Origin of the sequence: Halapricum hydrolyticum (assembly GCF_025517535.1) — an archaeon.
GTDB classification, from domain to species: Archaea; Halobacteriota; Halobacteria; order Halobacteriales; family Haloarculaceae; genus Halapricum; species Halapricum hydrolyticum.
Map to the genome: position 1 here is coordinate 1 of NZ_JAOPKC010000020.1, position 50885 is coordinate 50885.

The 50885-nt window shown below is 58.5% G+C and carries 39 protein-coding genes, 2 tRNA genes and 2 pseudogenes; 20 read left to right on the forward strand and 23 right to left on the reverse strand.

Annotation, left to right across the window (positions count from 1 at the left end):
- Window positions 1-66: 66 nt before the first annotated feature.
- From OB916_RS13525 to OB916_RS13535, 3 genes are all read right to left on the reverse strand, one after another.
- Window positions 67-912 carry a hypothetical protein gene (locus OB916_RS13525; RefSeq protein WP_315909825.1) on the reverse strand — a complete coding sequence of 282 codons (846 nt, stop codon included), beginning with the start codon at window positions 910-912 and terminating at the stop codon, window positions 67-69.
- Window positions 899-1336, reverse strand: a complete 438-nt coding sequence (locus tag OB916_RS13530) for a hypothetical protein (protein WP_315909826.1) — start codon at window positions 1334-1336, stop codon at window positions 899-901. Before OB916_RS13530 ends, OB916_RS13525 begins: the two co-directional genes overlap by 14 nt.
- Window positions 1337-1942: 606 nt before the next feature.
- Window positions 1943-2443: a hypothetical protein gene (locus OB916_RS13535; RefSeq protein WP_315909827.1), complete on the reverse strand. Its 501-nt coding sequence runs from the start codon at window positions 2441-2443 to the stop codon at window positions 1943-1945.
- A 1281-nt stretch (window positions 2444-3724) separates the two neighbouring features.
- On the opposite strand from OB916_RS13535, the gene OB916_RS13540 reads away from it, so the two are divergent.
- Together OB916_RS13540 and OB916_RS13545 are read left to right on the forward strand one after the other, a co-directional pair.
- The gene (locus OB916_RS13540) at window positions 3725-4339 is read left to right on the forward strand and encodes a hypothetical protein (protein WP_315909828.1); all 615 of its coding nucleotides are present in this window, start codon (window positions 3725-3727) and stop codon (window positions 4337-4339) included.
- Window positions 4329-6392 (forward strand): minichromosome maintenance protein MCM, encoded by a 2064-nt coding sequence (locus tag OB916_RS13545; protein ID WP_315909829.1) that lies wholly within the window; start codon window positions 4329-4331, stop codon window positions 6390-6392. Before OB916_RS13540 ends, OB916_RS13545 begins: the two co-directional genes overlap by 11 nt.
- Window positions 6393-6560: 168 nt before the next feature.
- Here the strand turns inward: OB916_RS13545 and OB916_RS13550 are convergent, their stop codons facing one another.
- Complete coding sequence (locus OB916_RS13550) at window positions 6561-7226, reverse strand: hypothetical protein (protein WP_315909830.1); 666 nt, start codon at window positions 7224-7226, stop codon at window positions 6561-6563.
- A gap of 310 nt (window positions 7227-7536) precedes the next feature.
- Here OB916_RS13550 and OB916_RS17115 point away from each other — a divergent pair.
- Window positions 7537-7623 (forward strand): annotated as a pseudogene (locus OB916_RS17115) (DUF7386 family protein); the annotation flags it as partial.
- A 38-nt stretch (window positions 7624-7661) separates the two neighbouring features.
- On the opposite strand, the gene OB916_RS13555 reads toward OB916_RS17115, so the two are convergent.
- The 3 genes from OB916_RS13555 to OB916_RS13565 all read right to left on the reverse strand — a co-directional run bounded on the left by OB916_RS13555 (window position 7662) and on the right by OB916_RS13565 (window position 13854).
- Window positions 7662-8693 carry a PD-(D/E)XK nuclease domain-containing protein gene (locus tag OB916_RS13555; RefSeq protein WP_315909831.1) on the reverse strand — a complete coding sequence of 344 codons (1032 nt, stop codon included), beginning with the start codon at window positions 8691-8693 and terminating at the stop codon, window positions 7662-7664.
- 99 nt (window positions 8694-8792) lie between these two features.
- The gene (locus OB916_RS13560; RefSeq protein ID WP_315909832.1) at window positions 8793-12581 is read right to left on the reverse strand and encodes a hypothetical protein; all 3789 of its coding nucleotides are present in this window, start codon (window positions 12579-12581) and stop codon (window positions 8793-8795) included.
- Between the two features lie 574 nt (window positions 12582-13155).
- Window positions 13156-13854 carry a rhomboid family intramembrane serine protease gene (locus tag OB916_RS13565; protein ID WP_315909833.1) on the reverse strand — a complete coding sequence of 233 codons (699 nt, stop codon included), beginning with the start codon at window positions 13852-13854 and terminating at the stop codon, window positions 13156-13158.
- Window positions 13855-14458: 604 nt separating this feature from the next.
- Here OB916_RS13565 and OB916_RS13570 point away from each other — a divergent pair.
- The 4 genes from OB916_RS13570 to OB916_RS13585 all read left to right on the forward strand — a co-directional run bounded on the left by OB916_RS13570 (window position 14459) and on the right by OB916_RS13585 (window position 21834).
- On the forward strand, window positions 14459-20377 hold the full coding sequence (locus OB916_RS13570; protein WP_315909834.1) for a hypothetical protein: 5919 nt from the start codon (window positions 14459-14461) through the stop codon (window positions 20375-20377).
- Between the two features lie 242 nt (window positions 20378-20619).
- Entirely contained in the window at window positions 20620-21018 is a 399-nt protein-coding gene (locus tag OB916_RS13575) for a hypothetical protein (RefSeq protein WP_315909835.1), read from the forward strand.
- Window positions 21019-21061: 43 nt separating this feature from the next.
- The gene (locus OB916_RS13580; protein ID WP_315909836.1) at window positions 21062-21370 is read left to right on the forward strand and encodes a hypothetical protein; all 309 of its coding nucleotides are present in this window, start codon (window positions 21062-21064) and stop codon (window positions 21368-21370) included.
- Between the two features lie 221 nt (window positions 21371-21591).
- Window positions 21592-21834 carry a hypothetical protein gene (locus OB916_RS13585; protein ID WP_315909837.1) on the forward strand — a complete coding sequence of 81 codons (243 nt, stop codon included), beginning with the start codon at window positions 21592-21594 and terminating at the stop codon, window positions 21832-21834.
- Here OB916_RS13585 and OB916_RS13590 read toward each other — a convergent pair whose 3' ends face one another.
- On the reverse strand, window positions 21835-23739 hold the full coding sequence (locus tag OB916_RS13590; protein ID WP_315909838.1) for a DHH family phosphoesterase: 1905 nt from the start codon (window positions 23737-23739) through the stop codon (window positions 21835-21837).
- A 239-nt stretch (window positions 23740-23978) separates the two neighbouring features.
- On the opposite strand from OB916_RS13590, the gene OB916_RS13595 reads away from it, so the two are divergent.
- Entirely contained in the window at window positions 23979-24494 is a 516-nt protein-coding gene (locus OB916_RS13595) for a Mov34/MPN/PAD-1 family protein (protein ID WP_315909839.1), read from the forward strand.
- Entirely contained in the window at window positions 24491-24919 is a 429-nt protein-coding gene (locus tag OB916_RS13600) for an adenylyltransferase/cytidyltransferase family protein (protein ID WP_315909840.1), read from the forward strand. The genes OB916_RS13595 and OB916_RS13600 overlap by 4 nt, the downstream gene beginning before the upstream one ends.
- A gap of 67 nt (window positions 24920-24986) precedes the next feature.
- Here OB916_RS13600 and OB916_RS13605 read toward each other — a convergent pair whose 3' ends face one another.
- The 4 genes from OB916_RS13605 to ribH all read right to left on the reverse strand — a co-directional run bounded on the left by OB916_RS13605 (window position 24987) and on the right by ribH (window position 27788).
- Window positions 24987-25232, reverse strand: coding sequence for a hypothetical protein (locus tag OB916_RS13605; RefSeq protein WP_315909841.1), 246 nt, complete (start codon window positions 25230-25232; stop codon window positions 24987-24989).
- A gap of 118 nt (window positions 25233-25350) precedes the next feature.
- Window positions 25351-26016, reverse strand: a complete 666-nt coding sequence (locus OB916_RS13610; protein ID WP_315909842.1) for a helix-turn-helix domain-containing protein — start codon at window positions 26014-26016, stop codon at window positions 25351-25353.
- Window positions 26017-26185: 169 nt separating this feature from the next.
- On the reverse strand, window positions 26186-27346 hold the full coding sequence (locus OB916_RS13615) for a pyridoxal phosphate-dependent aminotransferase (protein WP_315909843.1): 1161 nt from the start codon (window positions 27344-27346) through the stop codon (window positions 26186-26188).
- A gap of 28 nt (window positions 27347-27374) precedes the next feature.
- A complete protein-coding gene (gene ribH, locus OB916_RS13620) occupies window positions 27375-27788 on the reverse strand; it encodes a 6,7-dimethyl-8-ribityllumazine synthase (protein WP_315909844.1) in 414 nt (137 codons plus the stop codon).
- A 104-nt stretch (window positions 27789-27892) separates the two neighbouring features.
- Between ribH and OB916_RS13625 the strand changes: the two genes are divergently transcribed.
- From OB916_RS13625 to ncsA, 4 genes and pseudogenes are all read left to right on the forward strand, one after another.
- Window positions 27893-29728, forward strand: a complete 1836-nt coding sequence (locus tag OB916_RS13625; protein ID WP_315909845.1) for a flippase activity-associated protein Agl23 — start codon at window positions 27893-27895, stop codon at window positions 29726-29728.
- Between the two features lie 49 nt (window positions 29729-29777).
- On the forward strand, window positions 29778-31847 hold the full coding sequence (locus OB916_RS13630; RefSeq protein WP_315909846.1) for a flippase activity-associated protein Agl23: 2070 nt from the start codon (window positions 29778-29780) through the stop codon (window positions 31845-31847).
- A gap of 37 nt (window positions 31848-31884) precedes the next feature.
- Window positions 31885-33048: pseudogene (locus OB916_RS13635) on the forward strand (5-(carboxyamino)imidazole ribonucleotide synthase); the annotation flags it as partial.
- An 81-nt stretch (window positions 33049-33129) separates the two neighbouring features.
- Complete coding sequence (gene ncsA / locus OB916_RS13640; protein WP_315909848.1) at window positions 33130-34095, forward strand: tRNA 2-thiolation protein NcsA; 966 nt, start codon at window positions 33130-33132, stop codon at window positions 34093-34095.
- Window positions 34096-34265: 170 nt separating this feature from the next.
- Here the strand turns inward: ncsA and ftsZ are convergent, their stop codons facing one another.
- From ftsZ to OB916_RS13660, 4 genes are all read right to left on the reverse strand, one after another.
- The gene (ftsZ, locus tag OB916_RS13645) at window positions 34266-35456 is read right to left on the reverse strand and encodes a cell division protein FtsZ (RefSeq protein ID WP_315909849.1); all 1191 of its coding nucleotides are present in this window, start codon (window positions 35454-35456) and stop codon (window positions 34266-34268) included.
- 2 nt (window positions 35457-35458) lie between these two features.
- Window positions 35459-35647 (reverse strand): ribbon-helix-helix domain-containing protein, encoded by a 189-nt coding sequence (locus OB916_RS13650; RefSeq protein WP_229111001.1) that lies wholly within the window; start codon window positions 35645-35647, stop codon window positions 35459-35461.
- 227 nt (window positions 35648-35874) lie between these two features.
- Entirely contained in the window at window positions 35875-36435 is a 561-nt protein-coding gene (locus tag OB916_RS13655) for a double zinc ribbon domain-containing protein (RefSeq protein ID WP_315909850.1), read from the reverse strand.
- Between the two features lie 61 nt (window positions 36436-36496).
- Window positions 36497-36730 carry a hypothetical protein gene (locus OB916_RS13660; protein WP_315909851.1) on the reverse strand — a complete coding sequence of 78 codons (234 nt, stop codon included), beginning with the start codon at window positions 36728-36730 and terminating at the stop codon, window positions 36497-36499.
- 109 nt (window positions 36731-36839) lie between these two features.
- Between OB916_RS13660 and OB916_RS13665 the strand changes: the two genes are divergently transcribed.
- The 4 genes from OB916_RS13665 to OB916_RS13680 all read left to right on the forward strand — a co-directional run bounded on the left by OB916_RS13665 (window position 36840) and on the right by OB916_RS13680 (window position 41124).
- A tRNA-Tyr gene (locus OB916_RS13665) sits at window positions 36840-36913 on the forward strand.
- A gap of 832 nt (window positions 36914-37745) precedes the next feature.
- Complete coding sequence (locus tag OB916_RS13670) at window positions 37746-38663, forward strand: DUF4129 domain-containing protein (protein ID WP_315909852.1); 918 nt, start codon at window positions 37746-37748, stop codon at window positions 38661-38663.
- A gap of 32 nt (window positions 38664-38695) precedes the next feature.
- Window positions 38696-40645 (forward strand): DUF58 domain-containing protein, encoded by a 1950-nt coding sequence (locus OB916_RS13675; protein ID WP_315909853.1) that lies wholly within the window; start codon window positions 38696-38698, stop codon window positions 40643-40645.
- Entirely contained in the window at window positions 40642-41124 is a 483-nt protein-coding gene (locus OB916_RS13680; protein WP_315909854.1) for a DUF7519 family protein, read from the forward strand. Before OB916_RS13675 ends, OB916_RS13680 begins: the two co-directional genes overlap by 4 nt.
- Window positions 41125-41150: 26 nt before the next feature.
- Here the strand turns inward: OB916_RS13680 and OB916_RS13685 are convergent, their stop codons facing one another.
- A complete protein-coding gene (locus OB916_RS13685) occupies window positions 41151-42098 on the reverse strand; it encodes an AAA family ATPase (RefSeq protein ID WP_315909855.1) in 948 nt (315 codons plus the stop codon).
- A gap of 107 nt (window positions 42099-42205) precedes the next feature.
- Here OB916_RS13685 and OB916_RS13690 point away from each other — a divergent pair.
- Window positions 42206-42290 (forward strand) — tRNA-Ser (locus OB916_RS13690).
- 146 nt (window positions 42291-42436) lie between these two features.
- Here the strand turns inward: OB916_RS13690 and OB916_RS13695 are convergent.
- Window positions 42437-44302 carry a DUF2070 family protein gene (locus OB916_RS13695; protein WP_315909856.1) on the reverse strand — a complete coding sequence of 622 codons (1866 nt, stop codon included), beginning with the start codon at window positions 44300-44302 and terminating at the stop codon, window positions 42437-42439.
- Between the two features lie 87 nt (window positions 44303-44389).
- Complete coding sequence (locus OB916_RS13700; protein ID WP_315909857.1) at window positions 44390-44947, reverse strand: GMP synthase subunit A; 558 nt, start codon at window positions 44945-44947, stop codon at window positions 44390-44392.
- An 88-nt stretch (window positions 44948-45035) separates the two neighbouring features.
- Here OB916_RS13700 and OB916_RS13705 point away from each other — a divergent pair, with 88 nt between their 5' ends.
- Window positions 45036-45566 carry a hypothetical protein gene (locus tag OB916_RS13705; RefSeq protein ID WP_315909858.1) on the forward strand — a complete coding sequence of 177 codons (531 nt, stop codon included), beginning with the start codon at window positions 45036-45038 and terminating at the stop codon, window positions 45564-45566.
- 147 nt (window positions 45567-45713) lie between these two features.
- On the opposite strand, the gene OB916_RS13710 is transcribed toward OB916_RS13705, so the two are convergent.
- Window positions 45714-46754 carry a PAS domain-containing sensor histidine kinase gene (locus OB916_RS13710; RefSeq protein ID WP_315909859.1) on the reverse strand — a complete coding sequence of 347 codons (1041 nt, stop codon included), beginning with the start codon at window positions 46752-46754 and terminating at the stop codon, window positions 45714-45716.
- A gap of 92 nt (window positions 46755-46846) precedes the next feature.
- Window positions 46847-47386, reverse strand: a complete 540-nt coding sequence (locus OB916_RS13715) for a DUF7097 family protein (protein ID WP_315909860.1) — start codon at window positions 47384-47386, stop codon at window positions 46847-46849.
- Window positions 47387-47507: 121 nt separating this feature from the next.
- Here OB916_RS13715 and OB916_RS13720 point away from each other — a divergent pair, with 121 nt between their 5' ends.
- On the forward strand, window positions 47508-48422 hold the full coding sequence (locus OB916_RS13720) for a serine/threonine-protein kinase RIO2 (protein WP_315909861.1): 915 nt from the start codon (window positions 47508-47510) through the stop codon (window positions 48420-48422).
- Between the two features lie 175 nt (window positions 48423-48597).
- Here OB916_RS13720 and OB916_RS13725 read toward each other — a convergent pair whose 3' ends face one another.
- Window positions 48598-49191: a histidine phosphatase family protein gene (locus tag OB916_RS13725; RefSeq protein WP_315909862.1), complete on the reverse strand. Its 594-nt coding sequence runs from the start codon at window positions 49189-49191 to the stop codon at window positions 48598-48600.
- A 272-nt stretch (window positions 49192-49463) separates the two neighbouring features.
- Entirely contained in the window at window positions 49464-50462 is a 999-nt protein-coding gene (locus OB916_RS13730; protein ID WP_315909863.1) for an Acg family FMN-binding oxidoreductase, read from the reverse strand.
- Between the last annotated feature and the right edge of the window lie 423 nt (window positions 50463-50885).

The following is a 50885-nucleotide window of genomic DNA, read 5'->3' on the forward strand; positions in this document are numbered from 1 at the left end:
GTCGAACACGCGCGTGCACGACAGAAAGTCCGTAATCGGCATCATCTGTCCTTGCTACCGCCTACGTCACGCTCCTACTTCAACGTGCAAAGCTGAGTATTCTATAAGAGCAGTTTTGAGTTCGCTGTCAATCGGAATTACCGACCCGCCCTCTTCCTTACGCTTGTTTCCCGTATTCCGTATTTCACCGCTGGATTCAGACCCCGAAATATTCTCATTCGGGATCTCATCCCCTTTATTGAATTCTTCATAAATTAGCATCGAGTCGGGCTTGTCCCGAATGCGAGGATCAAGGGTTATGTCGTACTTTTCCACAAAATGCCAGAAGATAGGATGGTCAATATGACAGCAGCGAATATCGACATTGACTGTTTCTCCTGCCCTGCTTGCAGTCTTTAATCCAGTAAGGAAGAATGCCCGGGCAAACGGCGTATCAAGCCAACCAAGAAACCGCTGCATGTGGTCAAAGGGGATGAATGGGCGGTCTGGAGAACCCCAGTCACGCTCCTCACGCTCTTCGGAAAGTTTCGAGTCTACTGGGTTGGTTCCTATTGCATTCTTATCCAAGAGTTTTTTGTAGAATTTCGATAGTGTATTTAGATAATCAATAATTGTTCGGTCACCCAAGCTTGGATCCGGGTCAAGATCATAATCGACAAATTTCTCTATATCATCTTCAACAACATCCCTGACACCGGAAACAACGTCAGGAACTGTTTCCGAATTTTTCAAGAATTCGGTAAACCGGGTCAAGATCATTTCCTCTCTGGAAGTGTGGGGTTTTGTTAAATCCTGACTGCCATGATACATCTCAATTGGATGCTCTTTCCACTCCTTCTCTGCTTCTTGCTTGCGCTCTTGGCGTGTCTGGCTATCTGCCTGGTTCTTTGGTGGTGAATTATTCTTTGTCATTTTTGGTCTTGACAAACCCTCCTTCTACAGTACGTTCTGCTTCTCCCTGCTCATTTAGCACTTTAAGGGCAGCTAAAATGGCTTCTCGTTGCTCTTCCTCAGTTCCGAAGACTAATTCACGAAGGTTTGACAGCTCAACAGGGTTTCGTTCACCCTTTTTCGGAAGTTCACGCAGAACGGTTTCTGCAAGGTCATTCTCTATCGTGGCTGGAGAAGATTCAGTCCTACGTGGCTCCTCTGTTTCATTTCCATCTCCAATAAGTTGGGCTAAGGTATCGGCCTGGAATTTGCCTGCACCCCAAAGCCGTCTGCCTGCTCGGATTCGCTCCCTTCCATATCGTGATTGGGTGATCCCCAACTCATCAGCATCTTCTTTCCAGCGTTGAACTTCATCGTCTGGTCCGGTTATAGTGAAGTTTTCCATATTTGAACTATTGTTCTCCTAACGTATAGTACTCAGGTTCTTAGCTTTCAATAGTCAATTTTTATCTCATCCTATTCATATTATATCTAATACAGAGACGGCATGGTCACGCTCTATTTAGTTATTAGCTTTCAATACTTCCGAAACAGAAGAACTATCTCAATCGTCGTACTGTGAGTCTATCACTCCTACTGACAGTCTGTGAAAAGACAGGTTATTTATACAAATAGATCCGCTCTGGGAGTAGACGATCGTGATGACCACTTCGAGCCCAAGATTGGCTACTTTCTGAGATTAGCGCGCGGGCAAAATGAGAACGAACTGCATGCGTACTTATCTGGTGCCGCTCCTGTCGGTTCTGTCGATTCTGTCGTCATACACTGCTCGGTACGAAGGGGCGGATGATATCCCCTCGTAGAATGTCCTACAGCGTGAGTTCCGCGAGCTTAGCGAAGGAGACCACCGAACGAATCTACGATCATATGCTGAAGGTCTAATCCAGTTTGAGAACAATAATCGGGTTCCCGATGCGACTTCGCAGCAAGTCTACCTAACGAGAGGGTCACGAAGGACATCGCGGCACAGAATTCTGTTCAGTGTCCCGGATCAATCGACGTACCCTCGGTCTCGAAGAAATGCGTATCGGTTCTTGTGATTGCCGAGAATCCCTTCGTGAGGGTACTCTTCGGCATACCGGCGTAGGATTTCGGGATCGTCGATGACGACGCCGTGATAGCAATCAAATGATTCTGTTGTCGGATCGACGAGATGCTCACCATCTAGCAGACACCACGCGTGTTCGAAGCCACCGGCGTCGAGGTCACTTATCACTGCGACTCCTTCGACGTATTTGAGTCTGGAGTTATGCTTCCACATCCTCAGTGCATTAGCGAAACACTCCTTTCCGGTTGGGTTAGTGGCCTGAATCGCGTCTGCGATGAGATCCTGATCGTCAGTATCCACGTCGGTAGAGAGAGTTATCGACCGACCAGCAACCGTCGTCTGTTCGATATCACTTTTCGAGACGCCTCGCCCGTGATCTGCAACATACGCGTGCACTGGGGAGTTCGTCTTCGATGTCTCCACGTATCTTGTAGCAGCGTTCATATTCTCACACCAACCACTGGGTCCGCGTCGATGGGATGGCCCTGTTCTCGTTTCCAAACTCGTTCTCTTTCGAATGTCATTCTGTTGTTACACCGGCGGATTCGCCGTGAAGCGACTCACACGTCGCCGCGTGGTGAGCAGGCAAAACCAGCACGCAGGTATAAACCCTCGTGCTCTCAGCAACCAGGTCGAGAAGTCGCCTACACACTGCGTCTCCCGCCGGATTCCGACTTACCCATTCAACGCAACACTCCCACTACTTCACCCCACGATGCAACGAAATCTTCGTAATCCAGAGACGGTCTCATCCGCCACGAAAAGCCGCCTGCCTGCAAGCCGACGCGGGCGCACTCGCAGCAACATTCAACGCGTCCAACGCCGCGGATGGGGTGCAGTCGGGGATGTTCATCGATCCCAACCGAAACGCGCAGGGAGGACCGAAAAGACACGCCGATTGAGAGCAGACAGGAGCAACTCAGCAAGAAACGTCTTAATCGCCACCTCGCCGCTGAAGACGGTCATTTATGCGACTCCATACTTGTCTTTCAGCACCGCGTATTCTTGAGCAATCGGCAAGGGAGTCCCCCGCCTCCATCTCATCGGTGGCATCGATGCCTTCCTCTATAAGACGATACATCGGGGGTATCATCGAGCCCAGACAGTACCAGGTTGTGGTTTCGGTGAGTGTTTCCTGTTCGATTCGTTCCTGCTCGATGAACCGTCTCGCGCGCGGCTGGCACCAGGTGCCAGTTCTGGCACCTAGTGCCAGTATATTACCGAAATTAAACGAAGACGGTACTACTCGTTAACGACAAGCCATGCTGGAAACGATCGCGTCTACATATTCTCGCCGATGAACCGGTAGATGCACTCATAGACAATCGATTTGCAGCAGATGACCTTGTGGAATAGGATCGGTGACCGACCCGGGTGATCTCCGCTGGTTCATCGATTTTCGATGAAATATGTGGCGACTGGCGCGCCCGTAGCAGGCTGACTTAAAGGACCTCATCAAGAACTGCGTAATAATCCCGACGGAGACCGGGCCCGTTGGTTAGACTGCAATGCAACGAGCGTTCCAACGTATAGAATTGATCGGGGCTGCAAGCCCCAAACAGGGCGATCCCGTCCAGTTCCACCAGGACGCGCTGTCGTGTCGTCCGGTTTTGAATCCGTTCCCCACAAGCGTGGCACCAGGTGCCAGATCTGGCACCATGTGCCAACGGGTTACTGAACTTGGAGAAGTACAGCACAATTCGATGCCGACGGCCCGGGGAGAACATGACTGATCCTGGCCGAAAGAATTTGCGACTGACCGAGGACGTATGCGAACGGATTGAGGAAGTCGCAGATCAGCGCGGTCTCGCTCAGAATGAGTTAGTAATTGAGATCATCGAAAATACGCTCGGGGTTGACGAAGGTAGCGGGGCCTATCTTCGACGCCGCAGCGAAACCCTGGCTGAGAGTGAGTCACAGCTCCGTGATGAGATTCAGACACTCGTCGCAGAGTTACAAGACGTTCGACAACAACACCGTGAGGTTACGGAGCGATTGCAGCGGATTGAGGAGAAGCGCCGGGGCCTCACTGAGATATTCGACGCCATACTGAACGATATGGAGGAGAACCCTAACAAGACGATTCAAGCCTACAAGAGCCACATTGAGGACGCAATTCGCGTGAAGCATGATTCCGGGCCATCTGAGACAAAGCGTGATGATATTGTCGCAGACATCCGGGCGCGAGCGTCTGCGCATGATGATATTAGTGTTGCTCCGGAGCGTCTGAGGCGTGGCGTTAGAGGCACACAGCAATCGACCGATACTGGAGCCAGCAGTCAAAAACACGAGTTGAAGAGCGCACAGAAGCGCGACGGAGGTGGTACAGATGCCCGATAACCCGATAGATCAGACTGTGTCTGCGAAGATTGCAGACTTCCTTGAGGAGGCGTATCAGGCCGAGATTGAGACCCTCATCGAACAGTGGGCGGACGGATACCGGTCGCTGGTCATTGACTGCGGCCATGTCGCACGCTTCAATCACGATCTCGCAGATGACATCGTGCAGTTTCCGAATCGGATACGGGATCACTTCGTTGACGCCCTACACAGGTTAGACGCAACCGATCCGATCGACAGGGAGGACTTGTCCAGCGGGGTCACGGTACGGTTCACGAACGTCGCAAACCAGCGCGAGGTAGGTTGTTATCGACCGGAAGATACGGGGACGGCAATGACAGTCGTCGGTCAACTTGCCCAGATAAGCGCTGTCAAGCCAGTGTTGCTCAATGGGTCGTTTGTCTGCCAACGGTGCGGTACTATAACGCAGGTCTCACAACCAAAACAGAATGACCGTCTGACAGAACCTCACGAATGTCAGGGCTGTGAACGTCAAGGGCCATTCAGGTTAGATTATGAGACCTCGGAATTCCGCGACCGGCAATTGGTGCGGATCAAGACTCCCCCTGAGGATGCTACTGATGGCGAAAGCCAAATTACTGCGGTAGTGAACGGCGAGTTGGCTGGCGAGTATACGGGCGATGTCGGGTCGCGTGCAGCGGTCACTGGCGTCCTCACGTTTGATGGGTCCGATCCTGATTCAACGGAGTATCCCTATCGCTTGGATGCGGAAGACATAGAGCTGCGTGATGGGACCGGTGACAAGGATGTGAGCGATGAGGAACTCGCAGTGCTTACGGAGTCAGAGACGCCGGTTGAAGACCTGACTGCGTCACTGTTACCGGGGATTGAGGAAACCGACAAGTTCGAGCTTATCAAAGAGGCGCTCGTGCTTCAGTTGGTTGGCGGGCCGCGATCGGACCACGAGAATGGGGCACGCATTCGTGGTGATTGGCATATGTTGCTCCTCGGTGATCCCGGGACAGCGAAGTCGGAGACGATTGACGAAGCGCATCATCTGGCCCCACGGTCACAATTAGTCGGTGAACGCGCCACGGCCGCCGGATTAACCGCCTCGGCAGTCAAAGATGACTTCGGAGGGTCACAGTGGTCGATCAAGGCAGGGACATTGGTTCGTGCGAACGACGGGCTCTGTGGCATTGACGAAATCGATAAAATCAGTGATGACGCTGTCGAGGCACTGCATAGCCCGATGGAACGGCAGCGAGTGGATGCATCGTTAGCCGATCAGGAAGTCTCATTACCTGCCTATACGGCGATTATAGCAGCGGGTAACCCAAAATTCGGACGGTTCGACGAATACGAACCGATTCCTGACCAGATCGATTTCAACGAGGCGCTGTTGTCTCGATTCGATCTCATCTTCTTGCTGAAAGACACTGTTGACGCTGAACACGATGCTGCGGTCGGTGAGGCTATTACAAATAGTTACTTCGGGGCGTTAGAGAAGGAAGCAACCGGAGAAACCAGCCGCGATCAGGCAGAGAGAAACATCCCGTCACGCATAATCCGGGAGTACATCTCGCGTGCGCGAGAGCTTGTCCCGACCGTCGAAGACGAGCGTGTAGAGCAGAAAACAGTCGAAGCCTATACCCACTTCCGTCAGCAGGGCGACGACAACGGGAATCCGAATGCTGTGCCGGTAACGGCACGGAAGCAAGAAGGAATCCTCCGTCTGGCTGCCTCGTCAGCACGTGCTCGATTATCTGAGACGATCAAGGTTGAGGACGTTGAACGGGCAGTGAAACTAATCCGACAGTCACTGGAAGACGTTGGTATCGACCCGGAAACTGGAGAATTTGATGCCGATCTCATAGAGACCGGGAACTCGATGAGTCAACACGAACGAATGAAATCCATTAAGCAGGTTATTGAGGGGCTCAATAACGGTCGCGTTGGCAGCGGTTCGACTGTCGAAGAAATCGCTGCAGAACTAAATGTTTCTGTTGAAAAAGTAAAGAAGACCCTGGAGAAGTTATCACAGCAGGGGGAGGTATATAGTCCTCAGACAGATCACTACAGAACAACGTGATAGGCTAAGTGACTGAGTCAACAGTTTAGCGTTAGACGTAGCGGATTATCTCCAATCACTCCAACAGTGGGTTGTGTGTTATTCACCAATCCCATCAGCATGAAACTAGTTGTTGTGCGAGATCTTCGCAGAAACACACATTCGATCGATATTATTTCGCTTCTGTTTCTAAGACATGTCAACTGTATCGCCTTCAAAATCGTTGTAGTCCTTTAGATCTTTCTTAGCCGCCTGATGACGCGCAGAAATACGCTCGTGGATTTGACGTTGAATCATTGCCTGCAGGAAGAAGGCAACATCGTCATGATTTCCGTGGTCACCGGGTGATTGATTGTTAATTTCTCTCAATCGTTCAGTCTCTAGCTCTGCCCGGACGTCGTCATCGTCAGGAAATTCAAATAGATAGGCGTTCGAAGCCACAGTGACGATATCTGGTGGCTCTTCCTGTGGATTTGTGTATTCAGACTTTCCTCTTTCGACACCTGAGGTTAATGCATTCCGGAAGGCAAGGAATCGCTCCACAGAGGTTTCTTTGGGGCCGGCAGCAATATGATTCGGATCTGTTGTTAGATCGCTTAGGCCCTTGTACAGGAACTCAATAACAGCTGCTGACTCGTCTACTCCATGAGAGTCGGATTCATCTGACAAGCGCTCAAAAATTTTCTGGCGATCCGCATCCGATAACTCGCTAGCCAGTAGCTCAAAGTCAAGTAACGCCTGGAATACTCGATCTCTGATGGTCTTCCGCTTATTGGAATCAGACTGCTTACTGTTGTACTCTTTCTCTCCGCGAAGCCATTTCTTATCTGATGTGGTGAGAATTCCTCGGCCCATAATATGGAGTTCCAGGTGTGCTCATTTATACCCCCAACTTATTCTTCTATGACGGCAGCCACCTCTCTAAGTCCGAGATTTTGACCAGTCTGAGAACCCGACCCGTGACATCCACCAATACATCTGCGACAACCAGCCAGAGGCTTGGACTGTCAGTACTACCTGTTGCCTGCGAGCGTGGTCTCGTATGCTGTCGGAGAGATTTCTGGAATCCGTTACTTGAATACGGGCGGCTACAACTCACGTGGGTCAGCTCCAAACCACTCTGAAGGATTTGATAAAATAGTCACTCCTCCCTGTACACGGGCAGTACCCTGCTATGACAGTGAAGGACTGCTGTAACACATCGGTACTCGGCTTGCGCTACTGCACCTCCATTGAGTCGAAGTGGCGATAGTGTCGGTGAAAACCAGTTCAGCTAAAAAAGTGTTCCAACTATCTCGTTACCGTTACTTTGGTCTTCATCTGAGGAGTTTCTTGCTCAAATGATCCCTCAAACTCAGCCTTGTTTTCAATCTGTTTCAGTGGATCATATACGAAAATGAGAAGAGTGTCAATATTCGTATCAAGGCGGTACTGTTCCTTATCCTCAGATAATTCCTTCCGAAGTGATTTTTCTCTGCGAGTGGGGGAAGCCCGCTTAACCTCAATACCGATGGTCTCATCCTGTATTAAAAAGTCGATTCGAGGATCAACGGAGCTGTGCCGCTCGGTATGAGGTTCCCTCCGAACATCATCAAAATACAGTTTGAGGAGAGCATGAAGAAGATACTGAACATCGGCTTCGTCATCTATCGTAAGCGGTTCTCTGTCTCCTCTCCGTTCTCGAAGTGGGATAGAAATTTCGCCAAATCGGTTAAAAATCTGCTCTATTTGATAGACTGATGGCCTCTCAGATGAAATGGGGCCCTCTTCTTCGAAATAGTCTGTCTTACCGGAATATTCGATGGTGAAGAAGTCATAGAATGTCTGATAGAGCTTCGTGACATTCTGAATGTCCTGAGGAACACCGTGATCAACTACTTCTGAGGAGGGGATTGACACATCCACCCACTCTGATTTAGAGTCGTTCCAGTAAACAAATTCGACAAACTGCTTACTGACTGAGATTGTAACTTCTGTGAATTCGATTTCATGAGATCTCGAACGTCCGTATGATTCGGACTCCTCATAGGTATGAAGTCCATCAACATCGTCCATTTCAAGCTTTACCGTAGGGTGCGATTCCGATTCAATCCATTCCTCAAGTAACTGAACGATATCCAAGACCTGAGCAGCAGACAAACCGGATAACGTTAGATCACAGCTCTGCTGAGTTTTAAAGGAAGTCCCTGATTTGATTGCTTCCTTGTAGGAGATACTGAGTTCAATACCACTGTCTCGCTCGGATATTCGTAGTACAGTGGAGATATTTTTATCGCTATCAGGGGCTTTCTTACTCTGGAAAGACGAGAATCCGTTATGCATAGATTGTGTCTCTATTCGCCGTGATATTCGCGTACATTTCTCTCGATTCGCTCCTCCGAGTAATCGCAGGCGTAGTCATGTACATCGTCCATCACATGGTCATTGAACAAAGTTTTTCATCCGTTCAATGTCGTCGCGGATATACTGTTCGGCCTCATCCGCAAATCGTTTCACCCCGATTTCCCTTTCATGATCGTCCTGCCACTCTTGAAGCGTTTCCAGTTCTCGTTCTTTCCGCCCTTCCATATCTGCACTCGCAAACGCTATACTGGCCGTTGGATCCGTTGAGATGGCGGCCAAAATGCAGTTCTTAATTGATTCTGCGTCCCGAATATCGCCCACACCGTCCTCCATGATCGCTAGGTAAAGATCTGCAATAGGCTCCGTCATAGCAAACTGCCTGCAGTACTGGATGACACGCACCAATTGCTCGTCGGAGCAGCCCGAGATTTCAGAGATTAGATGGTCGGCAATGTCCCGGGTTGGGAAGACTGCAGACAGATCATTGAATAGAAGCGGATGGTACCCATCCGTATCCAGAATTAGGTTGATGAGCTGTTCAACTGCCTGATCGTACTCATCCGCGGTTCGCATGCGTTCAGTATCGATATCGAGATGTGGCGGGAGTAGAGCCGTGCCAGCGTACTCGTTTTCACACCGCTTGAGACAGAACTCGACGAATCGGTCGGGATACCGGGCGGCTGTTTCGGCTACTGCCAGCGAAACGTCATGCGATTCATTGCTGAGGTTACCCTGCTCTTCTGCATAGGCGAGAACCGCGAACAGGATATCATCCTCAACGGCCTGTACCTGTTCGTCGTCGTGCAAGGGGAGCGGCAGCAACAGATTATCGACGGCCTGTGTCGTTAGCGTCCGGGCGTTCTCAAATAACCGTAGAATGACCGACTGTATCCAATCCTGGTTGTCATCCCACTGACCATGTACAACACGCGCCACATTACTTACGAACTCCGGATCGTATGGCGCGTTTTCGTCAAGCAGCGTTTCGATTTGCTCCACAACAAACACATGATCGTCGGAATCGATCGCTCTCAAACCAGCACAAGTCAACTCAATCTGCCCCTCAGCAATAAACTCAGTGACGAGTCCCTTCCCGGATTCAGGTTGTGCAACACAGACACCGAAGACGATGTTCGGAAGGTATCCCATGATGCTCGGCTCAGGGTTCTTGATGAGATTGATTCCAGTCTCCGGGTGTTCTTCGCCAAGGAGTTGGAAGAACCGGGTGAAGGATTGGTTCGGAATAGATTCGACAATCTCCACAACCTCCTCCATGTCCCTCGTAACGTCCTCGCGTTCCCGAAGGAACTCTCGGATCTCCTCGTCTCGTTCCTCTAATCCACGACCCACCGTCTTCGGATTCATTTTATTCATCAACTGATAGCCGCTGTGTTCATCGAGCAAAGAACGGAGTCGCTCTACCTGTTCTTCAATGCCGAGGGCCCCCTTATGATCAGGAGCATCAAGCTTACTCAACGTCTGGATACATTGTAGGTCACCGTCGTCCGCTACGAAGTCGATTGCGAATTCGTAGATCCGATCGAGTTCTTCCTCGTTATAAACCACGTCGTGAGCGTAGTAGTACTCCGTCTGTGACTGGTAAAACCCGGTCAGACTATCGACGACCTCCCGCTGTAGGTCGGCGTCATCCTCTGCTTCGACCACGTCAATCAGAAGGTCAATAACCGCTAACCGGAGATTCTGCCGGTCCTCGGTAATTCGGATTGGTCCGGTCCTGGTACGCATCGTGGACCGATCGACAGGATCTAATGAGAAATCGTGAATCCGGACATTCGACACCACTCCAACCACGTCGATAAGTTCCCGTTTCAAGCCCGATGCTAATTCACGGTTGAGCAAATATGGCCGCAACGCTTCGACCACCTGCTTCTGTGCGGCGGGTGAGGCCTGTAGTCCAGGTTCAAGTTCCTGTCGTAATTTCTGGATTGCATCGTCAGCGACTGCACCCTGATCGGAAAACGTATTGGCTATCTCGATCAGTCGTTCTGTTGCCGCCTTGGGTTCCCGCAGCAATGCACGATGGAGTATCGAATTAGCTGCCAGACACAGATTTCCTACGGGACTCGGTGCCTTAACAATCACACGCGAGAGACCGTCATCCTCGTCTAAGTCAGAAGCCTCATCCGGAACTGCAGCGTCAACGAGGTCGATTCCGTAGACTGGTTTGGCTGAGCCAAGAAAGGAATAATCACGAAGCAGGTTGACACGCCGGGAGACACTATACTCTTCCATCTGATCCCGATGTTCAGCAAGAATTTCTTCGACAATCCTCCCTGCACCGCGCCAACCATATCGATGGTTCACAGCAAGTAGTGTACTGGCCTGTTCGTCCTCGGTGAACTGACCGAACCGATCGTATACCTCAGCTTTGAAATCTCGTGCCGACCCGTCAAAGAACGTGTCAAATACGAGGTACTCTCGGAGAACGTCTGGTTGAATTTCAAGGAACTGACCCCGTTCATATACGAGACCCTGCGTCTCCGTCAGGAGATTGCGGTATCGTGCCTCTACGTCCGAACTAAGATCAAGTGCGTTCCGGAACGCGTCCATGAAGTCATCATCAGACGTATCCAATCGCCCAACTGCGGCAAGGTATTCAACATAGCTTTCAATTTTTTGCGGATCGCCGAACTGCCGGTCAGCGGCCGCATCCTTGAGCGGGGCAATGGCATCCATGAACACGCTGTTATGGATATCCTCGCTCTCTGCGATTGGGTCATCCACAAGGTCGTCCTCACTGGCGAGCGCATCGGCAACAAGATGAGCAATTTGCGGCCGACCCTCACTGATGTGCGCAATCCAATCAAGAGTGGTCGGTGCAGTAATGTCGTAGGAATCTCGGATGAAGTCCTTCAAATCCTCTGTGTTAATCGGCCGGAGTTCCTGCTGACTATAACTTAGCGAAAACCTCCCTGCATTCTCCTGTAGGTGCTCGACGAAATACGGCCGTTCGGTGAACACCAGCTTGACTTGATCACGATGTTTATCAGCGAGATCAAACATCCGATCGACTTGGTCCGTGTCACGCGCATCGTCTACGAACAACATAACACCATCTTCCTGTTCAAGATCAAGCTCACTAAGACCCTCGTCAATATTTCCGGCGAGGAGATCCGTCGTGTAGACCTGCCAGTCCGGATGTGAAGTCTGAACTCGAAGACTGCCCTCAACGACGAGCCGGGTCTTTCCGATGCCAGTGGGACCGGTGACGATCAACACGTTCCGGTCAGATTCCACAAACTGGATGAACGCTGCAATCTCGTCGTGTCGCCCGTAGAATGGTAGATCGTACCGCTCATTAGGATGATCGCCCTGCAATTGCAGATCATAGTAATTCTCGACTGATTGGAACACCTCGTAGCCCTTATTCTCAGCCGACTCGCGCACCTGCCCCTTGATCTCCTGGATCCCTAGAAGAACATCTTCTTGGCCCTCATCTAGTTCTGTCGCAAGGTCATGAATCCGTTGCGTGTGGTTTGTCAGTATCTTGTTTCCAATCGCTGGATCCGCACTAACCTCCTGTTCAAGCAAATCAAGGAACTCCTCAATCAGTTCCTCCGTCGATACATCAGCGTTGATTTCATCGGCGTTAATCGCATCGGCGATTTCCTCAGCCGTTATCGGATCAGCACCTGCATCAAACTCTTGGACAGCCTCCTCTATTTCTGCTTTTGTGAATACATCGAGGAAGGCATCTACATCCAGTCCTTTGTGGCGATCCTCAAGCCGATTCCCGGCGTTATCGATAGCGTCGGCCATAAATTTCGCCTTCTTTCCTTTTGACTTGAGGTAATTCACCGCTTGGCCAGCAAGGAGACTTGCTGAAATAGAGACAGGGTCAACCATAGTTGGATATTCGAGGGTTATGAGAAAAAGTTGGTGAACCCCTATAATTCATCCTCTCTCACGAGTGTTCTGTTCAGGTCACGACCGCACATTCGCTAAAAAGTATCCGTCCGGGCCTATTTTCACCTAACAGCTCGGGCTGCGATCGGTCAGTCGGACCGCCAGACACCAAGGTTGAAGCAAAATGAAAAGCTTCGGAAACGTGGTCACGGGGGGTGTCTCGAATTATTCGACAGACAATAACGGGGTAGCTTAGGTAATCAGGGGTGTGTAGCGCACGAAATGTTTGAGAGCCTGGTCCTACAGTCACTAACTCCAGACGAGGTAGCGGACAGGGGTATCGTCAGACACAAGCGATGGGAGTTGTCGAACTAAGAGAGAGAATCTCCCCGCACCGGCCCCGGCGTGGGTGGAAGCCCTCCCACCACTGCAGGCAGGACCTGCGAAACCACCCGGAGTGCGGGGCCAAGGCGCGAAATGGCGAAGCATCGTACACCCAAAGTTGCAGGGGTGTGGAATCGGAGACGGTGCATAGCGTCGTCAAGAACCGTGAAATTGGCCAGACCAGTGTAAATTAATTCTGAATTTGCTGGTGCGGATGCATCGTACAGGTCTCTGAGCGGGCTTGATCATTGCACTCATTCGGGCCAAAGTAGCCGGCAAGTCCTCCGATCACAAATCCGGATAGATGGCCTCCGTTGATCCACTCTGGAGTGAAGTATGGTCCGGTGACGATATCAAAGACTACCGACACAAGGGCTATTACCCCAAAAAACAGTGCAACCTTTTCAACCAGATCCATGTCGTCATGTTCCAGAGTGAAGTGCGTGAATGAATAACCTGCAAGAGCATAGATGATTCCGCTGGCTCCATAGAAGGCCAGTTGACTGTCTGAGAATAGCCACAGTGAAGCAGTCCCGGAGACGATTGTAGCATACCCTGTTACAATTATAAAGGCGGAGTAAGCCTTCCAGTTCCAGTGCTTTTCAACGGGAATTCCGTAGAGGAGAGCAAACAGTACACTGGCGAGAAAATGCTGGAGACCCTTGTGTAACACGGGTGAGAGGGGCCATGCCACCCACGGATGTACAGCAAAAATCCCGGTAGCGAAGATACGAACACTGTTAGATTTTGTGAGGAGAGCAGCTCCTAATAACTCACCAACAAATACCACTCCTATGACGATGATGAGAACCTGAGTGACCGGTGACTGTGCTTCCGTGTACTCTCGGACAATAGCGTCCAACACACTCAAGTCAAGGGTTCTGTTCACATCCCAATTCTCGCTACCAGTGGACAAAAAATTGCCAGTCCATTATGATAAACAGAGAAACCAACTACAGTATCTCTCTCTATATCGACACCCATTATGCTCTCTTTGTCTTCTGTAGCTCCGCAAGGTCGGCGGCGAGGTCGTCCACACTGTCTCGCTGCAGTTGGAGAGAGTCCCGAGTTGTAAAACAAAACTACAGAGATAGCTACTCATTTTGCAGAGATTGGACCGATAACTGGAGTGATAACGGATGTTCGGTTCCGAGTTCTCAGACAAGTCGGAAGTGGCTATCCAAGAATGTTAGTCTCAGTTAGACACTGCTCAACCCCTCGAAGTGACGGAAAATGGTCCTGTGGGATCAATAAACATCTGGTTGAGGCCGGTTTTTATATACTTGTCACGCGTCAACCCGGAGGTGTCCACTACTCGTTCAGCGAGATATTCGACTTGGCTTGCGCAACGCGTTAATTCTCGACTTGATGCCCTTGCTGAGGCCGCTGAGGAAGGTCGGAGTCTTCGGGATGCATACGACTCAGAACTAACGAGTCACGGAAATAGCGAAGAGAAAATCGCCCGAAGCCACGAAGGACGAGAACTCATTGAGTTGATCCAGAATGCCCGCGACGCGATTGATCCGACTGGCCCTGGACAAGTCTATGTTGGAATTCTCGATGAAGGAATTTTGGTAGCGAACACAGGCGAACCGTTCGATTTGCTTGATGAAGATACGGAACGAGCAGTGAAAATGATCGGTGAGTCCAACAAGACAGATCAGGAGACTGATGAGGAAGCGGGTGTTGATATGGACTCAGATTCTGTCGGCCATATTGGTGTTGGACTCAAGTCAACTGTCGCAGTGGGCGATGATTTTGAGGTCTGGTCGCGGCTTCCAGAGGACGAAGAGCCATTACGAGTCAGATACAGTCGTGCATATATTACAGCGGCTGTGGCAGCACGGTTCGGGAATGACCTTCCTGCCGAATTAGATTTCACAGATGGCTTGGTTGGGGCCTTTGCTGAAGCCGCTGAGAATGGACTGTTCAAGCCACATCCTCAGTTCAAATCCGATCCAATTGATCCGAAAGACGACCTAGGCAAAGCGCCACTGTTCTGGTTCCCGTGGCCACTTGATCCGGCAGACTCTGGCCCATCGAACACAACGCTCGCAAGCCGAGCGAATCAGTTGCTGACTGCACCACAGGAGACCCTTTCTCAGTTTGCAGAGCCTCCGTCAGTCCCGTTTCGGACGGCAGTTTTTGTTGAGTACAGAGACGACATGTGGCGCTCATTGCTATCAGCATTCGATATCCCGACCCCGATTAAGTCACCAGATAGTCCGTCTGAACGGGCTGACGAACTGTGGGAGAAACTATCGCATCACGGCGATCGATCAGAAGGGTTTGACCCGGAAACACTGATCAACCTCGGAAAGATTGAAGATCTGTATCTTGAGCGGATCTCTAAAGATACGACAATTGAAACGGAACACTGGAGCGCGTGCGAGACGGAACCAGAGCATACTGTTCCTGATGAGGGCGTGAACCACCGCCGATTCGATGTTGATATTAAAACAGACAGTGGAACTCAGACGCTAACATACGACAGTTACGCAGCGACATGGGATGGGGTAGAAACCACGCGACCGCGAGTCATAGTTGAGCGACCACGAGTGAGTGCAGATGGGACTGCTCGAACCACCTATCCGTTACATCTCTACTATCCCATTTCAGCCACGGAAGATGCTCTTCCAGTCTGTTTCCACGGCCGGCTTCGAGTTACGACAGAGCGAAAAGACTTGAGTCGGGGAAGTGCCGATCACAATCGGCGTGTCCTCAAACACGGAGCAGAACTATTCGGACGAATCGCGGCCGGAACAGCTACATTAGCCCTTGATCGAGAAACAGCCGATCATTGGAGTCGGTATCCGTGGGTATTACTTCCGGATTCAGACAAGAATCCGGATCGGGTTCCCGAATCTCCAAAGGATACAACTGACCTCATCGCTCACTTCCGGCAGCAGATACTCAAGGTACTACAGGAGACACCGACAGTTCCCACGTTGAGCGGACCTGCAACTGTCGATAGCACTACAGTATATCCCTCGGCGGATAACTTCAAAGCAATCGCAGCAGCATCCGAGATAACAGAAGCCTCTGAAACAAAAGCACCGACACCGGACTCTCATCAAATCCCGACACCGGAAACGCTCCGTGCGGCGTTGAAGTTACAGTCACAAGGAAGTAATGCGGAACGGCAACGACAGCAGTGGGAAGCGTTCGTTGGGGAAGACCGAGCAACGGAAACACTGAAAGAATGGGCACGATGGCTAAATACCATTCTTGCTGTAGACGAGGCTAAATCATCGGAGAAGAGAACTCCGACGCGGGTTGTTGACATTCGCCGTGGCCAGGAGATGTTCGCCGGAGTGGTCGAGCTGATCGACAAGGCCGCTACTGAGCTGGATACATCGATCTCAACCATACTTGAAAAAGAGTGGTTGACCGGCACCCTACCAGGAGTGTATCTGCTTCCCTGTGAGCAGGCCGATAGTGATGAGACAGTTGAACTTGTACCGATCGAACCAAGCCCGAGTGGCCAAATTGAGCGAGGAGCACGATCAACACGGACAGTACTGTGGGGATTAGATCGTGAGGAACTGCCGTTCTCATACCCGCCAGAACACGGCCAATTCGACGTTTTCTTTTTAGATCAAGAATCGCAGCGCGGTCAAGCGACAGATGTGTTGCGAAAGGCTGGTAAAACCCGTACGTGGGGTGTCCGCGAATACACTGATTTCCCAAGTCTGTACGAAGCACTGCTTCAGACATTCAAGCCACCCACTCGGGACATTGACCTTGGAAGCCTTGCAGCTCTTGCAGACCTTGTCTCGAATATCGAGGTAGACTCGGAAGCTCTTGGCCAGTCAGAACTGTCTGTGGGGAACCAATCGCATTTCATCAAATCATTATCCAACACAGATCGGCGGTCAACATTACGACTTCGGCTCGGCATCCGGCGGTCATCAATTCGCAACCCCAAATTCCCGGAGATACCGCTGACTGACTTCTCACTGTCTGATACGTGGCAGCAGTCTCGACAACACGCGCTTCAAGCAGTTGATTCAATTGACGAAGATTCGGGCGGAACCGACGGTTCCTCGTGGGAAGCAACCGATGAATTCGCCTCGAACTCGTTTCCAGAACCGACACCCGACACCGCAACTTGGGAAGCGTTCCCTGGAACGGTAACAGATGATGAAACGCAGAAGAACTTGGCTCGTACCATCTCATTACTTGGCGTCAGCAGCCTGCCCGGTGTTCACTACCTGCCTCTTCACGGAGACACACACCCACGAGTCAACGAAGGGGTACCGAACTGGCATCCAGCAGAATGGACCGATGAAGAACTTCCACCATGGGCGGTGAATCACAGGGACAGTCTCCGCTCCGCAATCGCAGCCACTGACTACACCCCGTTCATTACGAGTTACAATTACCATCCCCGGAGCACAGTTAGTCACCTCGGATGTGAGAAGGCCCCAACGTCGGCGGAGGCATCAAAACAGCAATCGTATCTGATCGGATGGGCGTGGTTCGACCCGGCGCAGTTAGCCACACTTGAATCTAATCCGGACCGAGTTCGGACACTTCTTCATCGGTACAGTACGGAATACCGTCAGAATCTGCTCACCACGAAGTGGCACTGTCGTCGCTATAATGGCTGTTCCATGACTGATGCGACAGTCCCGACAGTCGCCAATCTTCAGTTACGGCAACTCCCGATCTGGAGCCCTATTGTCAAAATAACAGAAAGCCTCGAAGATAACAAGACGTGGGAATCAGAACGTGATCAGCTAAGTTTCGCTGTTATCGAAACAGACGGAGGGGGTCGAACTGGATGGCGGTTGTTCCCACACATAGACCCTGACGATGATGAAGTGATGGTCAGTGAATCGTTACTTGCTGATCTTGGTGTTGTCTCCCTTTCGGAATTGGATGTGACAGGTGCAGAGCATCGCCTGCAACGGGTACAAGCTGTATTGGCTGAAACTGAGGATTCCGACCTCACAGACGTATACGAGCCGGTTCCTCTCTCAATTCCATCCACTCAATTAGAAAATTGGAAGCGGGCATACTCACAACTACTACGACCGGTCCTTGATGCGTGGGATGCGCCAGACGACGATGCTGAAATCAACTCAGTATTGAACGAACTGTTGTCTACACTCACGCATATCCCCCTGAAGCGAAACGGTGAGTGGTATACGGCTTCGATCGAGTGGATCCGTGAGCATGGCGGAACAGCTGTCTGGCGATACCCGCGTGAAAACCCGACCCGATGGGTGAAAACAGCACTCTCAGAAGCCTATGAAGGTCAACCGGGATACCATTTTGAACATCCCGTTCAGCAAGCAGGGTTTGCCGAATTTTCCGAGACAGCACTAAGTATCCCATCGATTTCGGCCACAGAACCACACCTCTCCGCTGAACAATTCATCGAGCGAACCCGCCCCACGACAGAGGTCATTAACCGCTCGAAACTCCAGGAATGGACCGAGACACTTGAATCACGTCTTCCGTTGCTTCTGGCAACCATCTCCGCCCGGAGTCACGACCGCCTAGAGTCAGCGACGAAGACACTGCAGACCGGCATCAACACCATCGCTGTAATTGACCAGTTGCCTGCCGATATCCGAGCTGATCTCTCAGACCCACGCTCTGTCACGTACTACCTCCCAAAGGAATCTGACTCAACAGCCGACGACAACGATCAAAAAGGGATCGCTGTCGTTGCTTCAGAAATCGATACGCCGGCTATCGGAGACCTCACACAGGCCATCGCACTTCTAACACAGCAATTCGGGAATCTCGGGACGATTCAGTCCGTGTTAGAGGCCGATGAGTACATGCAGGCACGCCGCCGACTCGAAGGCACGTATCCGGTTGAGGACGCCGAACAGTTCCTTGAAGAACGACGCCGAACCAATCTCCGAACACGATTCGAACTCGCCGCCGATTTACTTGATTGGCTCGGATATCCCCGTCCATCGGTCGAAGGAGCCGCAAAACAACTCCTGGAACACTCAGAGCAAGATACTGATTTTGAAAAGCTCGGTGATGTTATCCGTAGTGACACTAACCTTTCCCACATACCGGATGAACTCCAAACATATCTTGAGCGTTGCCGCGACGTTGACCAGCCAATACGAGAGGCTCTCGCGTTGCTTTTCAACCCCGGCCCCGATGGCATTGCAACGATCCGTGAACACATCACGGCGCTCGAACCGGAAGACAGCAAGCAAAAACTGATCGAATGGTTCGCTGTTCATGCCCGCGACCTGCCCGGGAACTTCGTCACAAAACCAATAGCAGACCAGTGCAGTCGATTATCAAAAGCTGATGCAGTATGGGTAGAGACAGATGAGGAGTTCATTACCTCGCCTTCCGATTGGCACGACGCAATCGAGAACCAAGGAACGACCCTCACCTGGCACGAGCAATTACCAGAATATGCTGCCACCGAGAAATTCGGAACCTACTGGTTGGATCTCACCGTCAACGACCGCGTCACGGCACTGATTGATCGCTTTCATTCACAACTAACGAGTGAGATTCCGGATCAAACAGCCAACAAAGTCCGCGCCTATATCATCGACGGTGAGCCTCTACCAGCCCCGGCTGATTCTTCCCCGGATCACAAGGAACGTGCATTCGCGTCTGCAACAAACTATCTGCGCGAACACGATGTTACTTCACTCGCAATTCTCGATAACGACGAATCCATCGGCAGTGTCAATGCTGACACGCCGGAGCGAAGTCCATCCAGCGGCGGTACCGGTGGCGGTCCCGGGTCGTTCACCGGGCGTGGGGAACTCGCCGAAGTCGCGGTCACCCTCGAAATTCTGACCCGAACCGCTGCCTGGCTAAATACAGAATCAACACCTAAAGAGGCGCTTGTCAACCAGTTCAACTCACTGTACAGAATACAGACCGCCGACGGTGATGAAGCAGTTGATTATCAATGGCATACAGAACGTCGCTGGACCCGCGAACTCCGACCATTATTCAATCAGGAGACAGATCGCGTCATAACCGAATTCATCGACTGGCAATCATCAATTCCGACCGATGGATCACTCGCTGATCTCGCATCAGTTGCATTGCTGGACGTGTCCGGAGAACAAGGGCCCGGGTTCGACCTAATTGATCCCGTCACGCAAGATGGAACCGCGTTTTCACCGTGTCCAGTCGAAGTCAAATCCGTCGCAACCACTGAGCCGCCCTACAGCATCCGTCTCTCTACTAACGAATACCAGCAATGCAAAATACACGTCAGTCAATCCGACCACCCATACGTTCTCCGCATCGTCTACGTCCCATCTGACAATCCAACTATCGCGGCCTCAAAAGATGTCGCAACACACGAAATCACAACCGTTGATCAGCTCAAAGAACTCGTCGGCCACCCATTCGACATGCAAGTCAGGAGCGGTTACCTGCGGCCCACCCTCGACACAGAGTAAGGGCCGGTTCGGTTGTCTGTTTCGTCTGATTCTTGGGTGGTCGGACGTGGAGTGACATCGGAACTGAGCATCTGTGCTGAGTCAGGACTGTAATCCTGTCGGATAGCTAGTGGCGTCTTTCGTTGACGTGTACATGTGGGATTTATTGGTGTTTTCTCGATCTACGGGCCTTCTAAGACATCTAAATTCAAAATTAAAAGTGAGTCAAAGCACATAAGTACTTTCGAAATGGATGTGTGAGTGTGGCGCGTGAAATACGATTCGAGCTTGACGACGAACAGTTCGAGAAAATGAAAGAAATCAAAGAAGATCAAGGCCGGACTTGGGCTGGCCTGTTCGTAGCAGGCGTCAGAGAATTAGAAGGATCTGGCTCTAGCACTGAGCGGCTTGATGGTGTGAAGCACGATTGGGACGAAGATCAGCGAGTCTTCCCCGAGCCTGGTAATGATAGGTTAGGATCATTCAAGGCAGGGTGGACCAAGGCCGAGCAGGGAGAAGAGTTCGGTTCAAGGGCACTCAAAGGGCTGTCTTGGCATAACCTTGGATGGCGATTGGGTATGGTATTCGACGACACGCCAACCGAGCTGAAAGAGGAACTCTACCAGTGGTGCGTTGAACAGCAGAAGCAGACGAAGAAGTAGCAAAACAAGTGTAATGAGTTGTCAACTCTACTGAGACTGTAACATGACCTCCGATATTAAAACAGACCTGACAGAACTGACAAAAAATCAAAAAGGTGTCTTGAAAGTACTCGCTGACGCAGACGGTGAGACCCTAACTGGTCCCGAGGTGCGTGAACGGCTTCGAGAGGACTACGGCATTGACCTGACCATGCGCGGAATGAATGGTGTGATAAGGCGGAACTCAAACTACCCTCGCCATATGGTGGAAATAAAACTCTTTGAGCCAAGAGAGGATAATGTTGATTTCCGGCATGCCAAACACCGGCTTAAGCCGGAATACATCGATACGGTTCGTGAGCAGTTACAATAATATCACGACACTCTGAACCCGGGATAACTGTAGATTTAATTCCGAACGAGGGGTGTTTGCTGAGCGGTCACCGGTCGGATCGCCAAGGCTCTCTTAGTCAAAGTCGAGAACTTAGGAAACCCGGGGTGTGCCTTGTACGAGATGTTTGAGAACCAAGCCCCGATGACGCTAACTCTTAATTCCGGGTCTACGAAGGAACAGTCGGTGGCTATGATCTGTTTTTGGAACGCCAACCCAATCTACGAAGCCTCAACTGGAACACCAACGCCTACGAGAACAACCGCGAGGTGGCGCTGGTCTTGCACGGGGACGAGTCGGGTGCCTACTTCACGGAGTTGTTCGAGCGCGACTGGCGCGGCGGGATCACGCTGGTTCCGGTCGGAGCAGTGATAGTGGTTGCCGTGACAGTCGTGCCAGCAGGGATGCTCGGCCGACGGATCGAGTTCGCAGGGGAGGGGCGGTAGCTACTCTTCGTGGGGGAGCGACGCGGAGCTCTGCAGGTCGGAGTCGAGTTCGGCGTCGGCCATCTTCTCGACCAGCGCCTCGAGGATCGTCTCGCGCTTGCCGCGGACGAACTTGATCGACCCGACGACCAGGTGGCCGCCACCGCTGACGCCCGCACCGGGGAACTCCTCGCGAAGCTCCTCGACCATCTCGGGGATGTCCAGGCGCACGCCATCGCTTCGGAGCACGGCGAAGTCCGGCCCGTAGCCGATCGTGATGACCGGCTCGCCGGTCTCTTCGACCTTCCGGTCGTGGATCGCGCCGGTCGTCTTGCCCGGCGCGGGATAGGTGAATCGCCGGACGTGGTTCTCGACGTCGATCTTGTAGAGGTGCGCGTCGTTGGCGAGCCGTTCGTGTTCGACGTGGTCGCTCGCGTACTCGAGTTGCTGTTCGACGTCCCGTTCGGATCGGTCGGCGAGGAACGAGACGAGTTCCTCGTGGCGGTCACGGTCGTCGCAATCGACGTTGAGGACGTCGGTAATCAGCGGCCCGCCGTCGTCATAGCGGAGGTAGTTCGTCGCGTAATCCAGCGCTTCGCCGATCTCCCGGAGCTGCTCGCGGTCGTAGCCCTCTTCGCTCGCCAGATCGAGGTAGTCGGTCATGGCCTCCGCTTCCGAACGATCCGAGAGGCCGGCCACGGCCGGCACGTGACGGAGATCGTCGGTCAGATCGGGCGCGATCATCCGGGCGAGTTCGACACACAGCATGCCGGTCGTGATCCGGTAGTCCTCGCCGTGCAGGTAGGGGTTGACGTGGGCTTCCAGCAGCGGTTCGACGGCCTCGGGGTCGGGATGATGGTGATCGACGACGACGATCGGAATGTCGTAGTGAGCGAGGTTCTCGTAGGCAGGGACGTCTTCCTCCGTCGAGCCGTTGTCGAGCATGAGCACGAGCGGGAGCTTCTGTCCGTTGCGGCTCCGGTCTTCCAGCGCGAAGTTGAGGTCGCGAGTGACGTCCTCGAGTTCGTAGAAGGGGGCCTTGCTCGGCAGGCGCTTGAGCATGTGCCGGGCTGCATCAGAGTCCTCGTAGGTCTCCTCGACGAACCGTTCGAGCGCGAGCTGGAGGGGGACGCTCGCACAGATCCCGTCGCCGTCGGCGTGATGGCGCATCCGGATCGGTCGCCCTTCGAGGACCGTCTTGCGAAGCAGGTGTGCGACGTCCTGCAGGTCCTCGTAAAGCGGCTCGAAGGACTCCCACTCGACGAGGGGCTCGACGTCGTGTGGCTGGGCCGCCTCCTCGAGGGCCGCCTCGAGTCGCTCGCGGAACTGCTCGGCGGTGGCACCCTCGAGCCGGTCGAGCGATTCGACCTCGATCTGGACACCGCCGTTTCGTTCCTCGACGTGGCCGCTGAGCCGGACGACGTCGTCGAGTTCGATGTCCGGGTAGGCGCGGACGCCCGCGTCCTCGAAGGCCGCACACGGGACGACGCCGGTCTCGTCGCGCACCTGGAAGATCGTCGGCCCACCGGTCTGGTTGATCCCGACGACCGTGCCCTCCAGATGGACGGTCGCACCGACGTGCTCGTCGAGGTCGGCGACGGTCGTGCCCGCGCCGTACTCGACGGCCTCGGTGGTGTAGGTCGCGGGTGCGCGCTCGACGAAGCTCAGGTCGCCGTTCTCGCGCTCGTCGTCGAGTTCGACGATGAGCTTGTCGCCGACCTGGTAGTCGCCGAGCAGGTTCGACTCGTGGACCAGTCCCGAGACTTGATCGGAGATGTCGACGAAGACGCCGTAGTCGACGACGCCGTTGACAGTCGCGTGATAGAGTTCGCCGGCTTCGACCGCCTCGTGATCGCAACGAGGGTCGAGATCGTAGACCGTCGGCCCGGAATCGCCGTCGCCGGGCTCGGAATCGGATGCTGTCATATTGGAACAGACTCCGCTCTGTCGGGGTTTTAAGCTTTGGAAACGGTTCTCCACGTCCGTGAGCTGTCTGCTCATGGTGATTGCTGTAACGATTTCCCGGTTCGACCGCACGACGCCGTGCGATCGATCCGGAACAGACGTACAGTAATCACTATCAGGCCCACTCTGAGCGTTACAGCCGGCAGTCTCAGCCGGCTTCCCTCGAAGGGTTTAGAAGGAACCGTCCCCGAGACACGGGTATGCGGCTGTTCCGTAACTCGGGGATCATCGGCATCGCCGAGTCAGCACTCACGTTCGCGCTCGAAGCCTCCCGGGACAGCCATCCCAACGAGTACATGGGACTGCTCCGGGGCGAGGACGCACGCAAGCTCGGCCTCGAAGAGTCGGGGACGGTTCTGACGGACGTGCTGATCATCCCCGGGACGGAATCGAACCCCGTCAGCGCGACGGTCAAGACCAGCATGATCCCGAACGACATGCGCGCGGCGGGGTCGGTCCACTCACATCCAAACGGCGTCCTCCGGCCCAGCGACGCCGACCTCGCCACCTTCACCAAGGGCGACGTACACATCATCGTCGGCGCACCCTACGAGCGCGACGACTGGCAGGCGTTCGATCGGGAAGGTGAACCGATCGATCTCCCGGTGCTGGACGTCGATCCGCCCGAAGAGGAGTTCTTCGATTTCACCCAGGAAGACATCGACCGCGAGCTCATGCCCAGCGAAGAGGACGACCGCGGCGGGTGGTTGTTTTGACGCGGGTCGTCGCCCAGGGCACCTTCGACATTCTTCATCCCGGCCACCTGCACTATCTGCAGGAAGCGGCGGCCTTCGGATCCGAGTTGCACGTCATCGTCGCACGCCGGGAGAACGTCACCCACAAGGACCCGCCGATCGTCCCGGATCGCCAGCGACAGACGATGGTCGAGGCGCTCGATCCCGTCGACGAGGCGCATCTCGGACACACCGAGGACATCTTCGTGCCGATCGAACGGATCGAGCCCGACGTGATCGTGCTCGGTCACGACCAGCACCACGACGAAGCCGCTATCTCGGACGCGCTCGCGACCCGCGGGATCGACTGTGCGGTCGAACGGGTGAGTGCGCTCGAATCGTCGTCCGACGAGCGACTCCTCTCTACGGGTCAGATCATCGACCGGATCGTACAGCGGCGGTGCTAAGCGGCGCGAATCGGTCGGCGGTACTGAACGGTGCGAATCGGCGGGTAGCGACGGCAAGGAGATCCGGTCACACGGCACTGTCGATACTGAGACCGGCCTCGGTCCGCTCGATATCGACTCTCTGGGGCAGTTCCTCCGGTGAAGTCGGCGTCAGCACGAGCAACTGCTGTTCGTCGGTCTCGACCCACTCCTCCCCGGATTCGGAGTCCCAGGCAAAGGGTGCCCAGCAGCCGGTCTCGAACCGCTCCCAGATGTCAGCCTCTCCGTAGTAGTTGCCGTCGCTACCCACGTACACCGCTCGCGTTCGGCTCATCGTCGTCGCACCTCCACCACGTCGAGTCCGCGCCGATGGGCCTGAACCATTCTCTTTCCCCCAACAGAACTGTTGTTGGCTACCTGTGATCGGTTCACGTGCTTATCGAGAAGCACTTTTATTGTTCTGCGACCGCGTCCTCGACGAGTTTCTCGACGCCGTCGCGAATGTGCCTCGAGAGGGTCTGTGGCGTCACGCCGAACTCCGCCGAGAGGTCCTCGAGCGTCGCCTGACTGGGCGTCTCGAAGTAGCCGCGGTCGTAGGCCAGCACCAGGGCCTCGCGCTGTCGGCCCGTGAGTTTTCTCTGCGGGTTTTTAGCGGCGCGTTCGACGTACAGTCGCTCGACGTTGACCCGATCGGCGATGGCGCTCGCTTCCCGGCGAAACTCCCGGAGCGCGTCCCGCGACGGAAACCGGGCCTGAAGATGCAGCCCGTCCGCGTCGCGTCTGGCTTCGATAACCGTGACGTCGAGTTTCCGAAAGAGGGGAAACACGAGCGGCTGCTCGGGTGGGAACCAGCGAGTTCGAACGCAGTAGAGTGCCTTCTCGCCGGTCTCCGTGACGACGTACCGTTCTGTGACGGTCCCGTCAGCCGCAAGCGCCGCGTCGAACGCGTCGAGGTCGTCTCCCGAGCACCACAGGAAGAAGACGTACTGCCTGTTCCCGTCCTGATCGCTGACGTAGTGGAAGTCCCCTAACTTCGCCTCGACACCGTGGTCGACGCCGAACGTCTCTTCGAAGAGGATGAGGTTCTCGTGGAGTCGCACCACCCCGACAACACTCATATCGCAGATATGTGTGCGGGAATGTATATTTCTGGTGGACGCCAGCCAAGATAGCGCCCCCGTCCGGCGACGTTCTAGATCCGCGATGCGTACGGCTCTCGACAGTCCCTTCGAGAAAACATCTGCGACCCCGAAACAGCGAAATGCGTCGCGTGATCAGGACGTGCGACTACAGCAGGTCCGCCTCGGCCAGTCGCTCGACGCCCTCGCGGAGTCGCTCCTTGCTCGCCGCATACGAGAGTCGGACGTAGCCAGGCGTGCCGAACGGGCTGCCCGGAACCGTCGCGACCTGTGCCTGTTCGACGGCCTCCTCGGCCCAGGCCTGATCGTCCTCGCGAACCGGGAGCATGATGTAGAACGCGCCTTCCGGGACGGGCACGTCCTTGCCGTGCTCGGCAAATAGGTCCACGAGCATGTCCCGGCGCTCCTCGAAGGCGTCGCGCATCTCGACGATCTCTTCGTCAACCGCTTCGAGGGCCGTGACGCCGGCGTGCTGGACGAAGTTGACCGCACACGTCACCGAGTGGCTGTGCAGTTTCCCGGCCTGTTCGACGATCGATTCGGGGGCGGCGAAATAGCCCAGCCGCCAGCCAGTCATGGCGTAGGCCTTCGAGAAGCCGTTGAGCGTGATCGTCCGGTCCTCCATCCCCTCCAGGGTGCCGAGGCTGATCGGCTCGGCGTCGTCGTAGGTAATCTCCTTGTAGATCTCGTCGGAGATCACGGCGAAGTCGTGCTCGACGGCCAGATCTCGGACCCCTTCCAGGGCGTCCCGGGAGTAGACCGATCCGTGAGGATTGCCCGGGGAGTTGACCACGAGCAGTTCGGTGTCGTCGCTGACCGTCTCGGCCAGCTCCGCGAGTGCGGGTTCGAGATCGAAGTCGTGAGCGGCGGTGTCGACGCGGGCCAGCGAGCCGCCGGCGAGTTTCGCCATCGCCTCGTAGGAGACCCACGCCGGATCGAGCAGGACGACCTCATCCCCGTCGTCGATGATGGTCTGGAAGACCTCGTAGAGGGCCTGCTTGCCGCCGGGCGTGACGATGACGTTCTCGGTTCCGTACTGGGTGAGCCCGTCGTCGTGCAGTTTCTCGACGATGGCCTCCTTGAGTTCTGGAATACCGTTCGAGGATGTGTAGCCGACGTGGCCGGCGTCCATCGCGTCCTTGGCGGCCTGTTTGATCGGTTCGGGCGTGTCGAAGTCGGGCTCGCCGACCGAGAGGTCGACGACGTCTTTGCCCTCGGCTTCGAGTTCGGCGGCGAGATTCGAGATGGCGATCGTCGCGGACGGTTCGACGCGCTGGACGCGGTCTGCGAACGTTGGTTCGTAGCTCATGGTTGGGATTCTGAAACGGGTGTGTCGCTCACGATTGGAGTTCGGCAACGATATCGATGGCGCTCTCGACGGCCTCGCGTCCCTTGTGGGTGCGGGCCGCGGCTTCGTCCTGGCTCATGCCCGGGCCGATGACCCCGAGCGTGACCGGCGTGTCTCGATCGAGGCTCACGTCGGTGAGCCCTCCTGCAGCGGCGTGGCCGATGACCTGATCGTGGTCGGTGTCCCCGGAGATGATGACCCCGAGCGTGACAACGGCGTCGACGTCGTCGCGACGGGCGAGCCGGTCGGCCGCCAGCGGGATGTCGTACGCGCCGGGAACCTCCAGCGTCTCGACGATCTCCGCGCCACGCTCGTCGGCGGCCTCCCGAGCCGACGCTTCCATCTCCGAAAGTACCGCTCCGTGCTTGTCGTACTGGCCGATCACCAGCCCGAGCCTGACCATACCTGCGGGGTCGGAGCCGTCGGTGAAAGATGTACCGTTCCACTTCGGGGACGACTGTCGTCGGGATCGGAAGACTTCTATCCGCTCGCGCCACGCATCCGGGCATGTCCGACGCCCCGCCGGACGCACGCGTCCCGTCTTCGTCACCGACCCCACACCCGGTCGTCGCCCGTCTTCGCGAGTACGACACCGTCCTCCTCGGCGTCGCAGTCGTCGCCCTCCTCGCGCTGGCCGCTCGCCTGATCGCGCTCGGCGCACGCCCGGCGCACTGGGACGAGGCCCGTGTCGCATACTGGGCGCTGTATGCCCAGGAAGAGGGTCACTTCGCGTATCGGTCGATCGTCCACGGCCCCTTCATCCAGCACGTCGATCGCTGGCTGTTCGGGCTGCTCGGTCCGAACGACTTCGTGATGCGGCTTCCCGTGGCGCTGATCGGCGGGCTGTTGCCGCTCGCTGCACTGTTGTTCCGGGATCACCTCCGGGACGCAGAGACCGTTGCGCTCTCGCTGTTCCTGGCGTTCAACCCCGTGTTGCTGTACTACTCGCGGTTCATGCGCAGCGACGTCCTGGTCGGAGCCTTCGCCTTCGTCGCGCTCGGAATGATCGTCCGGCTACTCGAACGGCGACGAGTGCGATATCTCTACGGCGCGGCGCTCTGTCTCGCACTCGCGGTCGCCTCGAAGGAGAACTCGCTGCTGTACCTCCTCACCTGGCTCGGCGCGGGCGTGCTCGTGGCCGATCGGGCACTCGACCGACCGGGGTCGAACCGGACCGGGATCGATCGGCTTGGAGCGCTGGCGACGACCGGTCGCCTGTACGCCCGGCGGGCGAAGACCCAGCTAGACACGCGAAAGCGCGTGGGCGTGTACGCGTTGCACGCCCTCGGAGCACTGGCGGTGTTCGCGCTCGTCTGGCTGTTCATGTTCGCGCCGCGCGGGGACGGGCTCGAAGGGTTGCTCACCGGGGCCAGCGAGGCGGAGACCGTCGGGCTGGGCGAGGCGATGAGCGACCCGACGAAGTGGGGGCCACTGCTCGATGCGACCGTCGAGCAGTTCCGCGGCGAATACCTCGCCTGGGGTGGCAAGACCGGCGGGTTGACCTTCGAGGACTACCAGGATCGGCTGGGTGGCGCCCTCAGAGACGGACTGATCGGCACGTCGGCCCCGCTTGTGTTCTTCGCGATAGCCGGGTTCGTCCGCGAGCGCTACGCCGTCGCCGAGGGGCGCGTGCTGGTGTTCTTCCTGTTCTACGCCGGCGCGGCGTCGATCGTGGGCTACCCGCTCGGACTGTCGATCGGCGGAGGCTGGAAGTGGAACAACGTCCACGTCCTGCTGCCGCTGTCGATCCCGGCCGCCGTCGGCCTCGCGACGATCTATCGCTGGGGGAGAGAGGCCTACCAGGAAGACGAACCGATCGACGTCGGCCTGACAGCGCTGATCCTCGTGATGGTCGTCGCGACGGTGGCCTGGAGCGGGGCGACGCACGTCTATCTCAACCCCTCCCACGAGAGCAACGACCTCGTCCAGTTCGGCCAGCCCTACGATGATCTCGACCCGGTCGTCGAAGAATTACAGGCGGCAGCGCCGGGTGAGAACCCCGACGTGCTGGTCTACGGCAACGCCAGCGAGGACGCGTCGATCGTCGGACCCGTCCACTCCGGGCGAGCCTGGAACGTCCGACCCGTCTGTACCGACTTCGGGAAGTTCCTCCCGATGCAATGGTATCTGGCATCGACAGGTACGAACGCGAGTTGCGCCAGAGAGCCGGCCGGATTGCGCGAGCGCGTCGAACAGGATCGGCCGCCAGTCGTGATCACCCGGCTGGGCGACGACAGCGTCCCGACCGCCTGGCTGGAAGATAACTACGAGGACCGTGGAACGTTCAGCCTGCGGTATCGCGAGGGGGCGACGCCGACGATCCAGGTCTACGTCCGGAAGTGATCGGTCGGCGACGGCAACCCATATATCCCCGGCCGAACAGGGTGGCGGTATGGACGCGGGTCGGAACGTGTCGAAGCCCTCTTTCCGTGCGCGGGTGGCGGGAGCGCTCCGCGGTCGTGATCCGCTCGTCTTCGCAGTGGTCGCGATCGCGATCGCGGCACTCCTGGCGCGGCTGTTCTGGCTCGGCTATCGGACGGCGCACTGGGACGAGGCACGGGTCGCCTACTGGATCCTCCGCTACGAGGAGACCGGCGCGTTCGTCTACCGGTCGATCATCCACGGGCCGTTCGTCCACCACGCGACTCGGCCGCTGTTCGCGCTGTTCGGCCCGACTGACTTCTACGCGCGGCTTCCGGTCGCGCTGGTCGGGGGCTTCCTGCCGCTGTCGGCGCTGCTGTTTCGGGAACACCTCCGGGACCACGAGACGGTGTTTCTGGCACTGCTGCTGGCGCTGAACCCGATCCTGCTGTACTACTCTCGCTTTCTCCGCAGTGACGTGCTGGTCGCCGCGTTCATGCTCACGGCGCTGGGCTTTCTCGTCCGGACCTACGACACCCGTGACGGCCGGTATCTCTACCCCGCCGCGCTCTTTCTCGGATTCGGGATCGCCTCCAAGGAGAACGCACTCATCTACGTGCTGACGTGGCTCGGTGCCGGCGCGCTGCTGCTCGATACCGCGCTGTTCCGGCCGCGGACGGATCCCAGCGGGGCCGCGTTGCTCCGGCGACAGATCGGCTCGGTGCGGGCCGGAATTCGTCCGGGAACCGACGTGCGTCCCATCGTGGCGAGCGGACGCGCCCGTCTCCGGGCAGTGGTCGATCGGCTCCCGGACGCAGCCGCTCGGCCGCTTTCGGGGCTCGCGGCCAGGGCTGCGAGCGGCGTGGCAGTAGTCGCGTCGTTCGCGAGTCGGGTTCGACGCGCCGTCTCGTCGGCCGTCGCGGTGCTCCCGAGGCCCCTTCGGAACCCGATCGGAGCCCTCTATAGAACGGTCGCGTGGGCGGTTCGCCGTCTCGTAGTCGTGACGGTGTCGCTGCTGGGTGGGCTCCCGCTCCACGTCGTCGGAGCCGCGGTCCTGCTGGGCGGGGTCTGGCTGTTCACGTTCGCGCCCCGGGGAGCGGCCGTCGACCACTACCCAGTCTCGGGGTCGGCAGTGGGATCGGTCACGCTCGGGGACGCGATATCGAACCCGCTCGTCTTTCCGGACCTCGTCGAGAACACCTGGGACTACTGGTACAGCGAGTATCCGACGTGGTCGGACAAGGCACTCTCGAGCGGAGAGGACTCGTCGCTGCTGGATCGATACCTGGAGTTCGCACCGCAGTACTTCGACGTCCTGAAACGCCACGCGTTGCCGACGCTGCTGTTCGCGGGGCTCGGGTTCCTCTACGAGCGCTACGGCCGCGAGAGCTCGCGGAACCTAGTCCTGTTCGGCACCTACGCCGGCGTCGCGTCGGTGATCGGCTACCCGCTGGGGCTCGATATCTTCGGGCCGTGGAACGCCGCCCACCCGGCCGTCGTGTTGACGATTCCCGCAGCCGCAGGGCTGGGAGCGTTCTACCGCTGGGGCCGCAACGCCGCGACCGACCGTGACGCAGTCACGCCCGTTCTCGTCGCGCTGTTGCTCGTGGTCGTCTTCGGACACGTCGTCGCGACGGCGGTTGGCGCGGCGTACGTCCACGACACCGACGCCGAGGAGAACGACCTGATCCAGTACGGCCAGCCGGCCGGCGACATGCGCTACGACCTCCAGGCCATCGATCGGATCGCTGCCGAAAACGACGGGACGGACGTCCTCCTGTTCGGCAATTATTTCGTCGGGAACGGCGAGAGCGAGTACTTCTTCCCCGCCTGCATGGGTACCTCACAGTGGTTCGACGGGCTCCCGCTGCCCTGGTATCTCCACGCCGCCGGCGCGGACGTGACCTGCATTCAGACCTCGACCGAACTCGGACCAGTCAGCGGAGATCCGCCACCGGTTATCATCACGCGCGAGCGATCGGTTCCCGTCCTCACCCAGCAACTCGAGGGGATCGACGGCTACGAGTACACCGTCTACGAACTCCGCACGCACGGCACCGAGACGGCGATCCTGATCGACCCGTCGGCACTGAAGCAGTGAAGACAACGCTTTTAGCGACCCGAGGGATAGCCGCGAGTACATGACGACGCTTCCAGGCCCGACACTGGGGGTCGTCGGAGCTGGCCAGCTCGGGCGGATGCTCGCCGAAGCCGCGGCGCCGCTCGGCGTCGAGGTGGCCGTCTCCGACCCGACCGAGGACGCCCCGGCCGCACCGGTCGCTCGCGAGCAACTCGTCGGCGGATTCGACGACCGGGAGACGTTCCGGCGACTCGCCGAACGCGTGGACGTGCTGACCTTCGAGATCGAACTCGTCGATCCCGAACTGCTGCAGGCGGTCAGCGAGGAGACCAACACGCCCGTCCATCCCAACCCGGAGACGCTATCGCTGATCGAAGACAAACTCGTCCAGAAGCGACGGATGGAGGCAGCCGGGGTTCCCGTCCCGCCGTTTCGTGCCGTCGAGAAGGCAGCCGACGTCTACGAGGCAGCCGAAGAGCTGGGGTATCCGCTCATGCTCAAAGCGCGGATGGGTGGCTACGACGGGCGGGGCAACGTCGCCATCGAGGACGCAAGCGACGTCGAACCCGCACTGGAGCAGGTTGCCGGCCCCGCGATGGTCGAGGGGTTCGTCGACTACGAGCGCGAACTCGCGATCATGGGCGTCAAAGGCGACGGCGAGATCGACACGTTCCCCGTCACCGAGACGATCCACCGCGAGGAGATCCTCCGGGAGACGGTCGCGCCCGCTCGCACCGACGAGGGGACGATCGAGCGCGCCGAGGGGATCGCCCACGACGTGCTCGCGGAGATGTCGGGACGCGGCGTCTACGGGATCGAACTCTTCGAAGGTTCCGACGGGGACATCCTGCTTAACGAGATCGCCCCGCGACCACACAACTCGGGTCACTGGACGATCGAGGGGTGTGTGACTTCCCAGTTCGAGCAGCACGTCCGAGCCGTCCTGGGCTGGCCGCTGGGCTCGACCGAACGGCGGTGTCCGACAGTGTCGGCGAACATCCTGGGTGACGTCGGACGGCAGAAAGCGACGCTGTACAACGTCGATCGCGCCCTGGAGGCCGACGGCTGTCACCTCCACTACTACGGCAAAGACGAGGTGTACGAACTCCGGAAGATGGGCCATCTCACCCGGACCGGAGCTGACGGCGCCGATCCGACGGAATTGCTCGAAGCGACGCGTGCCGTCCGGGATGAGTTGACGTTCGACGACGCGGCGGAGTGAACCGCTCGGAGGGCTCCCCGAGCCGAAACAGGGGTTCCGAAGCCGAAACCGTCATACGACCGTATCGGCAAGGACGGCCAGATGCAGTGTGACAAGTGCAGCGCCGAGGCGGTGATGCACGCCGCCTACTCCGGGCTCCATCTCTGTGCGGATCATTTCACCCGGAGCGTCGAAAAGCGGGTTCGGCGACGAATCCGGGAGGACGGACTCGTGCCCGACGACGCCACACCCGAGGATCCGGCGACGTGGGTGATCGGCCTCTCCGGCGGGAAAGACAGCGTCGTCCTCACGCAGATCTTACACGATACCTTCGCGATGGACCCGCGGATCGAGCTGGTCGCGCTCTCCATCCACGAGGGGATCGAGGGCTATCGAGACAAGAGTCTGGACGCCTGCGAAGCGTTGACCGCTTCGCTGGACATCCGACACGAGACGGTTAGCTACGCCGAGGAGTTCGGCGTGCGGATGGACGACGTCGCCGAGGACGACCCCGAGAACATGGCCCCCTGTGCGTACTGTGGGGTGTTCCGTCGGGACCTCCTGTCGCGGTACGCCGAGGCGTTCGACGCCGACCTCATGCTGACCGGTCACAACCTCGACGACGAGGCCGAGACCGCGCTGATGAACTTCCTCGAGGGCGACGTCGAGCAGATCGCAAAACACTTCGACGCCAGCCTCGGCCCGCTGGACGAGCGAACCGAACAGGACCATCACGTTCCGCGCGCGAAGCCACTTCGGGACGTCCCGGAGAAAGAAGTCGCGCTGTACGCACAGCTCGAAGACCTGCCGGCACACATCACCGAATGCCCCCACGCCGAGGAGGCCTTCCGCGGTGAGATTCAGCGACTGATGCTCGATCTCGAAGAGGACCATCCCGGGACGCGCCACTCGATCATGTCCGGCTACGAGGAGCTCGCCGCGCTGGCCGCCGACGCCTACGGCGGTGGTCGCCAGAGCTACGGCGAGTGCGAGCGCTGTGGCGCGCCGACCGCACGAGACATCTGTCGGAAGTGCGCGCTGGTCGAGGCACTGGAAGAGCCGGAGTAGTCGTTCGAAAAATCGGAACTGGTACAGTCGCTGGGAAAGAGCGGAGACCGTCGTTCGAAAAAGCGGAACCGGCACGCCGTACCACCCCTTGATGGACGGCGTGTGCACGCGCCGACGTCGTTGTCGTCGATCGATTCCGAACCGACCGCACGCGTCGCGGTCGGGACGGATCAGTCGTCGGTTCGGACGACGTCCAGACCGTTGTTTCGCTCGAGGTTGCTGCGACCACCGTCGGTCTCGCCGAAGCCGGCCGAGCTGCTCTCGACGTTCCGGCTCGCGTCGAAGTCGATCTCCTCGGGGTCACTGATAGCCTGTCGTGACTTATCGGCCTGCTTCTGGGTCGTCGGACCGAGCACCTGGGCGCTCTGGACGCCGGTCATGATCGCCATGACTCGCACCTTGCCCTTGTACTCTTCCTGGATCCGGGCGCCCCAGATGACGTTGGCACTCGCTTCGAGACGGTCGGTGATTTTCTCGGCGATTCCCTCGGCTTCCTTGAGAGTGAGGTCGGGGCCGCCGGTGATGTGGACCAGACCGCCGCTGGCGCCGCGATAGTCGACGTCGAGCAGCGGATGGTTCATCGCGTCTTTGACGACCTCGTCTGTCTTGTTTTTATCCTGGGTCTCCCCGACCAACATCACGGCGACGCCGCCCTGGTTCATGATCGCGGTCATGTCCGCGTAGTCCAGGTTGATCAGCGACGGCTGCGTGATGGTCTCGGAGATGCCCTTCACTGTCTCGGCGATGATCTGGTCCATCACCGAGAAGGCCTTCCCGATGGGAAGGTTCGGCACGTAATCCAGCAGACGGTTGTTGTCGAGGACGATGATCGAGTCGGCCTCGTTGCGAAGGTTCTCCAGACCTTCCTCGGCTTTGACGGTTCGAGCGCGCTCGACGTTGAACGGCGTCGACACCATGCCGACGACGATCGCGCCCTGCTCTTTGGCGATTTTCGAGACGACGGGAGCCGCACCGGTTCCCGTGCCACCGCCCATTCCGGCGGTCACGAACACGAGATCCGCGTCGCCGAGGATCTCCTTGATCGTGCCCTGGGCCATCTCGGTGGCGCGTTCGCCCATCCCAGGGTCGCCACCAGCACCGAGCCCGTTGGTCAGGGATTTGCCGACCAGGATCTTCGTGTCGGCCTCGATCATCTGCAGGTGCTGCTTGTCGGTGTTCAGCGCGATGGTGTCGGCGCCGTCGACGCCGATGTTATAGAGCCGGTTGACCGTGTTGTTGCCCGCGCCGCCACAGCCGACGATGACGATCCGCGGGTCGCCGAACTCGCTTCCGTCCGCGTCGTCGATCGATCGCTGCTCGGCTTCCTCGTGTTCGAGGGCCTCTTTGACGATGTCCTGCATCGTTACACCTTCGCCCAGGTCCGGCGCTTACGTTTTTCAGAGGGGCGCTCCTTCTCGGTGCCCTCTTCGTTGATCATCTCGCGGACGGCCGACCGGATCGCCTCACTCCGGTTGGGGTACTCCCCCGTCTCGACCATTCGCTCGACTTCCTCGATCTGCTGTTTCGGGATCCGTAGTGTCACACGCTCCATGTTTGTCGTTCCCCTTTGGGTAAGACGGTGGTGAACTCGCGTCCACGCTGCGTTTACACAGCGGAACCGCACGACAGCGGCGCGATGGCCGAAGTCGCGCCCGCTATGTAAGACGACCGTCTTACGCAACAAGTACCACAGACCAAGGGATAATAAAGGTTAGGGTTAGCGTATGACACTTCTGCGTTTACGCGATCACAGGCCGTTTACCATTCGTTTTCGGAGTTTTACGAGTTGTCGAGCACGTCGGCAGCGGGGGTGCGTCGCCCGCAGCTGGGGCAGAACGCCCAGTCTGAGCGGAGTTCGTCGCCGCACTCACAGAAGACCCGGTGGGACGCTTTCTCTCCGCAGTTCGGGCAGTAAACGTCAGACGGCGACAGGGTTTCGCCGCATTGTGCGCACGTGTTACGCTGGTCGTCGCCGTCGGAAGCGTCTGTCTTACGCTCGGAATCGTCGCGAGTCGCCTCCGTGTGTGACGCCTCTGGTTCCGTGTCGGCGTCGGCCCCGTCGACAGAGATGTTGACGTTGATATCCTGGGGCTGACGGGGCGTAAACGTCCGTTCGAGGCGTTCGGCGACGAGCGCGTCGACGCGTTCGGCGACGAGTTCGTCGAGGCTGTCTGTCTCATCAGACACGGAGTCCGATCGCGGAGATTCGACGGACGGTTCGGCCGACGTCTCGTCGAGATACGTGCGCAACGCCTCACGCATGATCTCGCTCTTGGAGGCGTCGAACTCCTCGAGTTGGGCGATGAGGTCTTCGTCCGCACGGAACGTGATCTTGCTCATCCGACTCGTCATACACGTTGTCAGCCAAACTATTTCAATCTTCCCGAGCGTCTGACGGGCGTCATTCGATCCACTCGTCAGGTTCGAAACCGAGTGCCCAGCGGTGTCCACACTCGGGACATTCGATCTCGTAGGTGTCCGAGCGAAGCAGTCGAGAGTTGACGTCGATAGTGAGTTCGTCAGCTCGGTCGGCACAGTCGAGGTGAAAGCCCGTCTCGCATTCGTCGCAGCTGAGAGAACGACCGCCTAGGGCGAGTTTCTCGCCGCAGTATCGACACGACTCGAGCGCCTTCATCAGGTATATTTTCTCGTCACAACCGTATAACGATTGGCGTCAAGGCTCCGCCGTCCCCGGCCCGAATAATAATCCTTAAGTCTCCCAGGCGGACTACGTTCAGGTGCGACCGCCCTTAGCTCAGACTGGTAGAGCAGTCGACTGTAGATCGACTTGTCTCCCGTTCAAATCGGGGAGGGCGGACTTGTTCTGTCGACGCAATGCGTCGACTGACAAGTGTATCACTCTCCGATTCGAGCAGACGAGTCACAGCCCGGAACGGCCGAGCGGAGCGAGGTCGCACGCCCGGACTGTCTCGGCGAGTTCAAATCGGGGAGGGCGGACTACGAGACTCGAACGGCGTGAGAGTCTCGGAAAAGCGAGCGGCGAAGCCGCGAGCATTCGCCTGCGAACGACGTGAGCGGTGAGAAGTCTCTCCGGGGCTATCTGGGGTCGGACGTCACAGGACAGTTATGGCGAAGAATCGGCAGACGTGGCGGCCATAAACAGTCGGCTCCTTTTTTATCGCTGTGGCGCGTGTGTCCAGATGAAGGGTCGCGATGGGTGTCCTCGATCGTGCGGCGCGGCTTGCCAGAGGCGACAGCGAGCCGCATCCATATCGATGTATGTCCTGCGGGGCTGATCTCTCGGTCCAGTACCACTCCTGTCCGGAGTGCGGTGGCTACGACATTCGAGCGGCGAAGTGGGTCGACGAGTGAGTATTACGGGTCGAACCAGATGGCGAGTGATTAGCCATACGTCGTGCGGTTAGGGTGCTAAATTTGACAGGAGTTTCAGCAATAAACATGCGCAAAATGATAGTAATCCCGGAAACATCTATGTGTTTTCTTACACTTGTCGGACAGAGGTGTGACGCTCGCGGGAACTGCACCACTCCGGATCAGATATCCCCTGTCTGGGACCTGCAGACGCGTCCACGCGAAACAGTACCGGAACCGAACGGCGTGACTCGTTCGAGCGCGGTGACGAGGACGGACCGACAAATCGAAAACGGGAGGGGTCGAAGACCCTGGGAGTGAATCGCAGCCAGTTCATCGCCGTGGTGGTCGTCGTCCTGAGCGTCGCCGGTCTCGCGATCGCGGCAGCGACGGTCTCGACGCCGTCGAGTTCCGCGCCAGGGACTGGCCTCGGGGACGATCCGGGAGACTCGGGCGGGGGAGAGAGCCAGCAATCATCGTCTTCGGCTACGGGCAGCAGCGGAAACGAGGATCTTTTCGTGTCTCTTGGGGTACTCCTCTTCAGCGTTGCGGCGCTCGTCACACTCTACATAGTCGTGCGGGGACTCACCGCCCGCCGGGCCGCGATCGGCGTCCTCGTGATCGCAGTCATCGCCCTCGCGAGTCTCCTCACGTTGTCGCTGCTCATGGACACGGTCCCGGCACCGGGCGGGGACGGTCCCCCGGCACCCAACGAATCGGACCGTGACGGAGCTGGTGAGGGGGGCCGAACGCCGACCGAATCGCCACAGCAACGCACCGACGTACCGCCGAGCGTGCTCGGCGCGTTCGGGCTTGTGATGCTCGTCCTCGTCGGTGCGATCTACCGGTATTCCGGCAGTGACAGCGATATTGGAGTCGAAGCGGAGGGAGACGAGTCCGAAGAGCCGTCGTCGGTCCAGGCCGTCGGAGAGGCGGCCGGGAGAGCCGCCGACCGGCTCGACGCGGACACGGATCTCGAAAACGCGATCTACCGGGCCTGGCGAGAGATGACCGACGCGCTGGACGTTCGGAGCCCGCGAACGACGACGCCCGAAGAGTTCGCTGACGTCGCTGTCGAAGCCGGGATGTCCCGCGAGGACGTCCGGGAGTTGACGCGGCTGTTTGAGGAAGTCCGGTACGGCGACGCAGAGCCGACACTGGAGCGCGAGCAGCGGGCACAGGATGCGTTGCGGCGCATACAGCAAGCATACGCAGAGGAGGACCCGAATGAGTGACCACATCGCGAACGCGGCAGGAGGGCAGCCGGATGAGTGATCGTCTGTCGGAGACGGACGAGATAGACCTGTCCGGGGCGACGCTCGTCCTGGTCGGACTCGGCGCGCTCGCCGTCACGATTGCGATCGTCTTCGTTCTCGATCCGGAGCTGGCGCCGACGTTCGATCCGATAGTCGTCGTGGAGTATCTGATGGCGATACTCGGAGTCGGGGCGGCACTGGGGCTCGGCGTCAACTACCTCCGCGGCGAGCAGGGGGAACTCGACCCGCCGCTGGTCGAGTACCGGTCGACAGTCACCGTGCCGGGGACGTCGATCGACGCCGACCTCGCTGGAACGACCGCGGAGGGGGCGCTGGGCCGCTACAAGCGCATCGGTGCGGTACGCGAGCGCCTGCGCGCAGTGCTCGAAGACGTCCTGTCGAGAACTGGCGTCCCGGAGTCCGACCGGGAGGAGGTCGTGGAGTCGGGAGCGTGGACGGACGACAGCGCCGCGACGGGGTTTTTCCAGTCGAGCAGCCCCTTCTCGGCCAGCGATCGGATCCGCATGCGCGCCACGCGACAGCATCCGCTCGTGGTACAGGCCCGCCACGCGATCGACGCCGTGGCGAGCCGACTGGGCGTCGACGGTCGTGAGTGGACCGACCCCGATGATTCGGGTGCACGATCGGAGATCGACGAAGGATGGGTCGGGCGGCTCAGCGACGTCCAACGGCAAATCAGCGAGACCGACCGCTTGCGGATCGTGACCGGCCTGACGTTGTTCGCAGTCGGGACGGGCGTCCTCCTGGACGCCGGCCTTGTAGTGCTCGCCGGCGTGGTCGGACTCGGCCCGATCGCGCTGAGATACGTCGGCCCGACGCCGGCCCCACAGCTCGAAATCGAGCGCGAACTCGACGACGCCGAACCGGACCCGGACGAGCAGGTCCGCGTGACGGTTACCGTCTCGAACGTCGGCGACAGGATGGTGTCCGACCTCCGCTATCTCGACGGTGTGCCGCCGGGGCTGAACGTCGTGGATGGATCGCCGCGTCACGGGATGGCACTCCGCCCCGGAGCGTCGGCACGGTTCGCGTACGTGGTCGAAGCCGAGCGGGGCGAGCACGCATTCGAGGAGCCGCTGTTGATCGCCCGGGACGTCATCGGGAGCGTCGAGCGGGTCGAACGTGCCGAAACGAGCGGCGAATCGTCGATCCGCTGTGAGCCGAAACCGACGAGCGATCTCTCGGTCCCGGTCCGCGCACAGACGAGCCGCGACGTCGGCCGAGTCGTCACTGACGTCGGCGGCAGCGGGCTGGAGTTTCATTCCGTTCGGGAGTACCGGCCGGGCGATCCGCTGAAGCGGATCGACTGGAACCGGGTTGCGCGCGGCGGCGAGCCGGCGACCATGCAGTTTCGCGAGGAGCACGCCGCGACGGTCGTCCTGTTGCTTGACGCCCGGGGCGAGGCGTTCGTCGCGCCCGAACGCGACGCACCGAACGCGATCGAGCGCAGCCTCGGCGCCGTCGCCGAAGTGTTTCGCAGCCGGCTCGACAGGGACGACCGGGTCGGGCTCGGCGCGCTCGCAGCCGAGGACTGCTGGCTCCCGCCCGGTGCGGGGCACGGCCACTGGGCGCTCGCCAGGCGACTGTTGGCGACGGACCCTGCCTTCACCGAGGGCGGAGACGGGAACTTCTATACGCTGCTCGCAATGCGACGGCTCCGCAAGCGACTGCCGAAACACGCACAGCTGGTGCTGTTCTCGCCGCTCGCCGACGACGCGGCCGTCTCGATTGCGCGCCGGCTGCACGCCTACGGGTACCCGATGACCGTCGTCTCGCCGGACGCGACGGCGACGGACACGCCCGGGCGGACGGTCGCCCATCTGGAGCGGCGACTCCGGCTGTCCCGACTCAGGGACGCCGACGTGCGGGTGATCGACTGGCGGCGAGACGAACCGCTTTCGATCGCGGTCGACCGAGCACAACGGCGGTGGTCGCGGTGACAGTCGAGCGAGTGCCCTCGCGTGCGGGACTCGTCCTGACGGGGCTGGCCGGGCTGGTGGCCGCCGCCGGCGCGTTGCTGGGCGGGAGCGTCGCGGCACTCGCCGGGGTGCCGGTGGCGATCCTCGGCGTCTATCGCACCTCGCGGCCGGTACTCGCTGTCGGGGTTGCGCTTCTGTTTGTCGGCGTCATGCTGGCGGGCCTCCAGGACGGTGCGCCGGTGGCGGTGCTAGTGGCGATGGTCGGGACGGTGCTGGCCTGGGACGTCGGCGAGAACGCTATCTCGATGGCCGGACAGCTCCGAACCGGAGCGAGCGGCCGCGCCGAGGTCGTCCACGCCGGGGCCGTGAGTGCAGTCACGCTCACCGTCGCCATCGCCGGATACAGCGTCTTCCTGCTGGCCAGCGGCGGGCAACCCGGGATCGCGCTGTCGCTGCTCGTATTCGGGACGGTGCTGGTTGTGCTTTCGCTCGGACGGTGAATCGCCTCGGCGCGGTGGCCCGACAATCAGACCGTCGGAACCGCGACGCTGTCGAGGACGGAATCGATCACTACGGACTTGCGGATGTCCTCAACGCGCGCGTCCGGCGTGAGTACGAGCCGGTGAGCGAGCGCCGGCTGTGCGACGCGTTTGACGTCGTCCGGTGTGACGAACTCCCGGCCGGCGATCGTTGCGCGAGCACGGGCGATCTCGAACAGCCGCTGTGTCCCGCGGGGCGAGACGCCCACTTCGACGTGGCGGTGTTCACGGGTCTGGCGACACAGCCGCGCCATGTACTCCAGCACGTCCTCCTCGACGGTGACCGACTCGGGCGTCAGCCGAAGGTCCTGAACCGATTCGGGATCGAGGACCGTCTCGACGGACGGACTCTGCTCGGTGCGACCGGCGCGGCGTCGCAGGAGTTCGAACTCGCCGTCCTGGTCGGGATAGCCCATCGCGGTCTTGACCGCAAAGCGATCGACCTGCGCCTCGGGCAGTTCGAAGGTCCCTTCCATCTCGACGGGGTTCTGCGTCGCCATCACGAAGAACGGATCCGGCAGTTCGTGGGTCTCACCGTCGACTGTGACCTGCCCCTCTTCCATCGCTTCCAGCAGCGCAGACTGGGTCTTCGGTGGCGCTCGGTTGATCTCGTCGGCGAGGACGACGTTGGCGAAGATCGGCCCCTCGCTGAACTCGAAGGTGCCGTCGCGCTCGTTGAAGACGTGGGTCCCCGTCACGTCGGCAGGCAGCAGGTCGGGCGTGAACTGAATGCGCGAGAATGACAGTCCGAGCGCCGTCGCGAAGCTCCGGGCCGTCAGGGTCTTTCCGGTTCCGGGAACGTCTTCCAGCAGGACGTGTCCGCGACCCACCACACCCAGGAGAACCGTCTCGAGGAACTCTCGGTCGGTGATGACTGCACCCTCTATCTCGCCGAGCAAAGAGTCGCAGGCGGCGCTGGCTTCAGCAACGTCCATACGCCCGTTGTTTCGGGCCCGTTCCTTCAGCGTGTCGAATGCGAGTCGTTGCCAGTCCGGGCGTGGATCGAAACGGATACAAGTCCCTCGCGGGTACGAACTGATGAGCCGAGGTAGCCTAGCCCGGCCAAGGCGCCTGCCTCGAGAGCAGGTGTCCGAGAGGACTCGGGAGTTCAAATCTCCCCCTCGGCGTTTTTGCATTACAATTCATATAGTATGAACGCTGTCGAGATCTGAAATAGACCAGGTGTGCACAGCGAAGCGAGATCCAGGCGTAGTTCGAATCGTCCCTCAGCGCTTCTACGGTGGACAACCCGTCCGAGAGTGACGTCTACACCTCACGCCAGGAAGAACAGCAGCACGCTGATCGCGAGGACGGCGACGATGAACGCGCCGGCCAGCGGCGCACCGAGCGAGACGACGGCGTTGGCGGTGCTGGCCAGCATCTCGGTGCGGTCGTTGCCGAAGACCGTGACTTCGGCCCGTTCGGTCGCCATTCCGGCCTCGACCGGTTCGATGTCGTCGCGAGCCCGTTCGAGGAGGTCGTCGATCAGCGCCACCAGTTCGTCCTCGGGGATCGAACCGCCGACCGGGTTCTCGGCGTCGATGGTGTTGACCGCGTGGGTGTCCGTGGTGAGCACTTCCAGCAGGTCGACGCCGTCGACACTCTCGAGAATCCGTTGGCGCAGGCCGGGGACCATGTTGTTGCCGTCGATCAGTACGTATCCAGTCGTGTGGTCGTCGACCCGGAGCAGCGCCACGCGGATCCCCAGCGAGCCGATCCCGTCCTCGAGGCCCCAGGGCGTGGGGTCGTGTGCCGTTCCGAGTTCGAGCGAGGATTCCGGCGCGTCGGCCAGCCGGGCGGCGAGCCGTTCGGTCCCGTCGATCAGATCGAACGCCCGTTTGCTTCCGGGGACGACGTGGCCCAGATCCGGGCCGGTCAGCCCGTCGTTGCAGTTGTGTGCGTCCGCGAGCATGACGTCCTCGAAGTGGCCATCTCGGGCCGCGGCCATCGCCGAGAGTCCGACGCCGAACTCGACGTCGTCGGCGTATCCCGGGGCGAACGTGCCCGCGACGAAAGCCCCGCTGTCGAAGCCGTGACCCGTCAGCGTCGCCTCGCCGGCGTCGAGTCGCGAGCCGGGCGTGGCCGTAGGGCTGTACTCGATCCGCTCGCGAGCGCGTTCCGCGGCGTCGACGAGCGTCCCGACCTCGCGTTCGGTGACGAGGTTGAAATCGTGGCCGGCGGTGGCGTGTGGCGGAAAGGCGAGTCCGTCCGTGTGTTCGTCGATCCGCACCGGGAGGTTGCCACCACCGATGTCACCCATCGGCCCGGGATGGATCATCGGCAGGACGAACCTGGCCTTCTCCGTCCGCTCGTCGGTCGTCCCGAGCCGGCGAAACGAGAGGACGGACACGGGGACGACCGCGGTTTCGCCGATCTCCTCGAAGAAGTTCTCGAGTTCGCGCGTGCCCTCGGCGAGATGGCCCATGAATCCGCTGACGAACCCGAGCGCGCTGACACCGAGGCTGCGTCGCCAGGGCCGGTCGATCACGACCAGAAACAGCCAGACTGCACCGGCATAGACGAGACACATCAACGCCAGCAAGAGCAGATCCTGCGGATGGAAAACTATCGGAAGGTCGGCCTGGTTCGCTCGCGAGAACAGCCGATCGATCAGCGGCCCACCCGCCTCGACGGACCGGAGGGTGCCGGTATAGATGACCAGCAGTGCCGCCGCGACGACGGTTTGAATGCTCGCGGGCAGCGCGGCGAGCGCCAGTCGGTGGCGGGAGACGGCAAGCACGACCAGCAGTCGGACGGCGAAGATCGCGGCCAGCGCCAGCAGCAGTGCGTCGAAGACGAACGGCTGACCCAGCGGCGTCAGTAGCGCGACGACGGCGGCCGCGGTCAGGACTCCGATGACCAGCAGTTCGCTGAACAGCGCCAAAAGCGAGGCGTGGCTGTACGTGAGCCGTCCGCCGAGTCGGCGATCCAGCGGAGCGGTCAGCAGGCTCGCGACGACGGTCGGCAAGCCGACGAAGAACACGCCCTGCCAGGCGTCGTCCAGCACGAACGCCGAATCGAAGGCGGCGACGCCGCTCACGGCCGCGATCGCCAGTGCGAATGTCAGCGTTGTGTACCACCGCGGCGTCCGGAAGACGAACCGCGACAGTGCCGCCAGGTTACCCTGCGTGGCCGTCATCTATCGGAAGCCCGACTGGGGGCGGGTTAAAACATGCGTTCGATCCTGGAGAGACAATCGACAGTCGCGCCACACCAGATGTCGACGCTACTCGCGCTGTTCACAGAGCGTTCGGAAGTTCTCGAAGACTTCTTCGCCTTCTTCGGTGTGGGCGACCTCGGGATGCCACTGGACGCCGTAGAGGTGTTCGTCGGTATTAGACATGGCCTCGACGCCGCAGACGTCGCTGTGGGCCGTCCGGACGAACCCGTCGGGGACCTCCGTGACCTCGTCGGCGTGGCTGGCCCACACTCGCGTTTCGGGTGCGAGCGATCCCACGAGCGGATCGGTCTCGTCGTCGATCTCGACGGTCACGTCGGCGTAGCCGCCGTACTCGCCCTCACTGACCGTCCCACCGCGTGCGTCGGCGATGAGTTGCATCCCGAGACAGATCCCGAGGACGGGGATATCCAGATCGAGATACTCCGGGGAGTTGCCGATGCGGTCGATGTCGGGGCCGCCGGAGAGGACGAGCCCGTCGGCGTCGACCTCTTCGGGCGGGGTCGTGTTGTCGATCAGCTCGACGTCGACCCCTATGTCGCGAAGCGCGCGCTGTTCCAGGTGCGTGAACTGGCCGTGGTTGTCCACGACGTCGATACGGGTCATTGCGCGAGGGTACACGGCTGGGATGTAAATACTCGCGGAAAACGATCGACGGAAAAGACAAAGTATGTGAGACACCGAAACAGGGACGATGCACGAAGGGACCCGGGTGCTCGACCGCGAAGACGACGACCCGGACGAGGCAGTGATCGTCTGGCGACCCGAGGACAGGACGATCGCCGACTGGGAGTACGAAGCCGACGGCGAAGCCTACACGACGGCGGAATCGAACCCCGACTATCCGGACGACGAGCAACTGGTCCTGATCAGCTTTCTCGACCAGCTCGAAGCGGCGTGGCCCGACTGGGAAGAGTCGCCCCCGGCGGAGTTACTCGACGGCGCTCGCGAGCGCGACGTCCCGTGCTACGGGTTCCCCGAGGGACGGCTTGTCGAAGCCGAGGATGACGCCGGCGAGGCGGACGCGGTCGAAATCCCCGACGAATTCGAAGTCATTCAAGAGCGACTCGAAGAGAACGGCTTCGAGGTCACGCTCGATGCGGACACGGCCGAACTCCACGTCGAGAAGTACGGCACCGAATACGTCGTCAGCGCAGATGGGACCGTGGAAGGCGAATCCGGGTTACGAAACCGGGTCGTCAGTATTGTCAGCCGATACCTCTGACGGTCTGCATTGCCTCTCGCTCGCACGGCGACATCCGATCGGGCGGTGAGATCGCGATGCTACTCCGCTTCGTTCCTGGATCGAGGGACGCCGGGCGGGATCCTGAGGATCGCGATACCGTCGATGCGCACACCTGTGAATTCGCTTTCACGGCGGTGACTTTGGAGGGAGGTAGAAGTAGACGGTGTTCCCGCGGGAATCGGATCGGTCGAATTTGATCTCACCGCCGAGCGATTCGATACACCACTTCATTACGAACAGGCCGACGCCGGATCCGTGAGACGTGTCCTGGATGTCAGCAGGGCCCGAAAGCGCGTCGATTTCGTTGTCGGGGATCGGAGAGTTCGAGTCGACGATGCGGATTTCGACCCGGCCGGTATTGGGCGACGGACCGACGGTTACCTCGACGACCGGTTCGGACGCGTCGCTGTGGACGATCGCGTTCTCGAGTGCGTGCGTGAGCGCGTGCATGAACGCGTCGTCGGCATGGATCCACATCTCCTTGCGTTCGGTCACGGTGACGTTCGCAGCAGGGTACGCGGCCGTAACTCGTTCGACAGTGTCTCGAACGGCTTCCGTTACGTGTCGCCGGATACGCTGTGTGTCGGTTTGGGAGACTGCCTGTTCGATTTCGCTGACTGATTCCGCCATACGACCGAGACGTTCTACTCGGGATCGAACGGTCGCGAGGACGTCTCGTACAGATTCCGCCTCGGCGCTTGCTTCGATCCGGTCGACGTGCCCACCGATGATCGTCGCTTCGTTTCGCAAGTTATGTCGAAGCATCCGCCAGAACAGCTCGGCCCGGTGGTGCGTTTCGTAGTAGTCCGTGATATCCCGCACCTCCACACGGACAGCGTCGCCTCCAGGGACCGTCTGCGGTGAGAGATGCACCTGTACCCAGATGAGTTCGCCGTCCGCGCGTTTCATTCGCCAGGTGAATTGTATCGGACCGTCAGCAAGACACGTCCGCAGGCGGCTCTTGAACTTGGCCTCAGAGTGAGGGTACGTGTTCGCCGTATAAGCTGAGACGGAAAGCCGACGCAACTCCTCGGAAGCGTATCCAGTGAGAGTTTCCAAGTGGTCGTTTGCGTCGAGAATAGTTCCGGTTTCTGGGTCGTACAAGGCGATCCCGACGTGGAGTGTATCGTACACAGACGACAGCTTCGTTGCCTTTCTGAGTCCCATACCAGGCTAGTCCGTTCGGACCTGTCTAGTATTACCGTTAATAATAGAGATATACACGTCTCTATAGGTATATCCAGAGTCGCGAACGGGGACTACTCACCGGGATCGAACCGCTCAGCGGCAGACTCGAAAGCCAGTTCGTCGAGTTCCTGTCCCTTGCGCGTCTCTGCCTCGGCGATGGCGTCCGGATCGGGACTGGCGTCGTCGTCGATCCGCGCCCAGGAATTGTGGACCTTGGCGTGACACCACCGACAGAGTGAGACGGTGATCTCGTGGCTCGGCCGCCCCTCCCCCTGCGCGGACTCGACAGCATACGACAGGTGATGTTCCTCCAGCAGCGGCCGGACGTCGTCGTGGGCGAGCCGCCGTTCTTCGAGGCCGCAGCGAATGCACTCCTTGCCGTCGGTGAGCGAACGGAAGTGCGGACAGTCCCGCCATCCCCAGTCGCCGTCCGGATCGGCCGCGAGGCATCGGAAATCGTCGACGCTACGGGCGTCGGCGAACTCCGGGTCGTGATATCCGTTTTCGACAGCCCACCGGCACTTCCCCTCGTCGGTGACGTGATCGCACCGCTCGGCGTGTCCGTATGGATCGTCCACCCCGACAGGGGAGCCGCCCGGCGCTTTCTCCATATCTGGTCGTTGGACGGGACGGAGTTGAGACTGTCGGGGCTCGATCCGATTCGATATAGCGAAATACACTTTAACACACTACACGTCGGTCTTTTAGCTCTCAAGCGAGTAGGACCGACACATGGTCCAGAACGTCGCGCCAGTGATGGCAGAACTCGAACCCGAGGACTTCTATCTCCTCTCGGGGATCGAGCAGGGGATGCGCTTTTCGGAGTGGGTGCAGCGCGAGAAGATTCCGGAGTTCTCGCGACTGACAGCCGAAAACGTCGAGTACCGACTCGACCGCTGCATGGACCGGGAGCTGATCGAGCGAAAGACCATCCAGTACGAGGGGTACACGCTCACGTTCGAGGGCTACGACGCGCTGGCGTTGCACACCTTCGCGGAACGAGAGACGATCGAGGGCGTCGGCGCACCGCTCGGGGTCGGCAAGGAGAGCGACGTCTACGAGGCCCAATCCTACCGGCCGCTGGCGCTGAAGTTTCACCGCGAAGGGTACACTAACTTCCGGGAGGTGATGCGCGAACGGGAATACACGGCCGACCGCGAGCACGTCTCCTGGCAATACACCGCGCGCAAGGCCGCCGAGCGAGAGTACGACGCACTGGAAACGCTGTACCCCGACGTGAGCGTTCCACAACCGATCGATCACAACCGCCACGCGGTTGTCATGGAGCGAATGGACGGCGTCGAGCTCTCGAAGGCGCGGCTCGATCCCGAGCAGGCCCGGTCGCTCCTGGAGATGGTCCTCCGGGAGATCCAGACGGCCTACCAGGAGGGCTACGTCCACGCCGACATCAGCGAGTACAACGTCTTCGTCGCTAGCGACGGGATCACCATCTTCGACTGGCCCCAGGCCGTACCTACCGAGCACGAGAACAGCGACGAACTCCTCGAACGCGACGTCGAGAACATCGTGGGCTACTTCCGCCGGAAATATCCCGGTCAGATGGGTGAACAGACGGATATCGAGGGGATTAGCCGTGCAATTCGATCGGACGCGTTCGAGTCGATTCGCGGATTCGACGAGCGATAAACTGTTTTTCGCTATATAGAATTCGAACGGTGTCGCTGCGAATACCGCCCCAAACGTTCACGGAAAGCATAGAATGCGCATCGATCTCTATCAGAGATTGCCGGCTCTGTTTAAACCCTCAGTAACTGATATGAAGTGCGTGCTGAATACAGAGCGTATACTTTGCAGGCGTTGTTTACAGGTGTGCGGTATCGTTCATTGTGTGGACACGCCATGTACCATCGGCTTGATACTCAAGTTCGTTTATGCATGTCAGTCCCTGCTTCACTCGGTGACCAAAGCTTGCGTCCTCACAGATGAGTGATGCGAGCAACCCCTTGTTAATACCACTGTGTGCCACCACGACCACACGGCTGTCGGGGTTTGAATTACAGATGTCCTCCAGGACCGGGCGTGCCCGGGCAACCGCTTGCGCACGGGTTTCACCACCGTCAGGCTCCCAGTCACTCCAGTTGCGGTCATTTTCGACCAACATTTTTTCAATTCGCTCCGTTTTCTCCCCTTCCATGTCGCCGCAACTCCGTTCTTTCAACCGCTCACCAGACGTGACGGCCATACCGTGCGGTTCAGCGAGGATTTTAGCCGTTTCCCTGCTCCGTTGGAGCGGGCTGGTGAAGATAGCGTCAATTGTAGCGTGTTGAAACCGTGTCGCTAAATCACGTGCCTGTTCGCGCCCGTGATCTGACAGCGGTATATCCAACTGTCCCATCTCCACACCCCTGTGATTGTACTTGGTTTCTCCATGACGGGTCAGAAACACCTGCGTCATTGAAGACGTGTTTATCGATTTCATACAAAAGGTTGGGGGAACGAAATAGAGATAGTTCAGGAAGAAGAAGATCGTGGACTACGAGGCCCGACATTACGGCGTTTAACAATTCAGACGGCATGTGAAATACGCTCGCTGTATGCAGCAGCGCCTTCGGCACCTACGCGAATCCTGTCAAAATCGCGTTGACCGATAAAGAGGATCAATACAGCAGCACTTGGATAACGTATCTGAATCATTATATGAGGTAGAACGATTTACTGACGCTACATCTATTCGACGAGGAATGCCTCCAGCGGCCATCGAGGGGTGTGGTCTTGCTCTTCTTGGGGGTATCCAAGGCGGAACAGGTGTAGCGGTAATTTGTCATCTCCATCAATCAGGGACGCTAATTCCTCGCGCATCGCGGGGCGTTCCAGAATCTGACTCATCGGATGAACGGCGAGCCCCTTGGCGGTCGCAGTGAGAGCCATGCGCTCGAAGATCTGACCGGTCTTGACTCTTGCCGACGGGGCATCCGACTCGGTCGTGAGGACGCCGACGGCGGGCGCACTCTGGAGTAGTTTTGAGTTCTTCTTCGCTTCGCGGTCTCCAATATCGAGGTAGGTGACGACCGCCTGCCCAATCCGTGCTTTGAGCCAGGGATCTCCGAGCGCGCCTATCCCGATCCAGTTTCCCAACTCTTTGCGATACTCTGGGTCATCCATCTGGAGTCGATCAGCTTCGGCCTGTAGTTCGGCGACCGATTCTTTCCGCCCGGAACCGTCAATCAGATGCAATGTAACGGCATCCTCGGCGACGCAATTTCGTAATTTCTCTTGGATGGAACCACCGAGTGGCTCGTTTCGGAAGAGGTGGTGATTCGTGGATCGTTCCGTGATTTGGTCGAACAATTCCGGGTGAGAACCGGATGAACTGTTCCTATCGGGGTAAAGCGTGACGATGGCTGGCGGTGAATCGTCGTGATACGCTATATCGAAGCCGATTCCGAACCGTTCGGCGGCAATACAGAGATTTTCGACAGCACATCCAAGACTGATGTGTAACTCCCGTTTGTCCTGGTCAGCCGCGTCCAGCCACCGCGCCTCGTCGGCGTGGACCTCGATTTTGCCATCTTCAACGACGAACTCCCACGGTTGAGAGTTGTGGCTGGATGGGGCAAGAACCGCATACCGGAGAAGGAATCGTGCACGCTGTGTGAGAGGTGCCTCGGTCGGAAACTTGTCAGCATCGATCTCCCAAACGTCGGATGATAAGTCGTGGGTCTCCATGACATATATTCGCGTACCCGACCAATCAAGCTACCGTTATACTCATCTATGGGGGTATAAGTCCTCGCAGCCAGTTATCGATTGACAGTTTTCCAGTGCAAGACTCGCGCTGTGTATTCAGCACGGCTGCTAAAACCTGTCACCGATTGAGGGTTTCAACAGAGCCAACAGCGAATGTTAGCTGAATGCAGGCGCTAAGCCCCCGGCCTCAGCGAGTGCGTCAGCGCGAGCAAGGTGGGGTAGTTCACTGCCGCATTCGCTCCTTTCCCAGACAAAGTCATCTGGACGAATTTCTCCGAATACGTCAAGGAAGCATATGACAATCTCAGCTTTGCACGTTGAAGTAGGAGCGTGACGTAGGCGGTAGCAAGGACAGATGATGCCGATTACGGACTTTCTGTCGTGCACGCGCGTGTTCGACAA

Excerpts from the sequence above, each read along its gene's own strand:
- ftsZ (WP_315909849.1), bottom strand. The coding sequence starts at position 35,456 with ATGCAGGACATCGTCAAAGAGGCCCTCGAACACGAGGAAGCCGAGCAG.
- ncsA (WP_315909848.1), top strand. The coding sequence starts at position 33,130 with ATGCAGTGTGACAAGTGCAGCGCCGAGGCGGTGATGCACGCCGCCTAC.
- OB916_RS13705 (WP_315909858.1), top strand. The coding sequence starts at position 45,036 with ATGCACGAAGGGACCCGGGTGCTCGACCGCGAAGACGACGACCCGGAC.
- OB916_RS13625 (WP_315909845.1), top strand. The coding sequence starts at position 27,893 with ATGTCCGACGCCCCGCCGGACGCACGCGTCCCGTCTTCGTCACCGACC.
- OB916_RS13695 (WP_315909856.1), bottom strand. The coding sequence starts at position 44,302 with ATGACGGCCACGCAGGGTAACCTGGCGGCACTGTCGCGGTTCGTCTTC.
- OB916_RS13580 (WP_315909836.1), top strand. The coding sequence starts at position 21,062 with ATGACCTCCGATATTAAAACAGACCTGACAGAACTGACAAAAAATCAA.
- OB916_RS13525 (WP_315909825.1), bottom strand. The coding sequence starts at position 912 with ATGACAAAGAATAATTCACCACCAAAGAACCAGGCAGATAGCCAGACA.
- OB916_RS13700 (WP_315909857.1), bottom strand. The coding sequence starts at position 44,947 with ATGACCCGTATCGACGTCGTGGACAACCACGGCCAGTTCACGCACCTG.
- OB916_RS13715 (WP_315909860.1), bottom strand. The coding sequence starts at position 47,386 with ATGGAGAAAGCGCCGGGCGGCTCCCCTGTCGGGGTGGACGATCCATAC.
- OB916_RS13685 (WP_315909855.1), bottom strand. The coding sequence starts at position 42,098 with ATGGACGTTGCTGAAGCCAGCGCCGCCTGCGACTCTTTGCTCGGCGAG.
- OB916_RS13615 (WP_315909843.1), bottom strand. The coding sequence starts at position 27,346 with ATGAGCTACGAACCAACGTTCGCAGACCGCGTCCAGCGCGTCGAACCG.
- OB916_RS13555 (WP_315909831.1), bottom strand. The coding sequence starts at position 8,693 with ATGCATAACGGATTCTCGTCTTTCCAGAGTAAGAAAGCCCCTGATAGC.
- OB916_RS13630 (WP_315909846.1), top strand. The coding sequence starts at position 29,778 with ATGGACGCGGGTCGGAACGTGTCGAAGCCCTCTTTCCGTGCGCGGGTG.
- OB916_RS13590 (WP_315909838.1), bottom strand. The coding sequence starts at position 23,739 with ATGACAGCATCCGATTCCGAGCCCGGCGACGGCGATTCCGGGCCGACG.
- OB916_RS13595 (WP_315909839.1), top strand. The coding sequence starts at position 23,979 with ATGCGGCTGTTCCGTAACTCGGGGATCATCGGCATCGCCGAGTCAGCA.
- OB916_RS13545 (WP_315909829.1), top strand. The coding sequence starts at position 4,329 with ATGCCCGATAACCCGATAGATCAGACTGTGTCTGCGAAGATTGCAGAC.
- OB916_RS13725 (WP_315909862.1), bottom strand. The coding sequence starts at position 49,191 with ATGACGCAGGTGTTTCTGACCCGTCATGGAGAAACCAAGTACAATCAC.
- OB916_RS13650 (WP_229111001.1), bottom strand. The coding sequence starts at position 35,647 with ATGGAGCGTGTGACACTACGGATCCCGAAACAGCAGATCGAGGAAGTC.
- OB916_RS13655 (WP_315909850.1), bottom strand. The coding sequence starts at position 36,435 with ATGAGCAAGATCACGTTCCGTGCGGACGAAGACCTCATCGCCCAACTC.
- OB916_RS13550 (WP_315909830.1), bottom strand. The coding sequence starts at position 7,226 with ATGGGCCGAGGAATTCTCACCACATCAGATAAGAAATGGCTTCGCGGA.
- OB916_RS13560 (WP_315909832.1), bottom strand. The coding sequence starts at position 12,581 with ATGGTTGACCCTGTCTCTATTTCAGCAAGTCTCCTTGCTGGCCAAGCG.
- OB916_RS13540 (WP_315909828.1), top strand. The coding sequence starts at position 3,725 with ATGACTGATCCTGGCCGAAAGAATTTGCGACTGACCGAGGACGTATGC.
- OB916_RS13730 (WP_315909863.1), bottom strand. The coding sequence starts at position 50,462 with ATGGAGACCCACGACTTATCATCCGACGTTTGGGAGATCGATGCTGAC.
- OB916_RS13530 (WP_315909826.1), bottom strand. The coding sequence starts at position 1,336 with ATGGAAAACTTCACTATAACCGGACCAGACGATGAAGTTCAACGCTGG.
- OB916_RS13605 (WP_315909841.1), bottom strand. The coding sequence starts at position 25,232 with ATGAGCCGAACGCGAGCGGTGTACGTGGGTAGCGACGGCAACTACTAC.
- OB916_RS13535 (WP_315909827.1), bottom strand. The coding sequence starts at position 2,443 with ATGAACGCTGCTACAAGATACGTGGAGACATCGAAGACGAACTCCCCA.
- OB916_RS13720 (WP_315909861.1), top strand. The coding sequence starts at position 47,508 with ATGGTCCAGAACGTCGCGCCAGTGATGGCAGAACTCGAACCCGAGGAC.
- OB916_RS13675 (WP_315909853.1), top strand. The coding sequence starts at position 38,696 with ATGAGTGATCGTCTGTCGGAGACGGACGAGATAGACCTGTCCGGGGCG.
- OB916_RS13710 (WP_315909859.1), bottom strand. The coding sequence starts at position 46,754 with ATGGGACTCAGAAAGGCAACGAAGCTGTCGTCTGTGTACGATACACTC.
- OB916_RS13610 (WP_315909842.1), bottom strand. The coding sequence starts at position 26,016 with ATGAGTGTTGTCGGGGTGGTGCGACTCCACGAGAACCTCATCCTCTTC.
- OB916_RS13660 (WP_315909851.1), bottom strand. The coding sequence starts at position 36,730 with ATGAAGGCGCTCGAGTCGTGTCGATACTGCGGCGAGAAACTCGCCCTA.
- ribH (WP_315909844.1), bottom strand. The coding sequence starts at position 27,788 with ATGGTCAGGCTCGGGCTGGTGATCGGCCAGTACGACAAGCACGGAGCG.